This window comes from Rahnella sp. CJA17(1/100), from assembly GCF_963881615.1.
In the GTDB taxonomy this organism is placed as follows: Bacteria; Pseudomonadota; Gammaproteobacteria; order Enterobacterales; family Enterobacteriaceae; genus Rahnella; species Rahnella aceris.
In genome coordinates, this window is the sequence record NZ_CAWOJA010000019.1 from 1 (window position 1) to 45,632 (window position 45,632).

The 45,632-nt window shown below is 51.6% G+C and carries 42 protein-coding genes and 8 pseudogenes; 14 read left to right on the forward strand and 36 right to left on the reverse strand.

What is annotated here, in order from left to right; genetic code table 11:
• Nucleotides 1-93: 93 nt before the first annotated feature.
• The 4 genes from AACU55_RS10795 to AACU55_RS10810 form a co-directional block, all read right to left on the reverse strand.
• A complete protein-coding gene (locus AACU55_RS10795) occupies nucleotides 94-303 on the reverse strand; it encodes a hypothetical protein (protein ID WP_240785696.1) in 210 nt (69 codons plus the stop codon).
• A gap of 123 nt (nucleotides 304-426) precedes the next feature.
• Nucleotides 427-792, reverse strand: coding sequence for a hypothetical protein (locus AACU55_RS10800; RefSeq protein ID WP_240785697.1), 366 nt, complete (start codon nucleotides 790-792; stop codon nucleotides 427-429).
• 312 nt (nucleotides 793-1,104) lie between these two features.
• Nucleotides 1,105-1,371, reverse strand: coding sequence for a Txe/YoeB family addiction module toxin (locus AACU55_RS10805; protein ID WP_013578404.1), 267 nt, complete (start codon nucleotides 1,369-1,371; stop codon nucleotides 1,105-1,107).
• Nucleotides 1,368-1,613, reverse strand: coding sequence for a type II toxin-antitoxin system Phd/YefM family antitoxin (locus tag AACU55_RS10810; RefSeq protein WP_013578405.1), 246 nt, complete (start codon nucleotides 1,611-1,613; stop codon nucleotides 1,368-1,370). Before AACU55_RS10810 ends, AACU55_RS10805 begins: the two co-directional genes overlap by 4 nt.
• A gap of 311 nt (nucleotides 1,614-1,924) precedes the next feature.
• Between AACU55_RS10810 and AACU55_RS10815 the strand changes: the two genes are divergently transcribed.
• Nucleotides 1,925-2,974: a tyrosine-type recombinase/integrase gene (locus AACU55_RS10815; protein ID WP_134707011.1), complete on the forward strand. Its 1,050-nt coding sequence runs from the start codon at nucleotides 1,925-1,927 to the stop codon at nucleotides 2,972-2,974.
• 91 nt (nucleotides 2,975-3,065) lie between these two features.
• Here AACU55_RS10815 and AACU55_RS10820 read toward each other — a convergent pair whose 3' ends face one another.
• Both AACU55_RS10820 and AACU55_RS10825 read right to left on the reverse strand, forming a co-directional pair.
• Nucleotides 3,066-3,545, reverse strand: a complete 480-nt coding sequence (locus AACU55_RS10820) for a GNAT family N-acetyltransferase (RefSeq protein ID WP_014683045.1) — start codon at nucleotides 3,543-3,545, stop codon at nucleotides 3,066-3,068.
• Entirely contained in the window at nucleotides 3,542-3,802 is a 261-nt protein-coding gene (locus tag AACU55_RS10825) for a type II toxin-antitoxin system TacA family antitoxin (protein WP_134707012.1), read from the reverse strand. The genes AACU55_RS10820 and AACU55_RS10825 overlap by 4 nt, the downstream gene beginning before the upstream one ends.
• A gap of 150 nt (nucleotides 3,803-3,952) precedes the next feature.
• Here AACU55_RS10825 and AACU55_RS10830 point away from each other — a divergent pair, with 150 nt between their 5' ends.
• From AACU55_RS10830 to AACU55_RS10845, 4 genes are all read left to right on the forward strand, one after another.
• Nucleotides 3,953-4,327, forward strand: a complete 375-nt coding sequence (locus AACU55_RS10830) for an MFS transporter (RefSeq protein ID WP_134707013.1) — start codon at nucleotides 3,953-3,955, stop codon at nucleotides 4,325-4,327.
• 323 nt (nucleotides 4,328-4,650) lie between these two features.
• Nucleotides 4,651-6,111, forward strand: a complete 1,461-nt coding sequence (locus tag AACU55_RS10835; protein ID WP_014683042.1) for a sensor domain-containing diguanylate cyclase — start codon at nucleotides 4,651-4,653, stop codon at nucleotides 6,109-6,111.
• A 940-nt stretch (nucleotides 6,112-7,051) separates the two neighbouring features.
• Nucleotides 7,052-10,579, forward strand: a complete 3,528-nt coding sequence (nifJ, locus tag AACU55_RS10840; protein WP_134707015.1) for a pyruvate:ferredoxin (flavodoxin) oxidoreductase — start codon at nucleotides 7,052-7,054, stop codon at nucleotides 10,577-10,579.
• A gap of 65 nt (nucleotides 10,580-10,644) precedes the next feature.
• Nucleotides 10,645-11,178 carry a flavodoxin gene (locus tag AACU55_RS10845; protein ID WP_014683039.1) on the forward strand — a complete coding sequence of 178 codons (534 nt, stop codon included), beginning with the start codon at nucleotides 10,645-10,647 and terminating at the stop codon, nucleotides 11,176-11,178.
• A gap of 291 nt (nucleotides 11,179-11,469) precedes the next feature.
• Here the strand turns inward: AACU55_RS10845 and AACU55_RS10850 are convergent, their stop codons facing one another.
• The 19 genes from AACU55_RS10850 to nifH all read right to left on the reverse strand — a co-directional run bounded on the left by AACU55_RS10850 (nucleotide 11,470) and on the right by nifH (nucleotide 30,728).
• Complete coding sequence (locus tag AACU55_RS10850) at nucleotides 11,470-11,985, reverse strand: nitrogen fixation protein NifQ (RefSeq protein ID WP_134707016.1); 516 nt, start codon at nucleotides 11,983-11,985, stop codon at nucleotides 11,470-11,472.
• Nucleotides 11,985-13,379, reverse strand: coding sequence for a nitrogenase cofactor biosynthesis protein NifB (gene nifB / locus AACU55_RS10855; protein WP_134707017.1), 1,395 nt, complete (start codon nucleotides 13,377-13,379; stop codon nucleotides 11,985-11,987). Before nifB ends, AACU55_RS10850 begins: the two co-directional genes overlap by 1 nt.
• A gap of 192 nt (nucleotides 13,380-13,571) precedes the next feature.
• Complete coding sequence (gene nifA, locus AACU55_RS10860; RefSeq protein WP_134707018.1) at nucleotides 13,572-15,128, reverse strand: nif-specific transcriptional activator NifA; 1,557 nt, start codon at nucleotides 15,126-15,128, stop codon at nucleotides 13,572-13,574.
• Nucleotides 15,125-16,612, reverse strand: coding sequence for a nitrogen fixation negative regulator NifL (gene nifL, locus AACU55_RS10865; RefSeq protein ID WP_134707035.1), 1,488 nt, complete (start codon nucleotides 16,610-16,612; stop codon nucleotides 15,125-15,127). The genes nifA and nifL overlap by 4 nt, the downstream gene beginning before the upstream one ends.
• Nucleotides 16,613-16,915: 303 nt before the next feature.
• Nucleotides 16,916-17,710 (reverse strand): nitrogen fixation protein NifM, encoded by a 795-nt coding sequence (gene nifM, locus AACU55_RS10870; RefSeq protein WP_014683034.1) that lies wholly within the window; start codon nucleotides 17,708-17,710, stop codon nucleotides 16,916-16,918.
• Nucleotides 17,707-18,150 carry a nitrogen fixation protein NifZ gene (locus AACU55_RS10875; RefSeq protein ID WP_014683033.1) on the reverse strand — a complete coding sequence of 148 codons (444 nt, stop codon included), beginning with the start codon at nucleotides 18,148-18,150 and terminating at the stop codon, nucleotides 17,707-17,709. Before AACU55_RS10875 ends, nifM begins: the two co-directional genes overlap by 4 nt.
• On the reverse strand, nucleotides 18,147-18,485 hold the full coding sequence (gene nifW / locus AACU55_RS10880) for a nitrogenase-stabilizing/protective protein NifW (RefSeq protein ID WP_014683032.1): 339 nt from the start codon (nucleotides 18,483-18,485) through the stop codon (nucleotides 18,147-18,149). The genes AACU55_RS10875 and nifW overlap by 4 nt, the downstream gene beginning before the upstream one ends.
• A 1-nt stretch (nucleotide 18,486) precedes the next feature.
• The gene (nifV, locus tag AACU55_RS10885) at nucleotides 18,487-19,689 is read right to left on the reverse strand and encodes a homocitrate synthase (protein ID WP_014683031.1); all 1,203 of its coding nucleotides are present in this window, start codon (nucleotides 19,687-19,689) and stop codon (nucleotides 18,487-18,489) included.
• A gap of 15 nt (nucleotides 19,690-19,704) precedes the next feature.
• Nucleotides 19,705-20,910 carry a cysteine desulfurase NifS gene (gene nifS / locus AACU55_RS10890; RefSeq protein ID WP_134707019.1) on the reverse strand — a complete coding sequence of 402 codons (1,206 nt, stop codon included), beginning with the start codon at nucleotides 20,908-20,910 and terminating at the stop codon, nucleotides 19,705-19,707.
• 46 nt (nucleotides 20,911-20,956) lie between these two features.
• Nucleotides 20,957-21,784: a Fe-S cluster assembly protein NifU gene (gene nifU / locus AACU55_RS10895; protein ID WP_014683029.1), complete on the reverse strand. Its 828-nt coding sequence runs from the start codon at nucleotides 21,782-21,784 to the stop codon at nucleotides 20,957-20,959.
• A gap of 17 nt (nucleotides 21,785-21,801) precedes the next feature.
• A complete protein-coding gene (locus AACU55_RS10900) occupies nucleotides 21,802-22,140 on the reverse strand; it encodes a hypothetical protein (RefSeq protein ID WP_014683028.1) in 339 nt (112 codons plus the stop codon).
• Between the two features lie 154 nt (nucleotides 22,141-22,294).
• On the reverse strand, nucleotides 22,295-22,759 hold the full coding sequence (locus AACU55_RS10905) for a NifB/NifX family molybdenum-iron cluster-binding protein (RefSeq protein ID WP_014683027.1): 465 nt from the start codon (nucleotides 22,757-22,759) through the stop codon (nucleotides 22,295-22,297).
• Nucleotides 22,746-24,131, reverse strand: a complete 1,386-nt coding sequence (gene nifN / locus AACU55_RS10910; protein ID WP_134707020.1) for a nitrogenase iron-molybdenum cofactor biosynthesis protein NifN — start codon at nucleotides 24,129-24,131, stop codon at nucleotides 22,746-22,748. Before nifN ends, AACU55_RS10905 begins: the two co-directional genes overlap by 14 nt.
• Before the next feature lie 49 nt (nucleotides 24,132-24,180).
• Entirely contained in the window at nucleotides 24,181-25,554 is a 1,374-nt protein-coding gene (gene nifE / locus AACU55_RS10915; RefSeq protein ID WP_134707021.1) for a nitrogenase iron-molybdenum cofactor biosynthesis protein NifE, read from the reverse strand.
• A 171-nt stretch (nucleotides 25,555-25,725) separates the two neighbouring features.
• A complete protein-coding gene (locus AACU55_RS10920; protein ID WP_134707022.1) occupies nucleotides 25,726-26,400 on the reverse strand; it encodes a NifB/NifX family molybdenum-iron cluster-binding protein in 675 nt (224 codons plus the stop codon).
• 14 nt (nucleotides 26,401-26,414) lie between these two features.
• Nucleotides 26,415-26,630, reverse strand: coding sequence for a putative nitrogen fixation protein NifT (gene nifT, locus AACU55_RS10925; protein ID WP_014333918.1), 216 nt, complete (start codon nucleotides 26,628-26,630; stop codon nucleotides 26,415-26,417).
• Between the two features lie 75 nt (nucleotides 26,631-26,705).
• Nucleotides 26,706-28,274: a nitrogenase molybdenum-iron protein subunit beta gene (nifK, locus tag AACU55_RS10930; protein WP_014683023.1), complete on the reverse strand. Its 1,569-nt coding sequence runs from the start codon at nucleotides 28,272-28,274 to the stop codon at nucleotides 26,706-26,708.
• 56 nt (nucleotides 28,275-28,330) lie between these two features.
• On the reverse strand, nucleotides 28,331-29,779 hold the full coding sequence (gene nifD / locus AACU55_RS10935; RefSeq protein ID WP_134707023.1) for a nitrogenase molybdenum-iron protein alpha chain: 1,449 nt from the start codon (nucleotides 29,777-29,779) through the stop codon (nucleotides 28,331-28,333).
• A gap of 73 nt (nucleotides 29,780-29,852) precedes the next feature.
• Complete coding sequence (gene nifH, locus AACU55_RS10940; protein WP_014333921.1) at nucleotides 29,853-30,728, reverse strand: nitrogenase iron protein; 876 nt, start codon at nucleotides 30,726-30,728, stop codon at nucleotides 29,853-29,855.
• A 276-nt stretch (nucleotides 30,729-31,004) separates the two neighbouring features.
• Between nifH and AACU55_RS10945 the strand changes: the two are divergent.
• Nucleotides 31,005-31,124: pseudogene (locus AACU55_RS10945) on the forward strand (transposase); the annotation flags it as partial.
• Between the two features lie 211 nt (nucleotides 31,125-31,335).
• Here AACU55_RS10945 and AACU55_RS10950 read toward each other — a convergent pair.
• Nucleotides 31,336-32,357 (reverse strand): annotated as a pseudogene (locus tag AACU55_RS10950) (IS110 family transposase).
• 66 nt (nucleotides 32,358-32,423) lie between these two features.
• Between AACU55_RS10950 and AACU55_RS10955 the strand changes: the two are divergent.
• Nucleotides 32,424-33,431 (forward strand): annotated as a pseudogene (locus AACU55_RS10955) (IS3 family transposase); the annotation flags it as partial.
• A gap of 313 nt (nucleotides 33,432-33,744) precedes the next feature.
• Here the strand turns inward: AACU55_RS10955 and AACU55_RS10960 are convergent.
• The 3 genes from AACU55_RS10960 to AACU55_RS10970 all read right to left on the reverse strand — a co-directional run bounded on the left by AACU55_RS10960 (nucleotide 33,745) and on the right by AACU55_RS10970 (nucleotide 35,898).
• Nucleotides 33,745-34,050 (reverse strand): hypothetical protein, encoded by a 306-nt coding sequence (locus AACU55_RS10960; protein WP_134707024.1) that lies wholly within the window; start codon nucleotides 34,048-34,050, stop codon nucleotides 33,745-33,747.
• 466 nt (nucleotides 34,051-34,516) lie between these two features.
• Nucleotides 34,517-34,819, reverse strand: coding sequence for a putative quinol monooxygenase (locus AACU55_RS10965; RefSeq protein ID WP_134707025.1), 303 nt, complete (start codon nucleotides 34,817-34,819; stop codon nucleotides 34,517-34,519).
• A 62-nt stretch (nucleotides 34,820-34,881) separates the two neighbouring features.
• Nucleotides 34,882-35,898 (reverse strand): NADP-dependent oxidoreductase, encoded by a 1,017-nt coding sequence (locus AACU55_RS10970; RefSeq protein ID WP_134707036.1) that lies wholly within the window; start codon nucleotides 35,896-35,898, stop codon nucleotides 34,882-34,884.
• 90 nt (nucleotides 35,899-35,988) lie between these two features.
• Here AACU55_RS10970 and AACU55_RS10975 point away from each other — a divergent pair, with 90 nt between their 5' ends.
• Complete coding sequence (locus tag AACU55_RS10975; RefSeq protein ID WP_134707026.1) at nucleotides 35,989-36,891, forward strand: LysR family transcriptional regulator; 903 nt, start codon at nucleotides 35,989-35,991, stop codon at nucleotides 36,889-36,891.
• A gap of 404 nt (nucleotides 36,892-37,295) precedes the next feature.
• On the opposite strand, the gene AACU55_RS10980 is transcribed toward AACU55_RS10975, so the two are convergent.
• Together AACU55_RS10980 and AACU55_RS10985 are read right to left on the reverse strand one after the other, a co-directional pair.
• Nucleotides 37,296-38,075 carry an SDR family oxidoreductase gene (locus tag AACU55_RS10980; protein WP_134707027.1) on the reverse strand — a complete coding sequence of 260 codons (780 nt, stop codon included), beginning with the start codon at nucleotides 38,073-38,075 and terminating at the stop codon, nucleotides 37,296-37,298.
• Nucleotides 38,075-38,401: a nuclear transport factor 2 family protein gene (locus AACU55_RS10985; RefSeq protein ID WP_134707028.1), complete on the reverse strand. Its 327-nt coding sequence runs from the start codon at nucleotides 38,399-38,401 to the stop codon at nucleotides 38,075-38,077. Before AACU55_RS10985 ends, AACU55_RS10980 begins: the two co-directional genes overlap by 1 nt.
• A 90-nt stretch (nucleotides 38,402-38,491) precedes the next feature.
• On the opposite strand from AACU55_RS10985, the gene AACU55_RS10990 reads away from it, so the two are divergent.
• On the forward strand, nucleotides 38,492-38,818 hold the full coding sequence (locus AACU55_RS10990) for a winged helix-turn-helix transcriptional regulator (protein WP_134707029.1): 327 nt from the start codon (nucleotides 38,492-38,494) through the stop codon (nucleotides 38,816-38,818).
• Nucleotides 38,819-38,961: 143 nt separating this feature from the next.
• Here the strand turns inward: AACU55_RS10990 and AACU55_RS10995 are convergent, their stop codons facing one another.
• Both AACU55_RS10995 and AACU55_RS11000 read right to left on the reverse strand, forming a co-directional pair.
• Nucleotides 38,962-39,327, reverse strand: a complete 366-nt coding sequence (locus tag AACU55_RS10995; protein ID WP_256369602.1) for an iron-containing alcohol dehydrogenase — start codon at nucleotides 39,325-39,327, stop codon at nucleotides 38,962-38,964.
• A gap of 66 nt (nucleotides 39,328-39,393) precedes the next feature.
• Nucleotides 39,394-39,620: pseudogene (locus AACU55_RS11000) on the reverse strand (IS30-like element IS30H family transposase); the annotation flags it as partial.
• Nucleotides 39,621-39,838: 218 nt separating this feature from the next.
• Between AACU55_RS11000 and uspF the strand changes: the two are divergent.
• The 3 genes and pseudogenes from uspF to AACU55_RS11015 all read left to right on the forward strand — a co-directional run bounded on the left by uspF (nucleotide 39,839) and on the right by AACU55_RS11015 (nucleotide 43,911).
• Nucleotides 39,839-40,273: a universal stress protein UspF gene (uspF, locus tag AACU55_RS11005; RefSeq protein WP_134707030.1), complete on the forward strand. Its 435-nt coding sequence runs from the start codon at nucleotides 39,839-39,841 to the stop codon at nucleotides 40,271-40,273.
• A gap of 1,349 nt (nucleotides 40,274-41,622) precedes the next feature.
• Nucleotides 41,623-42,980: pseudogene (locus AACU55_RS11010) on the forward strand (hypothetical protein).
• Between the two features lie 280 nt (nucleotides 42,981-43,260).
• Complete coding sequence (locus AACU55_RS11015; protein WP_134707031.1) at nucleotides 43,261-43,911, forward strand: hypothetical protein; 651 nt, start codon at nucleotides 43,261-43,263, stop codon at nucleotides 43,909-43,911.
• A 16-nt stretch (nucleotides 43,912-43,927) separates the two neighbouring features.
• On the opposite strand, the gene AACU55_RS11020 is transcribed toward AACU55_RS11015, so the two are convergent.
• Entirely contained in the window at nucleotides 43,928-44,332 is a 405-nt protein-coding gene (locus tag AACU55_RS11020) for a hypothetical protein (RefSeq protein WP_134707032.1), read from the reverse strand.
• Nucleotides 44,333-44,442: 110 nt separating this feature from the next.
• On the opposite strand from AACU55_RS11020, the gene AACU55_RS11025 reads away from it, so the two are divergent.
• Both AACU55_RS11025 and AACU55_RS11030 read left to right on the forward strand, forming a co-directional pair.
• A complete protein-coding gene (locus tag AACU55_RS11025; protein ID WP_134707033.1) occupies nucleotides 44,443-44,793 on the forward strand; it encodes an SH3 domain-containing protein in 351 nt (116 codons plus the stop codon).
• Nucleotides 44,769-45,002, forward strand: a pseudogene (locus AACU55_RS11030) (hypothetical protein); the annotation flags it as partial. The gene AACU55_RS11025 and the pseudogene AACU55_RS11030, both read left to right, overlap by 25 nt.
• Here AACU55_RS11030 and AACU55_RS11035 read toward each other — a convergent pair.
• Both AACU55_RS11035 and AACU55_RS11040 read right to left on the reverse strand, forming a co-directional pair.
• Nucleotides 44,999-45,235: pseudogene (locus AACU55_RS11035) on the reverse strand (VOC family protein); the annotation flags it as partial. The pseudogenes AACU55_RS11030 and AACU55_RS11035 sit on opposite strands and share 4 nt — an antisense overlap.
• 105 nt (nucleotides 45,236-45,340) lie before the next feature.
• Nucleotides 45,341-45,632: pseudogene (locus tag AACU55_RS11040) on the reverse strand (IS4 family transposase); the annotation flags it as partial.

Here is a 45,632-nt window from a genome sequence, read left to right on the forward strand (position 1 = left end):
ATTACATCATTGGTTATTACAGCCAGCTCAGACGCCACCAATATAACGGTGGCTTAACACCCAATGAGTCAGAGCGATTGTTCTGGAAAAACTCTAAAACTGTGGCCAGTTTTTGTTGACCACTTCAATCAGCCCTCCCATCCCACTCACAATCATTCCTCCTAGTCCACCATAACTGCCAGCAACAACGCCACCACCACCCGTCATGCCGGATGATGGAACGTTGCCATTGTTGCCGCCAGAGATATTTTCAACTTCACTCTTAGTTAGCAGACGCATATATATCCCTAATAAATTTTTCAAGAATATTCATTCTATTGGCTAGAGGTACGCCCTCGTGTGATCTGAGGCAACTTAATTAACATAGATACTTTAAAATTTAGGTGACAAACACAATGGAACGATGCTGGACGACTTGTGGCGTATTTAGGCAAATAATCCGTGTAGTTCGGAGTTGGCCTTGGCTGTTTCAACCAGGTGAGCCTGCAGCCGGCCGAGTTCGTGTGCACCGGTACCGTCGACTTCCAGACGTTCCGAAAGATCGGTCAACGCAACACTTGCGGTTTTGAGGGTGGATTCCATCTGTACAGCGATCATTCGGGCAATATTCGTGTTGGCCACTTCAGCATCGCCCAGTTGCGCTGTGCGGGATACAGAAATAAATGCGCCGGCGAGGACCAATATCAACAGACAGACAAACGCTGTAGCCAATATAACCAGAGTCGTAACAGGGCGTTTCATACCTCTCAGGCGGAGGAGATAGCGGTCCGAATCGCTGGAGGATGCATTCAATACAGTTCGCTCCTTCATTCAGTGAGCATGAAATCCGTGGGAGAGGTCTAGTATGGCATTAACCCAAAGTTTAGATGAGCTGTATCATCACAAATGGTTTTTTATCATCGGGTTATGATGAGGCGGTGTGTAAAGCGTACGGCTAACTTTACGTGGTTCTGTTTACACTTTAATGCCGCACCTGTAAAATAAATAAGTTAAGTTCGTATAATGCTATTTATGTTAAATTTATAACTTGTAATATGACTTTACTCAATCGAGTATTAATTTCATTAAGAATGGTTTTTACATCACCAGACGTTAGACTCTTGGCTAAACATCGTCATAATGATACCGGCAGGCAATTATAGTTAATTCATCATTTACCATGCTGTAAACAAGTCGGTGTTCTCTGTCTATGCGCCGGGAATAAAGTGCCGGATTTTTATAATGGCGCAACCGCTCTGGCTTACCAATACCGCCCAGTGGGTCGGCATGAATCGCATGTATCAGTATACGGATGCGCTCGAATATTTTGGCGTTACTTCCCTGCCAGTATTGATAATCGGCTGCCCCTCTCTTAGTGAATCGCGTTTTCATACTTCAATTTCGACAGTGTCACCGCGATCTAACTCAGCCAGCGATGCGTTAATATGTGCAGCGTTCGCAGGATTGCTGAATAAATATAGTGTTTCTAAAATAGCGTCATATTCGGCGGCGTCAATCAGTACAACATCAGGAGCATCACGTCGCAGAATACGCACGGGCTCGGCATTGTCGCTAACCTGCTGCATTGTCTCAGCAAAATGCTTACGGGCATCAGTAAACGTTAATGAATGCATTTTTTACCTTCCTGTCATATATATCACGCGTACAACTATAGCACTTGTACCTAATCAAGTACACCTTTTGATATAATGTTCACCCTGTTAACTTATGACCCAGACTGTAAGTTTCCAAGATAATATTTATAACTTTATATAATGGGACTTATATAAAGTTAGCTATTCGCTACAGTAGCTGATAATCTATCCAGTAGTTATTATGACCTTGCAGGTTTTGCTACGTGAAATCTGCAAGGGAAATCCCCTGCATCTTTCTCAGAATCCACGTAGCGTTGTCAGTGACCGGGAGTTCGCTTTTTAAGCTATATATGGGTAAATTGTCACCAACCAACCAGACACTACCTGCTATCCAGGCTGAAGAGGATGTTCTGGCGAGGCTTAAGGAATTTGTTCAAGACAAAGAGGCGTTTTCACCTAATACCTGGCGACAGCTGATGAGTGTTATGCGGATCTGCCACAGATGGTCGATTGAAAATAACCGCTCGTTTTTGCCCATGCTTCCGGCCGACCTTCGCGATTATCTGAACTGGCTGCAAGAGAGCGGTCGCGCTTCTTCAACGATTGCGACGCATGGATCATTGATTTCAATGTTACACCGTAACGCTGGCCTAATCCCCCCTAATACTTCACCGCTGGTTTTCCGCGCAGTGAAGAAAATAAATCGTGTTGCAGTTGTCACGGGTGAACGTACTGGCCAGGCCGTACCCTTTCGTCTTGAAGATCTGCTTGAGCTTGATGCGCTCTGGTCTGACTCGATATCGCTTCGCCATAAACGTGATTTGGCATTTCTGCATGTCGCTTACAGCACGCTGCTGCGTATCAGTGAATTAGCCCGTCTCCGTGTTCGTGATATCTCCCGGGCAACAGATGGCAGGATCATCCTTAATGTGAGTTACACCAAAACTATTGTTCAAACTGGCGGCCTGATCAAGTCCCTAAGTTCGCAGTCCTCCCGCCGGCTAACTGAGTGGATGTCGGTGTCTGGTATCAATGCTGAACCTGACGCCTTCCTCTTTTGTCCGGTGCACCGCTCTGGGAGTGCAACTCTTTCAGTCACCCGTCCGCTGAGCACGCCTGCGATTGAATCAATTTTCGCACAGGCCTGGCTTACGATTGGAGCAGGTGAACCTATAATTCCAAACAAAGGGCGCTATACGGCCTGGACTGGTCACAGTGCCCGCGTAGGCGCTGCACAGGATATGGCGGGACGTGGCTATGCTGTCGCTCAGATCATGCAGGAAGGGACATGGAAAAAACCTGAAACATTAATGCGTTATATCCGTAATCTTCAGGCGCATGAAGGTGCGATGACCGATATCATGGAAAAAAGCACTCTAGATCATAATAATACAAAATAACAAAAATCACACTTCATCATTATGAAGTATTACTTCATATTTAATGTTTTTCGATTTCATCACATGCTGTGCTTCATGGTCTTTGGAAACGCTAAAGGCGTAGCATTAATGTCATCGGATTAATTGGCGATGATGTAAAACCGTAGTGTTCATAAAATTGTTTAGCCGGTTCATGAAGTGCATGTACGAGCAATGCTCTGACCCCTGTGTTTTCAACAATTGAGCGAACTCGAAGAACGGCATCCTGTAGCAATGATGAACCTAACTTTACTCCTTGAGTGCGAAGGTCGACCGCCAGTCTTCCCAATACTATGACCGGAATAGGATCAGGCATATTACGCCGAACAGATCCTGCCGCTTCCCTGTGCGACACAGCACCGGCTGCGAGTGCATAATAACCAACAACACTTTTATCGTGAGCCGTGACAACAAAAGTACGACTTGCACCGTTTAAGTGGTTTGTCAGAGCGCGCCGTTTTAACCATTCATCTAACGTTGTTTCCCCACAACCGAAAGCGTCAAGGATATGTGCAGTTGTAAGTGGCTCAGGAGCAGACAATTGTAAACTCATGCCCAAGGCGCTTTAACTGCCATCAGACGTTCCAGACCTTGATATGCATTTTGAGGTGCGTCAAGCATCGCTGTGAATTCATGAAATTTCTCAGTATCTAACTGGAAAAAAACTTGGTCGAGCAGAATAGCCTGTGCGCGCTCACACGCTACTTCCAACATAAAATCAGATCGGTTTTTACCTAATAGGCTGGCAGCTTGATCTATGAGATCACGTTGTTCCGGCAAAGCACGCAAATTAATCGCAGCGTCACGCATTTTTTATATTCCTGTATTGACAATAGATATACATTATAAGATTGTATATCTATTGTCAATACACTATGCCTTTGGGCAATTCTCGATAGATGTGGAAGCACACCTGTTTTAATTCTACGCACTTTTTTCGGTGCATCAGGAATTGGAATAATGGTGCTGGGCCTGACGACGACGCCCATCGCAATGAAGCATTACGGTTTCGACTTGTCACAAATCGCCGCCGAGATCCAACTCTATATACTGAGCCGGTTTGTAACGTCGTTTTGCACAGGAAAACTGATCGACCTGTTCGGTGTCATTAAAAATAAGCTGACGGGTCTGCTTCTTATGCTTACCTATATTGCTCTGGCTGTTTCGGATGTCTTGTGTGGGATATTTGCCATTACATTAGTCCTGATGGGACTAGATTGGAATTTTCTCTACACCGTCGGAACCAGCCTGCTGGCAACGACTTACACCACGGGTTATGCTGGGGGGTGCATTATATGTTTTAATTACCGGAAGATATTTTTACGGGCGAGTTAGGAGCATTAAATTTCAAGATAAACAATGAATTAAACTTTTAGCGTGTTTTTTTACATCATTGGCCCTCAGCCTCCAATACGGTGCATAAATAAATGCTATACAGGAGTCTGTCGCTCAGTAGAACGAAATTCGTAATAATATTGCTGCGCCGTAACGGATCACGGGATCGCGAAACGGCTAGAATTATTGGCACGAGGGAGCACAGATGAGATCATTTAGGTTCAAAAGGGTCACTAACTAATAAGAGTAACAGGCCCGGCTTAGCTGCCTAGACAAAGTGCATTTACCATGTTTGCCATTAAAAGACATTTTAGGGAAATTGAATGAACAGCCCTTATTGGTTGACGAAAACACGGGTCATTATTTTATTTACTTTCATGCTATTAACCGCTTTTATGCTCATCAGCTGGAGCAGTTACGAAGTCGCTCGGCAATCCCTAAATAATGAAATTGAAGAAAATATCCTGCCTCTAACCAGCGATAATGTCTATTCAGAAATTCAGCAAGATCTGTTGAAACCCATTCTTATTGCATCTTTGATGGCTCACGATACTTTTGTTCGTGATTGGGTTCTAAATCATGAACAGGATCCTGATGCAATGATTCGTTACCTCAACGAAATAGACCATCGTTTCGATACTATTTTTTCCTATTTCGTTTCTGATAAAACCTACCGTTACTATGACCCCAAACGCATCCTCGAAACAGTCTCTGAAGAGAGTCTACGGGACCGTTGGTTCTTCCTAGTTAAAGCGCTGCCCGTGGACAAACCCTATTCGATTGATGTCCGTCCAGATCCAGAGGATCATACCCATCTTGATGTATTCGTTAACCATAAGGTCAATGACTATAAAGGTGACTTTATCGGCGTTACTGGTATTGGTATTTCAGTGGAAAAGATTAAGGTGCTGATTGAAAAATATGAGCAGCGTTATAGCCGGACTATCTACTTTGTAGATAAAAGCGGACAAGTAGTCCTGCATGGTCAATCCTTCCAACGAGCAGCGAATATCAGGCAGCAACCAGGATTAGGTCCACTGACTACCGCTATTCTTACTGTTCCCGGCGGAAGCTACCGGTATCAGGTCCAGGGGCAGCAAGTGCTACTCAATACTCGTTTATTACCCGAGTTCGATTGGTATTTGATGGTAGAACAAAGCAATCATCCTCTGGAAAAGGTGCTTTTCATCACGCTACTGAAGAACCTCAGCATCGGCATTGTGGTCAGTGTGCTGTTTTTATTACTGCTATGGCTGACCATCGGCGGATATCAGCGCCGGCTGGAGCAAATGGCCACCAAAGATAAGCTCACCGGAGTCATGAACCGCCAGGCATTTGAACATCATTTCCTGCGTATGCGTTCAAATATGTTGCAACAGGGCAAGCTGGCGAGCTTGACGATAATCGACATAGATTATTTTAAACCCATCAACGATCTTCACGGTCATAGCATTGGCGATCTGGCCATTGGGCACATCGCCAGGCTGATACAAACATCTCTGCGGTACACCGACGGCATGTGTCGCTGGGGGGGGGATGAATTTCTGGTGTTGATGCCGGAATGCAACGGTGAACAAGCTGTGGCGCGTATGCGAACCCTGTCCGAGCACATTGCACAATCACCGTTAATCTCAGGAAGCAAAACCATACCGATCACCATAAGCTGTGGAATTGCAGAGACCCAAGGCAATGAGGAACTGAGATCCTTGGTGGAGCGCGCAGATATTGCTTTATATCAAGCCAAGCGGCAGGGGCGGAATTGTGTCGTAAAAATGGATGAATAATCCGGCATGCAGCGGAGTGATGGGCTGCCGCGATGATGATACTGAACGTTTCTACATAAGAAGGCGATTTGCCTCAAATACTGCATATTATCAGCTAATGTTAATTGCTGCCCGGCACACGCCAATGCCAATAAAGAATGGCGTCTTGCTGACCTGCCCCTAGGATTAGATACAAGGCTCAGTTAGTAATGTCGGACCTTTGACCCGCTCCCTTAAAGCAGACATAAAAAAGCCCGGTATAACCGGGCATTGAGCATTATTTCAGAATGTTATAACGGTAAAGCAACTTCCCAAAATCTTGTTTCATACTAACAAAAAGCAGTATCTCAATATTCGTGCCGTCAAAATCGTAGAGCACACGATACTCACCTTCTACATCAAGCCTTTCACGCAACATCAAACTACGATCTGAAAGGTATACGTTGAAGCGATACCTCTGAGGATCTTCAGTAATGTTAGCAACAGATTCTGTTGTTAGCGGAATCAAAACGCAAAGATTTTATCTCGGTTAAAAGCATTGCGTTTGAGGATCTGTGCAAGCCGGATGTTATGGATTTTTGCGCACAGCAGTTCAGGCATTGCGCGCCGCTGATGTCCTACCTGTGTTTTGCACTTGAGCTGGATTTCTAAAACCCCGCTGAGAAAAACCGTACCGGCCATATTTTGCCGGGCTGAATTTCAGGCATAAAAAGACATCAGCTTGACTACAGTCTGAAAACCTGGGTGGATAAGTTCCTAAATCGGAGCGGATAATGTCAGTGTAGCGACAAGTTGCTAAGAAATGTGTGGCGAAACATTCAATTCCGACAAACCCTCCTGATAGACACCCAAAATTACTTCATTTAATTCAATGCATTAATGTAAATATCCCGTATGGCATGTCCCATGCTTGTTCCTTTCCAAACCTTGAATTGAGCAACATCAAGCTGGAGAGTGAGTCATGCCGAGAAAAATGAAAACCATGGACGGGAATACGGCGGCAGCCTATGTGTCTTATGCCTTCACGGATGTTACCGCGATTTATCCTATTACACCGTCAACTCCGATGGCAGAAAGTGTCGATGAATGGGCCGCACAGGGTAAAAAAAACCTGTTTGGTCAAACCGTAACAGTCATGGAGATGCAGTCCGAGTCTGGCGCTGCCGGGGCGATACACGGTGCCTTGCAAGCCGGCGCATTGGCCACCACTTATACCGCTTCGCAGGGGTTGTTGTTAATGACGCCTAACATGTACAAGATTGCCGGTGAACTGCTGCCTGCCGTTTTTCATGTCAGTGCGCGTGCTCTGGCAACCAACTCGTTAAATATCTTTGGGGATCACCAGGATGTCATGGCTGTTCGCCAGACCGGTTGCGCCATGCTGGCGGAAAGCAGCGTCCAGCAGGTGATGGATCTGGCGGCGGTGGCACATCTGACCGCCATCAAAGGACGTATCCCGTTTATCAACTTCTTTGATGGTTTCCGTACCTCTCACGAAATTCAGAAAATCGAAGTTCTCGATTATGAAGAACTGGCCGCGTTGCTGGACTGGGATGCTGTTACGCGTTTTCGTCAGAATGCGTTACATCCGGACCATCCCGTCGTACGCGGTACGGCGCAAAACCCGGATATTTATTTCCAGGAGCGTGAAGCGTCGAATAAATTCTATATGGCTCTGCCGGAAATGGTGGAGTCATACATGGCCAAAATCAGTAAGCTCACCGGCCGCGAGTACCACCTGTTCAACTATTACGGTGCGCCGGATGCTGGCCGGATGATTATCGCGATGGGGTCGGTGTGTGAAACCATTCAGGAAACGGTGGATTACCTTAATGCCAGCGGAGAGAAAGTCGGCGTGCTGACCGTGCACCTTTACCGACCTTTTTCCCTGAAGCATTTCTTTAAATACATTCCGAAAAGTGTCAGTAATATTGCCGTTCTCGACCGGACTAAAGAGCCGGGTTCACTGGCGGAACCGCTGTATCTCGACGTGAAAAGTGCGTTTTATAACAGCGACTGGCGCCCGGTGATTGTCGGTGGCCGCTACGCGCTGGGCGGTAAAGATATTCTGCCTTCTCATATTATTTCTATCTTCGATAACCTGCTTTCTGAACGTCCGCGCGATGGCTTTACGGTGGGGATCAACGACGATGTCACCTTTACCTCATTGCCGCTCTCAGGTCGTGATCTTGATACCTCAGCCAGCGAAACGACCGCCTGTAAATTCTGGGGACTGGGTTCAGACGGGACCGTCGGGGCCAATAAAAGTGCCATCAAAATTATCGGCGACAAAACCGATATGTATGCGCAGGCCTATTTTGCTTATGACTCTAAAAAGTCCGGCGGCGTCACGATGTCGCATCTGCGCTTTGGTCATAGCCCGATCAAATCCCCGTATTTAATCGATAAAGCTGATTTTATTTCATGCTCACAACAATCCTACGTTAACAAATATCACCTGCTGGCAGGGCTGAAACCGGGTGGAACCTTCCTGCTAAACTGTAGCTGGGATGTTGCGGAGCTGGACGAAAAACTGCCCGTTGCCATGAAGCGCTATATCGCGGCATACGATATTCAGTTTTATATCGTCAATGCCGTAGGAATAGCCCAGAAACTGGGGCTGGGCGGGCGCTTTAATATGATCATGCAATCGGCTTTCTTCAAACTGGCAGACATCATTCCCCAGGCCCGCGCAGTGGAATACCTGAAACAAAGTATTGAGCATGCGTACGGTAATAAAGGTCAGAAAGTTGTCGATATGAACAATCTTGCGGTGGACAGCGGCATTGAATCGGTGGTGAAAATCAGCGTGCCGCAGGCGTGGAAGCACCTTGAGGACAACGTGGTGCCACACAAGATGCTGCCTGCATTTATTAAAGATATTCTGATCCCGATGAACCGTCAGGAAGGGGATTCGTTGCCAGTCAGCATTTTTGATGGCATCGAGGACGGCACCTTCCCGTCCGGCACGTCGGCATATGAAAAACGCGGGGTGGCGATTAACGTGCCTGTGTGGCAGACGGACAAATGTACCCAATGTAACCAATGTGCCTTTATCTGCCCGCATGCGGCTATCCGCCCTGTCCTGATTTCTGAAGAAGAGAGGCAAAACGCACCGGCAGGGTTCAGCGCCAAACTGGCCAGCGGAACAACAGAAGATGCCTGGTACCGCCTCGCCGTTTCTCCGCTCGATTGCTCCGGTTGCGGTAACTGTGCGGATGTCTGCCCGGTCAAAGGCAAGGCGCTGTCGATGCAACCGCTGGAATCGCAGGAACACGAAATTGAGCTGTGGGAATATGCGCTCAGCCTGACACCCAAAGCCAATCCGCAAAATAAATTCACCGTGAAAGGCAGCCAGTTTGAACAGCCTCTGCTGGAGTTCTCCGGCGCCTGCGGGGGTTGCGGTGAAACGCCTTACGCCAAACTGGTGACTCAGTTATTTGGCGACAGAATGATGATTGCCAATGCGACCGGATGTTCATCGATCTGGGGCGCGAGCGCACCTTCTATTCCTTATACCACTAACCACAAAGGGCAAGGGCCGACCTGGGCCAACTCACTTTTTGAAGATAACGCCGAGTTTGGCCTTGGCATGCTGCTGGGTGTGGATGCGATTCGCGATACCCTCGCCACACAGGTTAAAGCGGCGCTCGACAATGCGCCGGATGCGCCACTGGATGCAGAACTGTCAGCCTGTCTGAGTGACTGGCTGGCAAATAAAGATCAGGGCGAAGGCACCCGTGAGCGGGCTGAAAAAGTAGTGGCACTTCTGGCTTCGCAGACACCAGGGAAAAATCCGCACACCGACAGTATCTATGCCCACCGCGATTATCTGGCGAAGCGTTCTCACTGGATATTTGGCGGTGACGGCTGGGCCTACGATATCGGCTTCGGAGGGTTGGATCATGTGCTGGCATCGGGTAAGGACGTCAATGTTCTGGTATTTGATACCGAGGTCTATTCCAACACGGGCGGTCAGTCGTCTAAATCGACGCCAGCGGCAGCCATTGCGCAATTCGCTGCCAGCGGCAAGAAAACCCGAAAGAAAGATCTGGGCATGATGGCGATGAGTTACGGCTACGTGTATGTCGCACAAATCGCAATGGGGGCCGACAAAAATCAGACATTGCGGGCAATTGCCGAAGCCGAGGCGTATCCGGGACCTTCCCTCATTATAGCTTACGCGGCCTGCATCAACCACGGTTTGCGTATCGGTATGGGATGCAGTCAGCGTGAAGCCAGGCGCGCTGTCGAGGCAGGATATTGGGCTAATTACCGTTATCACCCGCAACTGAAAGAGGCCGGTAAAAACCCGTTCATTCTCGATTCTGAGGAACCTGAAGAGGATTTCCAGGCGTTTCTGGCAGGCGAAGTGCGCTACTCGTCATTGAAAAAGCTGTATCCGGAATTTGCCGAGTCTCTGTTTAAAAAGACCGAAGACGATGCACGCGAAAGACTTGAAGGCTATAAAAAACTCGCGTCATCCTGAGAGAAAACGGCGAGTCGTCATGGCACTAATCTTTTAATAAACATGAGATATATCAGGAGATGATTATGGCTACCATCGGTATTTTTTTTGGGTCTGATACCGGACAAACAAGAAAAGTTGCGAAGCTTATACACCAGAAACTAGACGGGATTGCCGACGCGCCCCTGGATGTCCGGCGCGCAACCCGCGAACAGTTTTTATCCTACCCGGTCTTGCTGTTAGGTACGCCAACACTGGGCGATGGGGAGCTACCTGGTGTGGATGCAGGCAGTCAGTACGACTCCTGGCAGGAGTTCACCAACACGCTGTCTGAAGCTGATCTGAGCGGTAAGACGGTGGCATTGTTTGGGCTGGGCGATCAGCTTAACTATTCCAAAAATTTTGTTAGCGCAATGCGGATCCTCTATGACCTCGTCATTGAGCGTGGCGCCTGTGTTGTCGGTAACTGGCCGCGTGAAGGCTATAAATTCTCGTTTTCCGCTGCACTGCTGGAAAACAATGAGTTTGTCGGCCTGCCACTGGATCAGGAAAATCAATACGACCTGACAGAAGAGCGTATTGACACTTGGCTTGATAAGCTTAAACAAGCAGTGCTTTGACCCTCCGGTGATGGCACCTCTGCAAAAAATATAAAACCAGCCGTCTGGCTTAATGCTGGTCACTTAAGCATTTTTATGAATACAAATTCATTTTTGTGCTTCAAAGGATAATGAAGGAATCAGGCTTATAGCGCTATTTTTCTTCATCGAAGGCCCAAATTCACGGGCCTCATTTCCTTAAGTGACTGGCATTAGCCGTCTGGCTGGTTTTGTTCTGTCGGCGGGTATCCGGTTTTCGCATATTATCTCTGGTCATTGCGGATGAAATACGCAGAACCTGAGGCGCTGCGCCTAATCTTCCGGCGCAAAACAGGTGTTCCATTCGCAACATTCATTACAGCTTGGTGAACGGCAGACGATTTCTCCCAGCGACTGCAGGCATTGCTGGCGGTAGAAGAACTTTTTCCAGCGCATGTTCTGGTGATTCATCCTGACCAGTTCGGGAAAGCAATCGGTCATCAGGTCGCGCAGTTCAGCGCGGGAATCCAGTCCCAGATCCTGCCACAGATGGTCAAACCCCATCGATGCTGTGGCGATCAGTTCATGCATCGGCGCGGCCTCCGGCACCAGTGACTGTGCGAGCCACTGCGCCAGTTGTTCCCGCTCACAGGTGCGTGCCTGCTGTAACAACCCGAGCAGTTTTTGCTGCTCGAGTTGTAACGTTGAAAGCACAGGCGCAGCGCGTCCGGTATGTTGCAGTAAAGCCTGCCAGGCGATGTCTCCCAGCCCCATCTGTGGCGGAAAACGTGAGCGTCCGGTCAGGTGCAGTGACAGCAACCGGCTTAACCACCCCTGCGCGCCGTTCATTACGCCACCCCGCGAATGCTGATTTCACCCCCGGCCAGCTTTCGTTGCTGCCACCATTGCGCCAGCACGGTTTCTACCGGCTGCCAGGCGCCGTCCACCTGCGGCTCAATGCCCGCCGCTTCCAGACGTTTCCACGGCGTCAGGCCAATGCGGGCACAGAATACCGCTTTGACATCTGCCAGCAGTTCCAGCAATGCATCCATGTTCTGCGCCGCATCTTCCGGCTCGCAGTCATCCGGCGAGCCGCAATAGCGTGGCGTAAAACGCTGCCCAACCTGCATCACACCTGCCGCCGACAGGCTGTACAGCGTAAAACGATCGGCGTGACCGAAATGCTGATCAACAGCCTGCCCCTGTGACGTTGCGACCGCCACCAGACAGGCGTCCGCTTCTTCGGATTCGCCCTGCGATACAATACTTGCGTGAAGCTGTGCGCGCTGATGCAGCACCGGTAAGTAAGGCGGTGGGTTAACCGGCAAGGATGCCAGCGGGAAAGCCGCATTGCGGTCCTCACCCAGCATGCCGATGGCGTCTGCGCGGCACTGATGGCAGTGCGTCATCTGCGGCATCGAAATACCGCAGGATTTTCGCACCGAGGCCACCATATCGGCATCCGGTTCCTCCTGCCCGTTCAGCCCGAAAACGGTGCCATGTTCCGGACGTGAAATCAGCGGCATGATGTTATGCAAAAACGCGCCCCATTCGCCCGCCTGCTGGCTGACCGCCTGCATATGCTGGTCGTTAATCCCCGGGATCAGCACCGAATTGATTTTAACCAATACACCTTTTTCAATCAGCTTTCTGATGCCTTCAGCCTGCCGTTCGATCAGTAAGTCTGCCGCCATCCGCCCGGTATAACGCTCACCTTCATAGCACAGCCAGGCATAGATTTTTTCGGCGACTGCCGCATCAAGCGCATTCATGGTCACTGTCACGTGATCCACACCTATATCCACCAGCCGGTCCACCACATCCGGCAACATCAGGCCATTGGTGGAAAGACACAATTTGAGATCCGGCAATTGCTGGCGCAGCAGTTCGAGGGTCTGGAACGTACGACCAATATTGGCCAGCGGATCGCCAGGTCCGGCAATACCGACCACGGAAAGTTGCGGGATCGCCGCCGCCACCTGACGGGCTTTGGCGACAGCCTGCTCGGGAAGCAACAATTCCGACACGACACCCGGACGTGATTCGTTACTGCAATCATATTTGCGGTTGCAGTAATGGCATTGCAGATTACAGGCAGGGGCGACGGCCAGGTGCATACGGGCAAAGCGGTGATGCCCGCTGACGGAATAACACGGATGTTGCGCCGCTTTACGGGCCAGTTGTTCATTTACACGGGACGGGCTTTGGCCGGAGCAACCCGCAGAGGAAGGACAGGATGTCATAGCGGTAAACCTTAATCAGCAGAAGGTTCTGAATATTTGCAAAAGTTATACCGCCGGGAAAATGATAAAAATTGTTATTTATTAGAACATTACAACTAATGCATGCGCGTTTTTTTTGTCAGGTTCAGGGCGTTGTGCCGACATTGTTTCAAAAGCAACAAGGCCGGCACACCACCGTGTGAGGATGTCAGCTCAGATACGGTGCATGTTGATGTCCATAATCTGGATACGGTAGGCAATCTGGCGCGGTGTCATGCCCAGCAGTCGAGCCGCTTTGGCCTGCACCCAGCCGGTTTTCTCCAGTGCGGCAATCACCCGCTGGCGTTCGTCGAGTTCCTGATCCAGCCAGCTTTCATCTGTCGCCAGCGGCAGGCCGGATTTGACGGACAGCGTCGGGGATTCGTGGTGATTGAACAGGATCACGTCGCGGTCGATCAGCCCTTCATCGGTCATTACCGACGCCCGTTCGAGACAGTTTTCCAGTTCACGCACGTTGCCTGGCCAGCCGTAGGTCATCAGCAGACGCACCGCGCCGTCGCTGATGCGCAGTTCCCGCCCCTGACGCAGCGCAATCTTTTTGACCAGAAACGGCGCCAGATCGGCGATATCATCCAGCCTTTCACGCAGTGCAGGCAGCGAAACCGGCATCACGTTCAGGCGATAATACAGATCTTCGCGAAAATTCCCGGCACGCACTTCCTCCTCAAGATTACGGTTGGTGGCAGCAATAATGCGCACATCGACTTTCAGCGTGGTATCGCCGCCGACCCGTTCCATTTCACCTTCCTGCAAAATGCGCAGCAGTTTGGCCTGAAACGACGCACTCGATTCGCCGATTTCATCGAGGAATAACGTGCCCCCGTCCGCCAGTTCAAAGCGGCCTTTACGGGTACGGATAGCGCCGGTAAAGGCCCCTTTTTCATGGCCGAACAGTTCGCTTTCCAGCAGGTTATCCGGCAGCGCGGCGCAGTTGAATTTCACAAATGGCGCGGCCGCACGGGGTGAATTGTAATGAATGGCATTGGCGATAAGTTCCTTGCCGGTGCCGCTTTCACCACGTACCAGAACCGTGGTATCCCATTTGGAAACCTGCCGTAAAATGTCCATCGTCTGGCGCATCGCCTGACTTTTCCCGACCATCTGCTCGAAACCAAACTGGCGCGGAACACTGCACCGGACCGGCGTTTGAGCAGGCAATGATTCCGGGGGCGTGGAGGAACGCAGTGGCTGGCTGATAAGATTGGCAACCATTTCTAAAAACCGCGTACTGGCAGTCAGCCGGTCTTCGTGCAACGCCATCGGCTGTGCCACCAGCACACCCGCAGGCTGATTATCCGTACTGGGAATCGGCACGCCAATCAGCGGCAGGCTGTAATCGTAAATATTCAGGCGGTCGAGAAAACGCTGATCGTCTGAAATGCGCGGTAACACCAGCGCCTGACGCTGGCTCATCACCGCGCCGATCACGCCTTCCCCCATGCGGTAACGGACATGGCGGGTCTCTTTTTTCCTTTCGCCGTCGATGCCGTGCAGGGATTCCACAAAGAGTGCATTGCGTTCTTTATCAAACAGACACACCATGCCGTATTGCATAAATGCATGATCGTGCAGCACTTCGAGGATCGCCGCAAGCGCGCGCTCGGTGTTGCTTTCCTGACTCAGCGCCACGCTGATGCGATAAAGCGCCGTAAACTGGGCAGACATATCAAAGCGCCGGACAACCGGGCCCGCGGTAGGTAACTGGGTCATTTTAAGCCTCCGGTGAGAACCTGCTGTACCGGCAGGCGTAACGTCAGCAAGGTGCCGCCATCAGGGCAGACCGAGAGATCTAAAGAACCGCGATGATGGGCGATCAGCGTCTGGATAAGGCGCAGCTCCATACCATTCCCCGGACGGGAAAACGCCGCTTCCGGGCGGGCATAACGCACCCGTTCACGCGGCACATTATCGGTAATGTCAAAGCACAACCAGCTCGCATCCTGCTTCGCAACAATGTTCACCGAGAGCTTCAGAGACGGCATGGCCTGCGCCTGTGACAGCGTGTGATCAATCCATAAGCTCAGCGCGGTAAGGATTTGCGTTCGTTGCCCGACAGCGTGCAGATCAGATGGCATGACCACGTAACGCAACTCACCGTCACTGAGAAAATGGCTGTCGTACAGCGCGCTCAGATCGTCGAAGAATTCACTGACCGGCCATTCTGCCTGCGGCTCAAAATCCAGCGAAGGACGGCAGGCCTGTAAGCGACTCACCGCCTGCTCACCTTCGCGCCAGGCGAATTCCAGCGCCATGTTGTTGCCTTCTTCGCCGTTAAGACGACGCGCAGCCGCCAGCATATTGATTGGCCCGTTAAGCTGGGTAAGCGCGGCATCGAGCGATTCGCGGATGGCTGCCAGCAATTTGCCGTTGGTAAGTTTTTGCTTGAGCCGGTCAAGATACCCCTGCTGCTGGCGGTGATGCTGATCGGTGCAGTCGGTGAGAACAATCAGTTTTCCCGGTGCTTTAATGCCGGTAAAAAAGCGGCTGGCCTCTTCATTGACGCCCTGCAATGACCACTGGCCGAAAGAAAACCAGCGTACGTTACGGCGCATGGAAACCGGCACCGGTTCGCCGCTGCTCAGCACATCTTTGAGTTGCGGATAGCCCATTTCGGCCAGTAACTCTTTTCCGCCGCAGTCAGCGCACAGGGTTTTGTAGGCCAGATTGTCCATCACCACATTGTCTTGCTCATCCACCACCACCACAGCAGCAGGAATGTTGTTCAGCACTTCCGTGAACAAGGTGATGTGGTTGCGCAATCGCTGCTCCAGTGCGTATTTCTCGCTGATATCTTTGTGCATGCCGAGGTAATGCTCCACCTGCCCGTCCGCGCCTAAAACAGGCGTGATAGTGACATCCGCCAGATAAAGCGAACGGTTATTGCGCCGGTTGATCAGCTGCCCGCTCCAGGGTTTGCCCTGCAACAAAGTGCGCCACATTTCGTCATAGATATGTTTCGGCGTCTGCTGGCTGGCCAGCAGACGGTGGTTCTCGCCCAAAAGTGTCTCAAGTGCAAAACCCGTCTGGCGGCAGAATGCAGGATTGGCATAACAAATGCGCCCCTGCGGATCGGTCAGCGAAATCGCCACCGAAGATTGTTCAACCACGGTATAAAACAGTGAAGGATGTTGCAGCGACAAGCGGATGGCGATATTCCCCTCAGGAAATGATGCTGATAACGCCGTGATGCTCATGTCTTTCTCCCCTTTATTGCGCAATGCCGGAACCCAAATCACACCTATACTCACCCGGAATAACCGTGCAATTTACAGGCCTTTTGCGGGGCTATCTGCCCAAAGGTTGATCTGAACGGGGTGTTTTAAGCATCAGGATGCAAAGCAGACCGGTTTTTACCACAGACCAGGTAAAGCGCGGTGTGGCACAAGGCCGGAGGCGGGATTTCCCTGCGCTGTTATAAGGCAACGCAGGTAGTTTTTGTGCATTTTTCGTGCAAATCGGGCATTAGCCCGTCTGCACCAACAAGAAGGTGAACAGGCTCAGGCATTTATCAGTTGTTGCAGCCACTGGCGCTGATAATGTTTCTGTTGCCGGGCAATCAGTTGCTGACGCACCCGCGTTAAGGCTTCGGCTTTCGGCAAGGGTTGCGGCAGGCGAATTTGTTCGCACAACAACAGATGCCAGCCCAGTTCGGTTTCAACGGCGCCGCTCAATTGCCCGGCCTCGAGACGAAATAATATGTCTTCCAGTTGCGGATAAAGAATGCCGCGCCCGACCCAGCCCAGTAGGCCGCCGCCCATCGCACTCGGGCAGTGGGAATAGCGCAGTGCCTGGCGGGCAAACAGCGCATGCCCGTCACGCAAACGGCGCGCAATGGCATCAATCTGTTCACGAACCGCCGAAGAATTGCCCTCCACGGTCAGCAGCAGATGGCGGGTGTAACGTTGTTCGGGGCGAACAAAATGCTGCGCATGTCCGCGATACCACGCCTCAACCTGCGCATCATCCGGCAGCGGTGCCTGTTGCTGCACCCAGTTTAACTGTTCGCGCAACAGCGTCTGATGTAATAGCAGTTCTTCGGTCTCGGTCGCCGTCAGTTCCAGCTCTGGCAGCTCGGCGGCCAGCGCCTGCCGCGTGACTTCCACCGACTGCGGTTCAATATTCAACGCGTGTTCCAGGGCCGCCTGCGCCACAGCTTCTTCTATCACCTGCTGACGCTGCCAGGCTTCGATAAACTGCTGATACTGTGCCGGCGTCGGGTTGAGTTCTTCACTCAGTTTCATCTGTTTTGCCAGCTTCCAGCGGCTGTAACGGTGCCACACAGGCATACTCATGCCAGTTCCTCCTCGAGCTTCAGCGCATGTTCGGGCACCTGAAATATCCGCTGCGCAAACAAAACCTGATAATGAAAAATGCTGTCCAGCGGTTCACAGCCCATCACGCGGCCCATGCCGCCCTGCGGCACCACCACTTCACCACGGATAACCAGACTGCGACGCGAACTGACCCAATCACCGTATTGAAAAGCGCCCGCCAGCCAGGGGGCATCACCGGCGATCAGCTCCTGTTCGCGGCAGCCAATAATCAGGTCGTCGTCGGGAAAATGCACCTGATACACGATGGTGTCCTGCAAAAACACCCCCCATTCACGCACGTATCCCAGACTGCCGCGGCGGATCAGTAAGTCACCGCGCGTTTTACCCGCAAACGTACCGTCATCGCGTACGATGCGTGTCACTCTCACCTGCTGGTCGACCTCAAATACCGGTTTCATGGCCTGACCTCCAGCAAATCACTCCAGTCGATAAAGCTGCCGTTATTGCGCTGATACACCGCCAGCCCGGACTGCGTATTCAGCGGCCCGGCCACGGTGTGCTGGTAGCTTTCGGCCAGCAGACGCCGGGCCAGCCGCCAGTCAGCACGGTCTGATTCTTCCTCATCGGCAAAGTGCACCAGCACGGCTGCCGTCAGCCGCTGGTTAAACTGCGCCATGATGTGCAGATGGCGGCTGCGTAACAGGACCGGATCCACCTCCAGTTCGAAGAAATCAAAAAACGACTGCGCTGATTCCAGCTCATCAACACCTTCAATACGGGTAAACCAGTCCATGTCAGCCTCCCTGAGCCTGAAGTTGTCCTTCGAACGGGATCTGATCGTCCATCCGCATCTGGCACATGGCGATGACTTCATCCTCACCCGGATTACGTTTGAGATGTTCGGCAAAGCGTTTCACCTCCTGCAACATCGACAGGGTTTGTGTCTCGCTGAGGATATACCCCAGACGCGCGCAGATGCCACTCACCGCCTGCCTGCCGGAATGTTTGCCAAGCACCAGAGTAAATTCCCGTCCGACCAGCGAGGGATCTATGCCCTGATAACTGCGCGGATCGCGCAGCAGTGCCGCCACATGCAAACCGGATTCGTGGGTGAAAACCTGCCCGCCGACCAGCGGATGCTGCAGGTCAATGGTTCTCCCCGCCGCCGCCGCCACAAGGCGGCACAACGCCGGCAGTTCGGTGAAATCGATACCGCAGTCGAGATGCAGGCAACGATCAAGTGACAGCGTCACACTTTCCAGCGCCGCATTCCCCGCCCGTTCGCCGAGTCCGAGCACCGTGGTGTTCACATGCGTCGCACCCGCCCTGACCGCCGCCAGCGTGTTGGCAGTTGCCATACCCAGATCGTTATGCGCGTGTATTTCCAACCCGCCGTGCCAGTGCTGGCGTAATGCCGAAATACGGGCAAAAGTACTGAAGGGATCGAGAATGCCCAGCGTATCGGCAAACCGCATCCGTTCTATACCCAGATCCGCCGCCACTTCCGCCAGCATGTGCAGGGTTTCATCGGCGGAGCGCGAGGCATCCTCACAGCCCATACATACCCGCATACCGAGACGGTGCGCCAGTTGCACCAGCGGTTTAAGCGAGGCAATCACCGCAGGCCACGGCCGATGTAATTTCTGCTCGCGCAGCAAATCTGACGCTGGTACCGAGATATCGACCCAGTCCATGCCAACCCGCGCAGAATCGTGAATTTCTGATGAATTCATCCGGCACCACGACATCATCACCGTGTCCGGCAGTTGTCTGCGCAAAATCGCCAGTCGCACGCACTCTTCTTCGCCGAGCGCCGGTGTCCCCGCTTCCAGCTCACGGACACCGGCATTCACCAGCGCCTGAGCAATTTCCAGTTTTTCACTGGCGCGAAATGCCACACCGGGGCTTTGTTCGCCATCACGCAACGTGGTGTCGTTGATTATGACCGCCACGGGCCGGTTACCACCGCCAGTCCGTTCCGCTTCTGAAGCCGCCATCACCCGTCTCCTGTCTCAGCCGTAGGTCGGCGCAAACAGGCCGCCCTGTGCAATTTGCACTTTATCCTGCTGCCAGTAAGGTGACAGCGTTCGCAGGCGTGCCACGATGTCCGGCATCTGTTCAATCGCCCATTCGATTTCCCGCTCACGGGTAAACCGTGACAGGGAGAAACGGATACTGCCGTGCGCCGCGGTATAAGGAATATTCATGGCGCGCATCACGTGCGAAGGCTCGAGCGAACCCGATGTGCAGGCACTGCCGCTGGATGCCGCTATACCGCAATGATTAAGCAACAGCAAAATGGCCTCACCTTCGATATATTCAAACGCAATGTTGACAGTATTCGGCGTGCGCGGCTGGTTAGCGCCCATCAGCAAGGTGTGCGGAATGGTGGTCAGCAGGCCGGTTTCCAGCCGGTCACGCATTTCCTGCACCGACTCCATCATCGGCATATGCACGTCCGCCAGTTCACAGGCCGCGCCCATGCCAACAATCCCGGCGATATTCTCGGTCCCGGCACGGCGTCCGCGCTCCTGATGGCCGCCGCGCACCAGCGGGCGGAAGCGGGTATTGCGCCGCAGATACAGGCAGCCACAACCTTTCGGCCCGTGAATCTTATGCGCCGAGCAGGACAGCATGTCGATATCGGTGGCACGCAGCGAAATCGGAATTTTGCCCACCGCCTGCACGGCATCGCAGTGGAACAGAATGCCGCGTTCATGGGCGGCAGTGGCCATTTCGCTGACCGGGAATAGCACGCCGGTTTCGTTGTTCGCCCACATCATGGTGACCAGCGCGACGTTTTCACTCAGCGCATCGTAATAGTGGGCGGTATCCAGCGCGCCTTCTTCGGTAACGCCGATACGGTGGATCATGTAACCCTGACGCTCGAGGTGTTCGCACACTGCCAGCGTGGCCGGATGTTCCACGGCGGTGGTGATAATTTCACGGCGTTCCGGTGCCAGCGCAATGGCCGAGTAAATGGCCGTCGACGTGGCTTCGGTGGCGCAGGAGGTGAAAATAATTTCGCTGGTATACGCCGCGCCCAGCAGGCTCGCCACCTGCTCGCGGGCGCACTCCAGCCCCACCCGGCACGGTCCACCGAAATCATGAATCGAGGACGGATTACCGTAATAATCGCGCAGATACGGCATCATCGCTTCCAGCACCATCGGATCAATACGGGTGGTGGCGTTGTTATCCAGATACACATTTTTCATTGTCTGTTCCTCATTACCGGGCGGATGTGTTTGTTCTTTTCCCCAGTCAGGCGGCGGCGACCACGCGCATATAGCGGCCCATACGCTCAACCAGTTTCTGTTGCAGCCAGGCCAGCGTCATGTCAGTCATCATGCAGCCGCTGCAACTGCCGGAAAGCGCCACCGTCACTTCCTGCCCGTCGACGCGCACAAGCGACATGTCGCCGCCGTCAGCCCTGATGTGCGGGCGTAAAGACGCCACCACTTCTTCCACCGCCAGCCAGTTTTCATCCCTGACTGTTGCCGCCACCGGGTTTTTCACCGGATGCTCTTTTAGGATTTCTTCCAGACACAGCTCAATTTTTTCGTGACAGGAGGTGCATCCGCCCCCGGCTTTGGTGTAGTTGATCACGTCTTCGAGCGTGGTCAGGCCGTTGGCGAGCACCGCGCGGCGGATCTGCGCTTCATCGACCGCAAAACATTTGCAGATAAGCGCGCCTTCTTCATGATCTTCATCCGGCGCTTCGCCACGGTAATACCTGATGGCAGCCCGCAACGCTTCCTGCCCCATCACCGAACAGTGCATTTTTTCCGGCGGCAGGCCGTCGAGATAATCGGCGATTTGCTGGTTGCTCACCTGCTGCGCCTGCGTCAGGCTGCGGCCGATAATCAGTTCGGTCAGCGCCGACGAGGACGCAATGGCGCTGCCACAGCCGAAGGTCTGGAATCCGGCATCAAGAATAATTTCCGTCTCAGGATCCACCTTCAGCATCAGGCGCAGCGCGTCGCCGCAACTCAGTGAACCGACGTCACCGATGGCATTCGCTTCATCCACGACTTTGGCGTTACGCGGATTAAAAAAATGTTCTTTCACTTTCTCAGAATAATTCCACATGTCTTTAACCCCTTTGGTTAGTCCGGTTCGGGTGATGTCGTACAACTGCCGCTTTCGCAGTGACAAGCGGATGCCGCTGGCAAAACCACCCGTATTCCGGCGCGGCTGTTCTGTTCACCGGCAGACAGCGTGGCATTTTGTAATAGCGTCCAGTGCAGCGGATCCGCCAGCAGGCGTAACCCGTTAATCATTTCTACGTGGTCACGCGGCTGAAAGGCCGCGCTCCAGTGCAGCCCCACTTTCCAGCCGCCGCACGGGTCGCCGCCTAATGTCATCCGCAGGCCGCCCCCCTGCGGCGACAGTTGCCGCTGTAACGCCAGCAAGCGGTCAAAAACCGCGGGTTCAATTACCATCATCGGGTCGCCTCCTCTACGGATTTATGACTATTGAGCAATTGTGATGCCAGTCACATTATCAGCGTTATTTCAACCACATAGCCCCTGATGCCCGCATCAAATCCCACACAGATGTCGCGCTATTTGTCAGGTTTGTCATACAGATGACACGAGGTTACGGGCGGTCTTCCTCCTGCCATTCGTCCCCCGCCAGCAGTTTGTCGAAACGGCCAGGGTCGCGGCGGCGGCGCGTCACCTGACGCTCTGCAGCCGACCAGTGTTGCTGCGTCTGTTTGAGCAAATGCGCGATGTCGGTGTCTTGCGGCACTTTGATCGCCCGTACGCCAATTTCCAGCAACTGGCGGAAAACTGAATCGCCAATCGCCAGGCAATAGAGCGTCACGCAGTCTTCCAGCGCCGCCATCCGGCAGGCGATTTTTTCCTGCTGATGGCCAGATTCGGCGCTGAATTCCGCCACCCGCAGCAGTTGCACCTGATCCTGTTTTACGCCGTACACCACCAGCCGGGTGCTGGCACCGAAATGCTGGTCGACGTGGTGATAATCGGAACTTGCGAATGCCACCTGCATCGGCCACTGCGTGACGCTGACGGTATCGAGATAACGGTTAGAGCGCCTCATGGCTGGCCTCCGGTACCGGGCTCAGGCTGAACACCTGCTTGAGCGGTGAGTGATACGCCACCAGCATGTGATGGCGCGCCTGCATCAGGTTAGCGAGTTCGAACAAAGTGTCGCGAATACCCGCATAGCCCTGCCGCACGCGGCGAAATTCTCCGAGACGGTCGTAAAGCGGGAAACCGGCACGCACCAGCGCGATACCGTTTTTTTCCGCCAGTGGTGCAGCGTGGGAGTTCGCCACCAGCAATGAAACCGGGTAGCTGTCGAGCCGGGTTTGCAAATCTTCCAGATCGCCGATCACCACCTGTTCGACCGGCAGCCCGGCCAGTGACTGCTGATTAACCGGCGCAATCACCGGCCCGACGCGCATTCCCTGGCTCTGAGCGAAATCGCACCACGCCACCAGTAAATCAGCTTCTGCCGTCAGCGCAATACGCTGTGACTGCAGCCAGGTATGACAGTCGATCATGGCGTCCAACAGTTGCCCGCGCTGGCGCTCAATCCATGCCGGTACCTCGCGGCCTGACACCTGATGCAGATGGCGGATCAGACTGTCCATGTTTTCCAGCGTCATCAGGTGCGGCAGGTTCAGCGCCATGCCGCGGCTGCGCATCGCCATCAGGCTGGCGGCGCAGTTGAGCGAACTGCCAATGGTGATGGTGGTCAGGCTCTGCCCCATTTGTTCAATCTGGCGTTGCGAGGTGCCGCCCTGCGTGACCGGATTGAAATCGCCATTCGCCAGATGTCCGTCCAGCGACTGTGATAAATCCGGCAGGATCACCGGTTGCAGGCCAAAGGCTTCGACATAGCTGCGCAGTAATTCCAGATCCCCCGGCGTCAGCAGATGGCTGACCAGCAGGTTCACGCGCTTGTTACGCATGCCGGTCGGCGGCTTTTCCGGCACCCACTGAGTGATCACGCTTTCCATCAGCGCGCTGTAGCCGTTTTCCAGCGAGCCGTAAAAATCCGGCGTGTTAACGGTCAGAATGGCGATGGCATTAAAGCGCGGTTCTTTGTCGCGAAACTCACGCAGTGCCATCGACAAATCACTGCCCTGGGCTTCTGACAGTCCGGTGCTCAAAATCACAATGGCTTTTGGATTACTGCGCTGACACAACGTGGTCAGCGCCGTACTGACGTTGCCATCCGAGCCCATGATAGTCGTGGTCGATTCCATCGCCGTGGACTGCAACGGGATCGGATCGTGAAAATGCTGGATGAAGAAAACTTTGGCGAACGCGCTGCAACCTTGCGCGCCGTGAACCAACGGGATGCAATTTTCCAGCCCCTGACTGGCCAGGATCGCCCCGAGCGGTTGCCCGCTTTTGACAGGCGTGGTGGCAAGCGGCTTGGCATTACGCAGAATTTGAGCCATACACAGTCTCCAAAACAATGAGTCGAAACATCGCTCACAATGTGTCTGTTTAGCGCCACGGCGCCAGACGGTTGACCTGCGCCCAGACCGGGCTTTCCAGGGTGATACACAACTGTTCGGCCAGATTCACCAGCCCGTGATAACCGGCAAACGCATGCTCGCGCTCCTGATTGATATCCAGAAACGGCAGGCGGGCTTTGTACGCGGTATACATGTTGCGGCCCCCGGCGATCATGATGTCGCCGCCGAAACGATAGAGGGTGTCGAGCAAGGTTCTGGCATTGCCTTCGTCGAGCATCAGCACGTTTTCGCCCATCAGTTCGCGAATACGCTGCTTGTCTTCTTCGGTTGATTTGCGGGTGCCGGTCGCGACCACCGTGATGCCTAAATCCTGTAACGCCGAGACCACCGACCAGGATTTCACGCCACCGGTATACAGCAGCGCCTTACGCCCGCTGAGCCGTGCACGGTAAGGCGCGAGCGCAAGATGTGTCGCCGCCTCCTCGCGTTCAATCAGACGTTCTGTGCGCGCTTGTAAATCCGGGTCTTTGAGCAGCACGGCGATCGTACGCAGGGAATCGGCCATGGAACGCAGGCCATAAAAACTGCCTTCAAACCATGGGATCTGGTAGCGCTCTTCCATTTTGCGGGCGACGTTGATCAGCGCCCGCGAGCACACCAGCATATTGGCTTCGCCACGGTGCATAGTCTGGATTTCAGCAAAACGGGAATCCCCGGAAAGGCTGCACAGCACGCGGATCCCGAGTTCATCGAGCAGCGGCAGAACGTGCCAGAATTCGCCGGCAATATTGAATTCTCCAATCAGGCTGATGCTGTGGCGGTGTCCGGCGGGGATCGGTGAGTTTTCCGGCCACGACGCGGGTTCGCGCTGGCCGATCACCTTTTTGACCATCACGTCCCCGGCAATGCGGTTACCGAGATTTTTGCTGCCGTAGAAACCGGCGGCATCGACTGAAATAACCGGCACACCGGCAGCGGCCGATGCGGCGCGACACACGGCTTCAACATCATCCCCTTCCATCGCCGGTACGCAGGTGTTGTAAATAAAGACCGCCACCGGATGATAATGGCTGACGATGTGCTGCACGGCGTGAAATAAGCGTCGCTCGCCGCGCCCCATAATCACATCCTGCTCGCTCATGTCGGTGGTGAAGCCCATGCGGTTGATGGAAGGCCCGGAACTGCGGCTGCCACGGTTGTCCCATGAACTGCCGGTACAGCCAATCGGGCCGTGCACCAGATGCGCGACGTCCGCGACCGGCAGCAGCGCAATCTGCGCGCCATCAAACGCACAACCGCCTGCCGTCGCGCCCGGTTTCGGCAGGCTGCAACCCGACTTCTGCTTGTGGTTATGCTCACAGGCTGGCTCATCAATCAGCGCCAGAATCTCTTTTGCCTTCATCGCAACCTCGTCATGACAGATAAGTATCACGGTGAAGGTTGCAAGGAGCAGGCCAGTGGATTACTTACTGATTTTAAACAGGATCTCATTGTCGTGTTTATGACAAACGACACAAAGAAAACAAAGGAGACGACGGATGTCGGGGCGCAGACCGCGCCCCGCAGAGGGACGTTAACTGAACAGACGGTTTTCCAGCGGATTACTTTTGCCTAACCGGCGCGCCAGCCACGGCGGCATATTTTCGGTCAGCATGCGTTGCAGCGCAGCAAGCTGTGACGCAATGCTCACGCCGGGCAGCACTTTGATCGGATGAATATTATGGCGGATGACCCGCGCCGCTGCCGGGCCGCCAATGGCCTCACAGAACAGCAAATGGCAATCGCTGATCAGCCGCGCACGGGTTTGATTCGACTCTTCGCCTTCGTGCGATACCGGCGTACGGCGCAGCGCCATCAGATACGGCCCGTCGCTGTCGAACGCATAAATGAAAAACAGATGAGACTGCCCAAAATGACCGTTCACCGTGATGCCGTCGAGAGACGAAAATGCCACCCTTAACTGCTGTGGCTGGCGGCGATTTTCAGCCAGAGTCAGATGCGGTGGCAGTTGCCCCTGCAGGCAGCTCATCAGCGACTGCCAGCGGCTGATCGTCACCTTTCCGGCATCTCCCGGAAATGTCACCTCCAGTGCTTCCAGACTCATGGCCTGTAAATGCGCCAGCCCGATATTGCCGTCACTTTCGCGACAACCCTGTGTCAGCCAGGCCAGCACCTCCGGCGGCGGGATTTCCGGGAATAATTGCACCACGGCGAATAAACGCCAGAACAGCAGATCGTCTTTTGACATCGGAGTCACTCCTCTCACAGTTCTGAACGTGTTGCCCGCAGGCTGACGGGAAACGACGGAATGCCCGGCTGAGGTTCCACGTAATAGGCTTTTCCTCCTTCCAGACAAACACGTCCGCCCCACTGTTGCGGATGGTTATGCTCCAGTTGCACCACTTTGGCTTCCATATCCTGTTTCGCGATATAGCAATAAAGACTGTTATTACGTAGTCGGAAAATAACCATCGGCATAAGCCCCTCCCGGCGACACGCGCCCTGGCGGTAAAGAGAAAAGCCCCGGCACAGTTCAGTGACGGGGCGAGGGTTTTAGCGGATCAGGTCGAAGTTGTAATCGGTTTTGCCGAGCTTCATGGTTTCGCGATCCAGCTGTTCGAGCACCGCATTCACCAGTTGCGTCAGAATGCTCATCGCACCTTCGTATCCCCAGGTGGTCTGACGGTGCAAATGGTGCCGGTCAAAAATCGGGAATCCGATACGGATCAGCGGTACTTCGAACTGTTCACCTTTGGCCAGCGTGTCGCGCTGAATGAATTTTCCGTAAGAGTTGCCGATCATAAAGTCCGGTTTACGGGTAAACATCAGCGAGCGGAAATGCCACAGATCGCAGTTCACATACACCTCGCTGTCCTGCCCGTAAGGCGAATCAGCCAGCATTTTCTTCATGGCTTTCTGCCAGCGCTTGTTGCCGTTATGGCTGAGAATGGTGGTCGGTTCACAGCCCAGTTCCAGCAGAAATGCGGTCATGCCCATCACAAAATCCGGGTCACCGTACACACCGAAACGCTTGCCGTGCAGCCAGGTGTGGGAATCGAGCATCATGTCCACCAGACGGCCACGTTCAGTGGCCAGCGCGTCAGCTATCGGTTTGCCGGTCAGTTCGCTTACCGTCATCAGCAAGGCATCGGTCGCCGCCAGGCCAATCGGCACACTGACTTCGGTGCCCGGCTGATTCCAGTCGTCCTGCACCACTTTTTTGGTTTTCTGCAACTGCCACGGTTGCAGCAGCAAGGTGTCGATGGCATCCGGTGCATCACGCATTTCGGTTTGCGTGGTGCCGCCGGCATACATGCGGTAATGGCCGTCAGCCGGGGTGTCGAGCACTTCCGACGGATCGGACAAGACGCTGCATTCGACCCCCATCTGGCTCATCATGCGGTGGATCACCCGGTAGTTGCCGAGATAGGTTTCAAAACCGGTCACCACGTTCAGTTTGGCGAGTTTGCCCGGCTGATATTCCCGCGTGGTGTCGGTGGTAAAGGTACGGGCGAAGCCTTCAAACATGTTGTCCCAGCCGGTGACATGACTGCCCAGAAAACTCGGTGTATGGGCATATGGGATTGGCATACCGGCATCCACAAATCCGTCTTTTTTGGCGTTGGCGATAAAGGCCTGCAGGTCATCACCGATCACTTCCGCCATACAGGTGGTGGAGACAGCAATAATTTCCGGCTTGTACAGCGCGCTGGCGTTTTCCAGACCGACATTCATGTTGTTATTTCCGCCAAAAACGGCAGCATCTTCGGTCATTGAGTCGGAAACACAGGCCACCGGCTCTTTGAAATGACGGTTAAAATAGGTACGGAAATACGCCACACAGCCTTGTGAACCGTGGACATACGGCAACGTGTTGGCAAAACCCAGCGCGCAAAGCACCGCGCCTAATGGCTGGCAGGCTTTCGCCGGGTCGACGGTCAGCGCTTCACGCGAGAAGTTCAGATCCTGATATTCCTGCGTGGTGGTCCATTCAAACACTTCCCGCACTTTCGCCTCGCCGTGTGCTTCTTCCAGCGCGCGTTTGTTGGTAAACATACTCTGGTATTCATCCTGCTCGAACAGCGGGAAACAGGATTTTGGGGTGCCAAGATCTTGACTCATGTTTCTCTCCTTCCGCGCCACAAATCTGTGAACTGACGGAATGTTTGTCGTCTCTGTCAGGCCGATTTCAACCAGGGGGCGGTCAGCTGACTCCAGCCCGGATTGTTCAGCGTCATGTCCATGTCACGGGCAAAAATGCCGAAACCGTCGTAGCCGTGATAAGGGCCGGAATAATCCCAGGAGTGCATCTGGCGGAACGGCACGCCCATCTTCTGGAAAATGTATTTTTCTTTGATGCCTGACCCGACAAGATCCGGTTTCAGCGCTTTAACGAACGCTTCCAGCTCATAACTGCTCAGGTCGTCGAACAGCAACGTGCCTTCTTTGAGCATCGGTAAGGTGCGGTCGTAGTCATCGTTATGACCGAATTCATAGCCGGTACCGATGATTTCCATTCCCAGATCTTCATACGCCCCGATGATGTGGCGCGGACGTAAACCGCCGAGATACAACAGCACCTTTTTGCCTTCCAGACGCGGACGGTATTTGTCGATCACCGCCTGCGTTTGCGCCTGATATTTTTCAATCACCGCTTCGGCGTTTTTCCGGATGGTATCGTCAAAACGCGCCGCAATTTCGCGCAGAGATTCCGCAATTTTGGTCGGGCCAAAGAAGTTGTATTCCATCCACGGAATGCCGTGTTTTTCTTCCATATGACGGGAGATATAATTCATCGAGCGGTAGCAGTGCACCAGATTGAGTGCGACTTTCGGGGTGTTTTCCATCTCCACCAGCGTGCCGTCGCCGGACCACTGCGCCACCACACGCAGCCCCATTTCTTCGAGCAGAATACGTGAGGCCCAGGCGTCACCGCCGATGTTGTAGTCGCCGATAATAGCCACGTCGTAAGGCGTGGTTTCAAATTCATTGCCTTCGCGGTTATCCAGCACCCAGTCGCGGATGACATCGTTAGCAATGTGATGGCCGAGCGACTGCGACACACCGCGGAAACCCTCGCAGCGTACCGGCACGACCGGCTTACCGATTTTGGCGCTGCTGGCTTTGGCGACGGCAGAAATGTCATCACCGATCAGACCGACCGGACATTCTGACTGCACCGAAATGCCTTTGGTCAGCGGAAACAACATCTCCAGTTCGTCGATCAATTTGTCGAGCTTTTTATCGCCGCCAAATACGATGTCCCGTTCCTGAAAATCGCTGGTGAAGTTGATGGTGCCGAAGCTGTTTACGCCGCTCCAGCCGGTGTAATAGTTACGGCGTCCGGCACGGGAATACTGGCCGCAACCAACCGGGCCGTGGGAGATGTGTGCCATGTCTTTGATCGGGCCAAAGACCACGCCTTTGGAACCGGCGTAAGCGCAGCCTCGCACGGTCATCACGCCCGGCTGCGATTTTCGGTTTGAGACAATACACTTGCCGACAGATTCCATCGCCGGGTCGGTGGTCATCATGTGTTTCTTACGATCTTTAAGCGCCTTCTCGGGGAAGATCTCCAGCACTTCCTGGATCAACGCCTCGTTACGTTCGCGTGTTTCACTGGTCATAAAGACTCCGCTGATTGCCTGAAAAGGTGCACATTCCCGCAGGTCTGTGCATCTCTGGATAAAGGGGACGAAATCACGCCTCTTCGGCGGCGGTACGACCGACGATGGTCAGGTCTTCTTCTTCCATAATGCCGAATTCCATTAACAGGGCTTCCAGCTCATCCATGGTGACCGGTGTCGGCACCACCATTTTGGTGTTGTTGACGATTTTGTTCGCCAGTGCACGATACTGATCTGCCTGCGCGCAAGTCGGGTCGTATTCGATGACCGTCATGCGGCGGATTTCAGCGCGTTGCACAATGTTGTCACGCGGCACGAAGTGGATCATTTGCGTGCCAAGTTTTTCAGCCAGCGCGATGATCAGTTCATCTTCGCGATCCGTCTGGCGGGAGTTACAGATCAGCCCGGCCAGACGAACTTTGCCCGATTTCGCGTATTTCACGATGCCCTTGGAAATGTTGTTGGCGGCATACATCGCCATCATTTCACCGGAGCACACGATGTAGATCTCCTGCGCTTTATTTTCGCGGATCGGCATCGCGAAACCGCCGCATACCACGTCGCCCAATACGTCGTAAAACACAAAATCCAGATCCGGTACATATGCGCCTTCTTCTTCGAGGAAGTTGATGGCGGTGATCACCCCGCGTCCGGCACAACCCACACCAGGCTCAGGGCCACCTGATTCCGCACAGCGCACGCCGCCATAGCCGATTTGCATCACATCTTCCAGCTCCAGATCTTCCACGGAACCCACTTCAGCGGCCATTTCCATGATGGTGTTCTGTGCTTTCGCATGCAGAATAAGGCGGGTGGAATCAGCCTTAGGGTCGCAGCCGACAATCATGACTTTCTTGTTCATTTCGGCCAGAGCCGCTACAAGGTTTTGGGTGGTGGTGGATTTCCCAATACCCCCTTTCCCGTAGATTGCACATTGACGCATTGCCATCGTTTTCTCTCCTGTAGTGTCCAGTTGACGTACAGGTCATTGCAGTGTTCGTACCACGATGCCAAAACATATATATCATTGAGAAATAAAGAATTTTAATTTGATGAGGTGGAAGTATTAGAAGCAGATAGAACAATCTGTGTACAGTTTGTTGTAAAACAAACAAGCAGATGGCGGGTTCCGGGGACATTTGTGTGTAAAGGTCTGACCTGCTCCCCATTGATTGGTACACCCCGATGTTAGTAATGTCTTCATAAGCCACATGAGGACATCCCCATGAAGAAGCGTTTTTCCGACCAACAGATCATCAGTATTCTCCGCGGGGCTGAAGCCGGGGTTTCTTCCCGTGAACTCTGCCGCAAGCATGCCATTTCCGACGCCACGTTTTACATCTATGGACTACCTCCGTTTTGCAAGCACTGAATCAGGTTTTAGGTTGTTGCTTACATCTATCCGGCATCAGGAATACCTGTGCCCAAATGGGTAATCCGCACACAATCGCCTCAACAACTGGACGGCCTCGAAGACCTGTATAAAAATCAGGTTCAGATTGTGCAGGTGCAACCTGCTACCATTTTTCAATACTCTGCAACTTTTAAGGTAAGTATCATATTACTGCTGGCCGATATTCTGTCTCGTTATGAAGAATTGACCAGATAATCCGGGCATTCTTGTTGGCAACTGCCACGGTTGTTTTGCTAAATCCGCGCCGCTCTTTAAGTTGATTAACCCATTGGTTTAGATAGCCATCGTTATTGTTTGTAGCCACTCTGACGACAGCACGAGCACCGTGAATAAGCAGAGTTCGTAGATGCTTGTCGCCTTTTTTCGTCATGTTCATGAGCACCTGTCTGTCTCCGCTAGAGTGTTGACGTGGCACGAGGCCAAGCCACGCAGCAAAATGGCGGCCATTATTAAATTCGGTCCCTTTACCAATCGCCGCAATAACGGCTATGGCGGTTTTTGGGCCAATGCCTTTCACTTTAGCAATACGCTGACAGGCTTCAGACTGTTTAAAAACAGTGTCGATCTCTTTATCAAAAAAACCTATACGCCGTTCGAGATCTAAAAAGAGATCATAGAGCTCCGCAATCGTTCTGCGCATACGTGCACTGAGACCATTTTCAGCATCTTCGAGGATCAAGGGAATCGCTCGACGGGCCCTTGTGACAGAGATACCCATGGGGATCCCTCGATAAAGCAGCAAGCCTCGTATCTGACAGACCGTCGCAGTACGATGATTGACAATCCGTTGTCTTGCACGGTGTAAGGCCTGAATATCTTGCTGCTCCGGGCTCTTTGGCGGGACAAATTTCATCGTAGGCTGCATCAGCGCTATAGCGATCGCCAACGCATCATTGCCGTCATTTTTTTGCCCGCGGACAAAAGGTTTAACATACTGGGGACTGATGACTTTTACTTTATGTCCCAGTTTTTCAAACTCGCGCTGCCAGTAAAATGCGCCCGTTGAGGCTTCTATACCAACAGGCAGGCCGGTATATTGGCTACTGTCTGAAGCAGTATTTTTCGGTGAACGCGTTTCGTGTAAAGGGGTTTTCCAGCCTGGTTTAAACCACAGAGTTGGAAAACATTTTTAGCCAGATCGATACCCAGATAGACGATATTCATGTTTACTCTCCTGCTGAACGTATTTTGTTCAATTAAGCGCAAAGGGAGGAGGTAGTCCATCCCATTACCTGGCGTAAGAAGTACGGAGGTATGGAGGTGCCTGAGGTTAAGCGCCTGAAGTCGCTTGAGGAAGAGAACGCCAGACTCAAGAAGCTGCTTGCCGAAGCCATGCTGGATAAGGAGGCGCCACAGGTGGCTCTTGGGCGAAAGTACTGACGACAGACCAGAAGCGGGAAGCTGTGCTGTAGATGTGTGATGCGACCGGTCTGTCGCAACGTTGTTCCTGCAGGCTCACAGGTTTGTCCCTGTCGACCTGCCGCTATGACGCTCATCGTTCACTTGCTGATGCGCATTTATCAGGGCGCATCACTGATGCTGGCACTGGAGCGCAGGCGTTTTGGCTACCGCCGCATCTGGCAGCTGCTGCGCCGTGAAGGGCTTCATGTTAATCACAAGCGCGTGTACCGCCTTTATCATCTGAGCGGGCTGGGCGTAAAACGCAGACGACGTCGTAAAGGGCTGGCAGCAGAACATCTGCCGCTGCTCCGCCCGGCGGCGCCCAATCTGACCTGGTCGATGGATTTCGTCATGGACGCATTGACCACTGGTTGCAGGATCAAGTGCCTTACTTGCGTGGATGACTTCACGAAGGAATGCCTGACGGTCACTGTTGCCTTTGGGATTTCAGGTGTGCAGGTCACGCATATTCTGGACAGCATTGCGCTGTTTCGCGGCTATCCGGCTACGATAAGAACTGACCAGGGGCCGGAGTTTACCTGCAGAGCACTTGACCAGTGGGCTTATGAGCATGGCGTGGAGCTGCGGCTTATCCAGCCCGGCAAGCCGACACAGAACGGATTTATTGAGAGTTTTAACGGACGCTTTCGCGATGAATGCCTGAATGAACACGGGTTCAGCGACGTCAGCCATGCCAGGAAAACCATCAGTGAATGGCGTCAGGATTATAATGAGTGCCGCCCGCACTCCACGCTGAATTATCAGACGCCGTCTGAATTTGCCGCGGGTTGGAGAAAGGGTAATTCTGATAGTGAAGGATCCGACATTACTCACTGAGCGTTGTATCTAATCCTGGGGGCAGGTCAATGAGCGAAAGCGTACAAGCGGACATTATGAAAGCTGGCCGAACCAGTGAATATAGCTTTTAATTTAATTCGGGCAAGTAGAGTGACTTCTCAGGCTCATCGCATCTGGTGAATATTCCAGATGCGATGAGAGGGGCAGGGGAATCAATTACAGATGCTAACGAAATGATCTTATCAATCCTGTTACACAGTATGTAATTTTACAGAAAGAGAAATGTTTTCTATGTTCTTGAAAAGATTATTTATGCGTTTACTTTAAACAGTAATCTACTTATAGTTGATAATTAAAAAAGAGATTTGCTAATGCAGATTTCATCAACCCGTATAATATCTGATATATTGAATCCTGACATATCTTCATGGAAATCGTGACTTTTCATATATTCCTCATTTAAAAGCTTAACATCGCATCCATCAGGTAATGTTACGACAGCTATAACTTGATTTGATTGTTCATTTCCGCCTACATATACATCATTAACATATATACCAAACTTGGGTAAACTGACCATGTGCTTTGGCCAGCAATTTATGAAGTAATTATCAGCACTTGTTTTATCTTTCAATGTGTAAATTCTTAATTGTTTCATGACATTATGCCTCATTAACCACCGGAAAATTTCATAATAAACGTAAAACATGGCGTTTGAAAATTTTATGCAAAAAACCACATTTAAGAATTATTCACAATTTACTGTGGCAAGTTTTCGGTACCCGTTACAAACGAGGCATGACCTGCCACTCATTGAGTAATATATATCAGTGATGTCAGTAATGTAAGGGGATTGCAAGGAACTACCTTCACTACTATGTGACCTTTACCGAAAGCTTCGAGATTTTATTGCATAATAAAATCACTGTCCGCTTTGGTACAAAGGGTTAGGCCGAAGCGTAAGACGGCCGCTATGAGTCACCCGGAGAACGTTTTAACAAGTGTGCTGCATCCATCGGTTGAACTCACAGCGAAAAGCGGAAGTTCACAGTTGTTCTCAATGTTTAAGAGGCATTACTAACATTGCCGTGTTCAAATTAACGAGGACAGGTCATAGCGTCTAATTATAATGCCATCAGCCCCCTTTCATTGAATACGTCATACTTTAGAACCTCTCCTTTCATTGAATTCTGCCATCGCTCAATAAACGCTACAGTGTCGGCAGATTCAAGGTGGGCACACAGCGCAACCTGGTCTTTCCAACGCTCAGATATCAGCAGTTTTCCTGCAAGACGATCCTCTACGGCGATATTGTACGAAATGTTTCCTCCGCGCCTATGCACTGAGTTAGCCAATAACTTCATATCGTCCATAAATTGCCGCAACGCCGAAGGATCGACGTGAACATAACCTATAATAATTAGCATATTACCTTCATTTTACTGTGATTCACCTAACCTCAAGTAATCACAACCCGGAGAAGTAAGAATCAAAAATTCGTGAGCACAATCTTGCCCTGGATACTTCCTAACGCAGCACGCTTATGCGCATCTGCTGCCCTGGCTAAGGGATAGGTGCTATCAATAACCACCCTGATAATTCCTTTTTCCAGAAGATTACCGGCTTCAACGAGTTGCGCACCACTTGATCGTACTTGCGTTGATGACACGGTAATATTCTTTTTATTGGCCTCATTCTGGCCGCAAAAACCCATAGGATTAACAAGAAATAATGCGCCGCCCTTTTTTATACAGCGCAGGAAGCGCTCCATGTTTGAACCCCCCACAGCATCCAGCACGAGATCGACATTGTTTACTACAGTCTCGGCTGCTGTAAGGGTGTAATCGATGAATTCATCCGCACCCAGGCGGCGTAAAAGTTTCTCATGTCGGGACGAGGCTACGGCAATGACTTGCGCCCCTTTCCACTTCGCTATCTGTACGGCAAGATGCCCCACGCCTCCACCGGCACCGTTTACCAGTACTGTCCGGCCGTCCAATGGAACTGCTGTATGCTGAAATGGCTGGAATGGATTTGGTGCGTCGTGACCCAGTTCAACAAGGAATTGCCAGGCCGTAAGAAGCGACATCGGCGCACCCGCAGCCTCAACATGTGTGATCCTCTGAGGTTTTAACGCCAGCTCTGATGAAGGAATACTTACATAGTCTGCATAGGCACCGCTGCCATTCATTATCCCTTCTGGAAAACGCACCATTGAATAGACATCATCTCCTGGGCTGAACCCAGGGACGTTATTGCCGACCGCGGCAACGACTCCGGATACATCAGTTCCCAGGATGAGCGGGAATGTTGGGTTTGGCCACCATTCAGGCGGAACCGCCCGATAACCGTCTCTCAGATACCAGTCAGGCGGATTAAGGCTGGCGGCGTGCACTTGAACAAGTACTTCGTCGCTTCCCGCAAATGGTCGCGCCGCGTCTTCATACAACAGATTCTCTGGTCCGCCAAAGGTATGCAGTTGTACTGCTTTCATTACGTCAGTCATCATAACCTCACTCAAAAAGGGCTCAGGTGACAAATGATATAACTACTCTCTAAGATTGATAATCAGGCTGGATTTCGCTTTAATTATGCCATGAAGGAACAAATAGGTTTTGAAAGACTCACGGGTCTTATCGCATTCGCTCGCGCAGGCGCGCTCGGTAGCTATACTGCCGCTGCCCGTTCGCTGACAGTCTCACCTTCAGCAATCAGTAAGAGCATTCAGCGGCTGGAAAATCATCTGGGCGTCACTTTATTTGCACGGACCACGCGTTCATTGGTTTTGACTGCGGAAGGCCGCGATCTTCACGAGCGCGTTTTACAATTACTGCAGGTTGCTGAGGACATTGAGCAGTTAGCAAAACGAAAACGCGCGGAGCCAGCAGGTACATTACGAATTTCGGCATCGTATCCGATCGGTCTGCATATGATTGCTCCTGTCATTCCACATTTCTGCACGATATACCCCAATGTGAAAATTGATCTACGATTGAGCGATCGCGTGTTAAGTCTCGTTGATGAGAATATTGATATTGCTGTCCGTCTGGGCGACCTCGCGGATTCCAATCTCCTTTCGCGTCGCCTCTCATCCTATAGGATGGGTTGTTATGCTTCTCCGGAATATCTGGCAAAATGCGCCCCCCCAAAACACCCGAATGACCTTATGGGGCATAAAACGGTCAATCTTCGTTACCAGAACACCGGGCAGCTTTTTCGCTGGCCATTCCAGGTTGGGGGCCGAGAGATTGAAATTTTGCCATCATCAAATGTCGTTGTTGATGCAAGCGAGGTCGTGCTGGCGTCAGTTGTTGCCGGTGCTGGGATAGGAATGGCGACGAGCTTTATGGCTGATTCGTGGGTAAAGAATGAAAATTTAGTTCCCCTGCTGACGGATTTTACCGTAGAGCGGCATAATATTTTTGCACTATGGCATGAAAGTCGGCGCTCGAATCCTGCTGTTCGGGCATTCCTGGATCATCTGATTGGACATTTTTAAATTCTTTTAACCAGCTTGCGTATATTCAGGTCACCAGAATGATGAATCTGTCCGCTGTGAGCGCAGGCTGTGTGAAAACCCTGACCAAAAACTGAAGGGCGCACGTCTACGCAAAATCTGGAATTGATCGACTGGTTAGTAGAGCCGAATTTTATGTATGAGCGCGGTTTTCAGCTCTGTTTTTGGCAGTTTCAGCGGCCAAAAAAGTTTTCACACAACCTGAGCGAGGAGCGGACACTAGCGAAGAAGAGAATGGGAGAGTGGTATCGCCCAGCAGTATCGTCTAAGACTTCATAGAAAAGCCACTTACGTGGCTTTGAGTTGAGTTCCTGGTTCTGGCTCCTTTACCTTGGAGGGCGCAAGCCTATCATTCGCTACCAGCAGGAGCCGATTAAGATACTTGTCTATACAGTCGGGATGGTGCCGCCATCTATCACATATTCAGTGCCGGTGATGGCGGCAGCATAAGATGACGCGAGGAAGGCAATGAGATTAGCCACCTCAATGGGTTTTGAAGGGCGCCCCAGCGGAATACCCCCGAGTGCCTTCATGATGATCTGCTTACCGCCTTCGTAATCCGTTCCAGCCTGCTGCGCCAGTCGTTCCGCCATTGCCACCGAAGCTTCGGTTTCTATCCAGCCGGGCGCGATGCGAATCACCCGAACTCCCTTCGGCGATACCTCTTTCGACAGGCTTTTGCTGTACGCTGACAGCGCCGCTTTCGCTGCCGCGTAGCCGGTGGTGGATTCCGGTAACGGCAGTTCACGCTGGATAGAGGTGACGTGAATGATCACCCCGCCTCCCTGCACCAGCATCCCTGGCAACAGCGCACGATCTAAACGTACCGCGGGCAACAGGTTAAGATTGAGTTCCTGCTGCCACTCTTCTTCGCCCAACGCCGCAAATCCCCCTCCGGGTGCGGTAGAACCGCCCGCCACATGGATGATGATGTCGACTCCTCCCAGGTGTGCCTGAACGGCCTCCGCTACTGAGGCACACCCTTTGACCGTGGTCAGGTCCGACGCCACGAAGGCATCTGCAATACATTCCGTGGGCGCGTGGCGTGCGGTTGTTAACACCCTGGCCCCCTGCTGTTTTAACAGCCCGACCACCGCTTTACCGACGCCTTTGGTACCCGCAGTAACCAGCACGCGTTTACCCTGGAAATCAAGATCCAATGACATTAGATAATCTCCATGGTGTTGATGTTGTCGCCGATCAGGCCGAAAGAATGATCAAGCTTTACCGGGCTACCGGGAAAGTTACCGACGACGTTCGAGGTGACCGTCACCCGGTCGCCTTCGTTAAGAACCTTAATTGGCTCAACGCTGTAGTCAAACGTGGCCTGCGCGGCACGTTGCCATGCTGCGATCGCCACGTGCCCCTGATAGGTTTTATTTTCGTCGGTTACGACGGCATCGACGGTAAAACAATCCTTAACTCTGGCGATATCTGCACCATTGCTGATAGAGAAATAGGTAGAAATAGCGTGCGGTAATGTGAATGACATGGCCCAGTACTCCCGTTATTTACAGTACTGTTATATTCAACATAGACTGTGAAATTGACAAGTACGCACGAAAAAGTGAGTTACTGAATTATGAGTAAGTTATATAACCCGGAATCTGCCGCCAGCGGTGTGGAATATGTCCTGAGACTGCTGGAAGGTCGCTGGAAATTGATCATTCTTTTTCATCTTTTTGACGGGAAGATACAGCGCTATTCAGATTTTGAAAAACTGATCCCCGGCATTTCGCAGAAGATGCTGGCACAGCAACTGAGACAGCTGGAAGCCGATGGGATCGTGTCGCGGACGGTGTATCCTCAGGTGCCGCCGAAAGTGGAATATCGGCTCACTGAATGGGGGCAAGCGCTGTGCCCTGCTCTCGATGCCATGCTGAAATGGGCGGAAAAACGCGAGGTTTAATCAGCCTAAAAGCTTAGTCGATGAAGACATGACTTAATTCAGATGATTAAGGGACACAGTCTGGCTGCAGGTCTCCTGCAGCCAGGCCTTAATTCATTTACGGTGAAGGTTTTTCGGGCCCATCGTCGCGCAGTTATCTAACGTTACTCTTCGCCTTCATAAGCCTGACGATAGAGTTCAATGACCTGCTCTTTAGTCGCTTTGCGCGGGTTCGTTAACTGGCAGACATCTTTTTTCGCATTCTCGGCCATGATGGCAAAATCTTCAGGTTTGACGCACAGGCTTTTCAGATCGCGAGGAATGCCAACCTGCCTGCTCAGGCGGCGAATGGCTTTAATGGCTTTAATGGCTTTAATGGCTTTAACCGCAGCCTCATCGGTAGAGAGCCCGGCCACGTTTTCCCCCATGGTCTCTGCAATATCGCGGAAGCGATTAAGGTTGCCAATCAAGTTAAAGTACTCAACATAAGGCAGCAGAATGGCATTACATACCCCATGGGGTAGTTTTATCTAAACTCGATTTATTCAATAAAACCGTTGTGACACTGCCGTTTTAAGCTGGCTACAGCAGGCAGGGCTGAATGCCGTGCTTACACCAGCACAGATTTCCTCACGCTCACCCAGTGTTAAGTGAGCCACAGCCCGCCTGCGTTCGTTGGGTTTTATCCTTTCGGTGTCTCTTAGCATGGTGAAAATGGTTCCTGGTTTCGACTCCAGAAATTTAGCTATTTCCTAAACCCCTTCCCATTTTTCCTGAGCTCAAAAACCGACGTTTTCTCCTTGGCTGTAAATGTTCGCTTCATCAATAATCCTTCGCAACAGCACATTTTCGCGTATGTGTTACATTGATAAATTGAATCTACAGCGGCTTTTTTTAATATGTCCCGTTCGTCACCGGCCTTAAGGTATGTTTCATCTTCGATAAAGACTGAAACAGCATCCAAATTTGGTAGCAGGTACACATTTTTTTAATTGTAAACAGTTTATTCTCAGCTGAACAAAATAATATAGGAGATCTAAAGTGTACAATTCAATTCTGGTCCCCATCGATATTTCTGAAACAGAACTGACTCGCCAGGTCATCCCCTTTGTTCAGACGCACGCTTTAATGAATACCGCCAAAGTACATTTTCTCACGGTTATACCCTCGTTACCGTATTATTCAACATTGGGTCTGGCCTATTCGCTTGAAATGCCGAAAATGAAAGAAATACAGCATGCTGCGTTATCAAAACTGGATGAGCTTACTAAGCAATTCAAATTGCCCGCCGAAAAGATCCAAACCCATGTGGTAACCGGATCGCCAAAGGATCAAATCCTCAAGCTCGCCGATTCGATTGATGCGGATTTAATCATCATTGCCTCCCATCGGCCCGATATCTCTACCTATCTGTTAGGTTCAAACGCTGCAGCAGTTGTGAGACACGCCAGATGTCCTGTCCTGGTCGTTCGGTAACGGGGTTTGAAATCCAATGGAACGAAAACGTATGTTAGTCAAGTAACTGGCTGATATATCGAAACATAATGGACATAGAAAAAAGCTCTTAAAATGGCGTCTTTTTAATCGAAAAAAGGTATTTAACGGACAGCATTGTCTACTAATCGATTTTTCAGACGTTAATTTTTCGCTTACAGTACGTTTTCGTACGGTTGGCCCTCAAACCATAATCCAACAATTCGCGGTAAGAAATTGATTATATTAAGTAATAATTATCTGGTGGTGAGAAACGTTAGTTAGTTTCATGCTGTTCATGTCAGCAGCTCTGAAGGATTGATTGATCTGCTATGATCTCAAATCGGACCATGCCCACGCATATTCGACTCGTGCCAGAAATGACCCGATTGTCGACTCTACAGACCCAGGACACTGGAAATACCCGTACCCCATCGGCTAAATTTGTATATATAATTAACATTTGCCTATGGGTTAGTTCAAGAAGTAAATGGCAAACATTTAATGAATATAAATTTCTTTGCGTGAGGACGCATTAAATCAAATCTGATGGTGAAAGGCCCATGCTGGTATAATCAAGTGGGAGATATTAGTCGCACGGGCTCCCATGTTTCTGATGTAGGGTCCATCAATTTATATAAGCGATCGATAGCCAACACCCCCTCACGAAACAAAGCAGAGCTGTTAATAATCGTTTAATCTTTTAATTTAGGTACTTGAGGTATTTCCTTTACTATAATAGATGCCCTTTGGTACTCCTGTGCCAAAAGCGGAGGTTACCTCTCGGGGGCACTAAAGATTGGCCTTGGCTATTATGATAAATTCATTCAACTGTCAGGGTTCAATTAGGGTGAGAAAAATGCTCTTGGAAAAGCTGAAAACACTTGAATGCAGTCTTCACGGTGCCCGGCGGAGACGATAGCATCTCTGGCGGGCGAATTAAGTCCAACGATCATTCTTAACAGTGATATCCGGCTGCTCAGCATAGGAGAGTACTGCGCCGGCAGCCGAGTATCCCTACGTTCTTCTTGCTGGCTGTATTCTGACAGGGGGCGATGGGAGCTGGCTTTCCATCAGGGAACACAAGTTTGGCAATGACACGCTAAAAAACCACCAGCCCAAAAGCCAATGTCAGCTCCTCGCTTAAAACTGGCTGTCATGCAGTGCTTCATCATTATGTTAAATTCCAATCATTCAACTGCATGTTCTTTTTCCTCAAAAAATTCCAGTACAGGCTTTCCTCTCCTCTGGAACTCTTATCTAGCTTCGTTATGCAGTAAAAGAGATGATCACCAAAAACGCCGCATCGCTAAGTGTGTTTTAAAGCCGTTGTGCAGGAACAGGAGATAAACATGGTCATGAAGCTCATTAGAAAAAAAGCTCCACGGGGTGCCCTGAAACGCTGGCTAACAGAGGAAGAAGAAACTGCTGTTAAAAATATCTTCGGCCACAAGCAGGCGCGCAATGCGCAGGATCGTGCATTGGCGGAACACGTTATCCTTGAAATGCGTGAGAGTGAACTCTGGCTGCAGTGCAGCTGCATCGCCGGCGACACGCCCGCGCTCAACAGTGCCAAGCTGATGTCTGAAACCCAGACGCTGTTCCTGTCAGGATTTGGTCACAGTCATGATCCGTCCTGTCCGATGTTCCGGGTCTTTAAAGGCGATGAGGATGCCACCCGTTCAGGAACCCGGCAAGCTGCCGGCAGCAAGCGCCTCAATTACCGAGATTTTTTACCCGCCGACGAGTCGGAAACGACCATTAAAGCGTCGGGCAAGCCGGTGACGGCAGGCGATGACCGAACCCGGCGCAAACGCCGTCCCCGCCTTGCGCGCCTCCTCCTGACGCTCATTGAGGATGCGGGACTGAACACCTTCAGCCCGGTCAGCCCGCTGCCTAACCAGACGGCCAGAATCTGGCTTGACGCCCTCGCGGCCTCAGCGGATGCGCAGGAGTTTATCCGCGGCCGCCGGCTTTCGGAAATCGTGCGCTTTCAGCCAGCGATGGGCGAAGCTGCTCAGGAAAGGCTGATGCTGGCACTGGAGCGCCCGGACACAAACTGGCCTGCTGGCAAAGCCCGGGTTTTTTATCAAATATTCATGTCGGACCTGGTCAGCCGTGAGCACGTAACCTTTGCGTGGAACGGCGGTGAACGCACGTTCGCCCCGGAGAAAAGTGTCAGCATCAACGGAGAGTCGCAGGAAGGCGTGAGGCCGCCTTACTGGGTGACCCTGGCCTTTCGGCGCGGGGCTGAGGGTTCGGTAATATGCAGTGAAGGATATGCGCACGCCCGGTACCGGTAGACAGCGGACTGGAGCGGCAAACGCTGGAAGGGATAGCAGAAGTGGTCAGATGGCTCAAAGGCAAAGCGGGCGACCTCACCCTGCTGAAACCCCTGTTTGATATTGAGGTGGATGTCGAGGAAGAGAAAGGCTATGTGCTGCCGGATTTTATCATTCAGGCCATAACGCCAGATGGCCGGGAGCATAGCGTGATCATTGAGGCGATGGGATACACCGATGATGAGTACTGCGAGCGTAAAGCCGAGCAGCATAAAGGGATGCGCACGTTGGGAACGTTACAAACCGATCCGCCACGCTGGCCACAGGAAGTAGACAAGCGCTTTACCAACCATTTGTACGGGGTCATGCTGAATCTGGAAGGTGTGAAAACGAGTGATGAGACCCAGACTCTAATGCCGCCCACTTAAAGGAATTGCGCACTTTGGGTTTAAATCTTCATCCGGGGAAACGCCTTTAGTAAGCTTGGTAAAAATTCCGGATTTTTCAGCCGTGAACGAACGTTCCCTGAGGGCAACACTGGCAAAGAGTTAACCGATAATTACTTAAAGCAAGTCTTGAAAAGTAGGAGAAATTACGTCTACACTGACATGAAGAATTATTGAACACATGCTCAATGTGTCATTAATTACTGCGCTCACATGACAAATATCGGCATTCAATTTTAAACTTGATGTTTAAAGAGAAAATATGAAGATTAAAACATTACTCACATTAGTGGCGATAATTATATCTAGCAATGCCGTCAGCAAGGAAAGCAAAACTGATGATGTGTTAGAACTTAATAATGCAACCGTTTTATTAAAACTTAACGATGCCAGTAAGGTACAAGTAAAAACGTGTGATGAATATGTCTCCTTGCGTAAGGCAGGGAAAAAAATTGTTGGATATCCAGGTCGCGATCTTCAGGAGTTAGGTGAGGCAACCCGAAACTTAGACGAATGCTTCATGAAAGCTTACGCCACAGCGAAGGGGTGGCAAGACGTTAGCGCAACAACACAGCCTGTAAGTATCAAGGATATTGTTGAGCATTTTCCTGCTGAACTTGCCATGAAAACGTTGAGCACTTTTGATATAAAAGCCAAAACTATCAGTGATACGGCGACGGACTGGAGCATGACAGATAATGGGGCGTACATTTCAAAAACAAATAAAGTGGGTTACTTCCCTTTTACCACTCATAATTATGTCGATCAAAAAGGTACTGTGCATCTATTCCTCACACTGGCGAACTTTAAAAACCCAGAGGATGTTTGGGACTTTACGAGTTATCAGGTCATATCTCAAACCTCGCCGGTTTGGGACGTTAATAAAATAGACGTTAACAGCCCTCTAAAATAAACATTAAGTTTTATTATTATTTTTTGATCTGCTCAACCGTTGCAGCTTGTTCAATATTATTGCTGTCACCATGACCTAAGGCTTGATGATAAGTATTTCTAAAAGGTAGAGCTAAAGCAGCATCAATATTTGCCAGTAAGTGACCGATCCCTACAGTAGGATTGCCATCTCCGTCAGCATAAATATTATTAACAAAGCCCTCGTGATTTTTCAGATTTGTTACACACATTGACATATACACCCCATTATAGCTTTTGGCTGTTGGGATATTAATAGTCCTTTCGGGGCCAATATCGGTCTGCTTACCTGCATTACCACCAGCGGTTACCGTGCCGGGGTCGGTATAACTATGAATGGGGCCGTATGGGGTATCATGATCACCCCAGCCTGGACCGGAGTTCGTTGGATCTGTATCGGGCATATAAATTCCTCCTGGAAGATAAAGATTATTACTGTGTGTATTCGGGTCTTCCCCTGTTGTGGTGGCTATTGTAGGATTTTGGCTGTTCACCGAACAATGGGAGATGCCACTTGAATAATGCTGCTGTTGTTATCAGAAATTACACTTCTGCTTTTCCTGACCCCATTTCGATAACGAAGAATGATACTGTCGTTATCAGCCATTGTGACCTTGAATATCAGGGGTGGGTATGGATAACACTCCCCTCAGGCAGAGCCGGATGGGCTCCCCAACAAATATTTTCTCCCCTAAGTTCTAATGAAGTTACCTGTCTTGAAGACTACACGGCCCTTGAATTATCAGTCAGGTCCAGCGAGAAAATTACTGTCATCAAGTCTCTTAATGGCTGGTACTGGGCGCTTAAACACTCTGGAGAGTCTGGTTGGGTGCCAGAAGAATGTGTAAATCTTTTAAGTATCTAATCAACCCGGAGCACTTTCATGGACGAAAAATCCTTATCCTTAACCTGTCCGCACCGTGGCAAGTTCAATCGCTTTCTCTTGATGAAAAATCCGGTTCTGTGACGGTCATTGTCGGCATTGCTGGGCACGCACAACTAACCTGCCCAACCTGCGGTAAATCCTGCTCCATACATGATCACCGGCGGCGCAAATGGCGTCACCTTGACACCCGCCCGCCACACTGATTGCCGACAAACGCCTCCTGTCTGTCGTTTGAGGCGCGTGCCAGAAGAAGGTTACAGTCGCTTTTCGGGTTCGGTGTCACAACTACCCAGCGCTTACCTGGCTGAGGTGTGTCTTCGACAAGCGTAAATCCAAGCTTGCTTGTATAGTACTCAATCGCCCGATCGTAATCGTCTACAACGATAGCCACATATCCCATCCATCTTTTCTGCGTTCTCAAAATCCACTCCTGTCGTTTTAGAATAAACATGCCGGTCACTTGTATTTATCATAATCCCCGTATTGCGCCTGTAACTAAAAAACCCGCATAAGCGGCTAATGCCGGTCACTTAAGGTGACCGGCATTGTTTTTTAAGGGATATTTCGACCTTTTTTCTCTCACTTCCCTGGCATATTCACGCTCACGCCTAGAGGCCAGTTTGAGCATCGCTGCGTTGCTGTAAAAATGCTTCAGATGACCCGGGATGGCTCCCGCTGATGCCCACGGCAGCCCGATTAACAACCGTAATATCTCCGACACTGCACCGCTAAAACTCAGCTGATAAGGCAGATAATCTCCCTTCAGGCTGAACGCCATCTTGATCATCTGGTAACGAATAAGGTTATAACTCAGCAGG

What these genes read in the sequence shown, in the direction of transcription:
- AACU55_RS11015 (WP_134707031.1), top strand. Translation starts at nt 43,261, where the DNA reads ATGAAGATTAAAACATTACTCACATTAGTGGCGATAATTATATCTAGC.
- AACU55_RS10830 (WP_134707013.1), top strand. Translation starts at nt 3,953, where the DNA reads ATGGTGCTGGGCCTGACGACGACGCCCATCGCAATGAAGCATTACGGT.
- nifN (WP_134707020.1), bottom strand. Translation starts at nt 24,131, where the DNA reads ATGGCTCAAATTCTGCGTAATGCCAAGCCGCTTGCCACCACGCCTGTC.
- nifB (WP_134707017.1), bottom strand. Translation starts at nt 13,379, where the DNA reads ATGACATCCTGTCCTTCCTCTGCGGGTTGCTCCGGCCAAAGCCCGTCC.
- AACU55_RS10960 (WP_134707024.1), bottom strand. Translation starts at nt 34,050, where the DNA reads ATGAAACAATTAAGAATTTACACATTGAAAGATAAAACAAGTGCTGAT.
- AACU55_RS10805 (WP_013578404.1), bottom strand. Translation starts at nt 1,371, where the DNA reads ATGAAAACGCGATTCACTAAGAGAGGGGCAGCCGATTATCAATACTGG.
- AACU55_RS10820 (WP_014683045.1), bottom strand. Translation starts at nt 3,545, where the DNA reads ATGAGTTTACAATTGTCTGCTCCTGAGCCACTTACAACTGCACATATC.
- AACU55_RS11020 (WP_134707032.1), bottom strand. Translation starts at nt 44,332, where the DNA reads ATGCCCGATACAGATCCAACGAACTCCGGTCCAGGCTGGGGTGATCAT.
- AACU55_RS10810 (WP_013578405.1), bottom strand. Translation starts at nt 1,613, where the DNA reads ATGCATTCATTAACGTTTACTGATGCCCGTAAGCATTTTGCTGAGACA.
- AACU55_RS10900 (WP_014683028.1), bottom strand. Translation starts at nt 22,140, where the DNA reads ATGATGGTAATTGAACCCGCGGTTTTTGACCGCTTGCTGGCGTTACAG.
- AACU55_RS10920 (WP_134707022.1), bottom strand. Translation starts at nt 26,400, where the DNA reads ATGTCAAAAGACGATCTGCTGTTCTGGCGTTTATTCGCCGTGGTGCAA.
- AACU55_RS10845 (WP_014683039.1), top strand. Translation starts at nt 10,645, where the DNA reads ATGGCTACCATCGGTATTTTTTTTGGGTCTGATACCGGACAAACAAGA.
- nifW (WP_014683032.1), bottom strand. Translation starts at nt 18,485, where the DNA reads ATGGACTGGTTTACCCGTATTGAAGGTGTTGATGAGCTGGAATCAGCG.
- nifD (WP_134707023.1), bottom strand. Translation starts at nt 29,779, where the DNA reads ATGACCAGTGAAACACGCGAACGTAACGAGGCGTTGATCCAGGAAGTG.
- nifA (WP_134707018.1), bottom strand. Translation starts at nt 15,128, where the DNA reads ATGACCCAGTTACCTACCGCGGGCCCGGTTGTCCGGCGCTTTGATATG.
- nifM (WP_014683034.1), bottom strand. Translation starts at nt 17,710, where the DNA reads ATGAGTATGCCTGTGTGGCACCGTTACAGCCGCTGGAAGCTGGCAAAA.
- nifH (WP_014333921.1), bottom strand. Translation starts at nt 30,728, where the DNA reads ATGGCAATGCGTCAATGTGCAATCTACGGGAAAGGGGGTATTGGGAAA.
- AACU55_RS10985 (WP_134707028.1), bottom strand. Translation starts at nt 38,401, where the DNA reads ATGTCATTCACATTACCGCACGCTATTTCTACCTATTTCTCTATCAGC.
- AACU55_RS10965 (WP_134707025.1), bottom strand. Translation starts at nt 34,819, where the DNA reads ATGCTAATTATTATAGGTTATGTTCACGTCGATCCTTCGGCGTTGCGG.
- nifS (WP_134707019.1), bottom strand. Translation starts at nt 20,910, where the DNA reads ATGAAAAATGTGTATCTGGATAACAACGCCACCACCCGTATTGATCCG.
- nifU (WP_014683029.1), bottom strand. Translation starts at nt 21,784, where the DNA reads ATGTGGAATTATTCTGAGAAAGTGAAAGAACATTTTTTTAATCCGCGT.
- AACU55_RS10975 (WP_134707026.1), top strand. Translation starts at nt 35,989, where the DNA reads ATGAAGGAACAAATAGGTTTTGAAAGACTCACGGGTCTTATCGCATTC.
- nifV (WP_014683031.1), bottom strand. Translation starts at nt 19,689, where the DNA reads ATGGCGGCTTCAGAAGCGGAACGGACTGGCGGTGGTAACCGGCCCGTG.
- AACU55_RS10850 (WP_134707016.1), bottom strand. Translation starts at nt 11,985, where the DNA reads ATGAACGGCGCGCAGGGGTGGTTAAGCCGGTTGCTGTCACTGCACCTG.
- AACU55_RS10905 (WP_014683027.1), bottom strand. Translation starts at nt 22,759, where the DNA reads ATGAGGCGCTCTAACCGTTATCTCGATACCGTCAGCGTCACGCAGTGG.
- nifT (WP_014333918.1), bottom strand. Translation starts at nt 26,630, where the DNA reads ATGCCGATGGTTATTTTCCGACTACGTAATAACAGTCTTTATTGCTAT.
- AACU55_RS10980 (WP_134707027.1), bottom strand. Translation starts at nt 38,075, where the DNA reads ATGTCATTGGATCTTGATTTCCAGGGTAAACGCGTGCTGGTTACTGCG.
- nifK (WP_014683023.1), bottom strand. Translation starts at nt 28,274, where the DNA reads ATGAGTCAAGATCTTGGCACCCCAAAATCCTGTTTCCCGCTGTTCGAG.
- nifL (WP_134707035.1), bottom strand. Translation starts at nt 16,612, where the DNA reads ATGAGCATCACGGCGTTATCAGCATCATTTCCTGAGGGGAATATCGCC.
- AACU55_RS10835 (WP_014683042.1), top strand. Translation starts at nt 4,651, where the DNA reads ATGAACAGCCCTTATTGGTTGACGAAAACACGGGTCATTATTTTATTT.
- AACU55_RS10825 (WP_134707012.1), bottom strand. Translation starts at nt 3,802, where the DNA reads ATGCGTGACGCTGCGATTAATTTGCGTGCTTTGCCGGAACAACGTGAT.
- AACU55_RS10990 (WP_134707029.1), top strand. Translation starts at nt 38,492, where the DNA reads ATGAGTAAGTTATATAACCCGGAATCTGCCGCCAGCGGTGTGGAATAT.
- nifJ (WP_134707015.1), top strand. Translation starts at nt 7,052, where the DNA reads ATGCCGAGAAAAATGAAAACCATGGACGGGAATACGGCGGCAGCCTAT.
- AACU55_RS10970 (WP_134707036.1), bottom strand. Translation starts at nt 35,898, where the DNA reads ATGACTGACGTAATGAAAGCAGTACAACTGCATACCTTTGGCGGACCA.
- AACU55_RS10815 (WP_134707011.1), top strand. Translation starts at nt 1,925, where the DNA reads ATGGGTAAATTGTCACCAACCAACCAGACACTACCTGCTATCCAGGCT.
- AACU55_RS10875 (WP_014683033.1), bottom strand. Translation starts at nt 18,150, where the DNA reads ATGAAACCGGTATTTGAGGTCGACCAGCAGGTGAGAGTGACACGCATC.
- nifE (WP_134707021.1), bottom strand. Translation starts at nt 25,554, where the DNA reads ATGAAGGCAAAAGAGATTCTGGCGCTGATTGATGAGCCAGCCTGTGAG.